At 73.5% G+C, this 57,090-nt stretch carries 54 protein-coding genes and 1 riboswitch (2 of these 55 cut by a window edge); of the genes, 8 read left to right on the top strand and 46 right to left on the bottom strand.

Translation table 11 applies throughout. The features are described from left to right. The 8 genes from smpB to SK069_RS07635 all read right to left on the bottom strand — a co-directional run. Positions 1-309 carry the 5' portion of an SsrA-binding protein SmpB gene (gene smpB, locus SK069_RS07670; RefSeq protein WP_319953611.1) on the bottom strand. 168 nt of this gene lie to the left of the window's left edge, so 309 of the gene's 477 nt are visible here — the first part of the coding sequence; it begins with the start codon at positions 307-309; its stop codon lies off the left edge, out of view. A gap of 120 nt (positions 310-429) precedes the next feature. Continuing rightward, positions 430-693 carry a GlsB/YeaQ/YmgE family stress response membrane protein gene (locus tag SK069_RS07665; RefSeq protein ID WP_319953610.1) on the bottom strand — a complete coding sequence of 88 codons (264 nt, stop codon included), beginning with the start codon at positions 691-693 and terminating at the stop codon, positions 430-432. Positions 694-822: 129 nt separating this feature from the next. Then, complete coding sequence (locus tag SK069_RS07660; RefSeq protein ID WP_319953609.1) at positions 823-2,940, bottom strand: ribonuclease R family protein; 2,118 nt, start codon at positions 2,938-2,940, stop codon at positions 823-825. Then, complete coding sequence (locus SK069_RS07655; protein WP_319953608.1) at positions 2,937-4,169, bottom strand: S41 family peptidase; 1,233 nt, start codon at positions 4,167-4,169, stop codon at positions 2,937-2,939. The genes SK069_RS07660 and SK069_RS07655 overlap by 4 nt, the downstream gene beginning before the upstream one ends. Positions 4,170-4,294: 125 nt before the next feature. Beyond that, a complete protein-coding gene (locus SK069_RS07650; RefSeq protein ID WP_319953607.1) occupies positions 4,295-5,197 on the bottom strand; it encodes a permease-like cell division protein FtsX in 903 nt (300 codons plus the stop codon). A 44-nt stretch (positions 5,198-5,241) separates the two neighbouring features. After that, positions 5,242-6,207, bottom strand: coding sequence for a cell division ATP-binding protein FtsE (ftsE, locus tag SK069_RS07645; protein ID WP_406628259.1), 966 nt, complete (start codon positions 6,205-6,207; stop codon positions 5,242-5,244). A 140-nt stretch (positions 6,208-6,347) separates the two neighbouring features. Further along, on the bottom strand, positions 6,348-8,099 hold the full coding sequence (locus SK069_RS07640; RefSeq protein ID WP_319953606.1) for a cytochrome c biogenesis protein DipZ: 1,752 nt from the start codon (positions 8,097-8,099) through the stop codon (positions 6,348-6,350). An 81-nt stretch (positions 8,100-8,180) separates the two neighbouring features. Beyond that, positions 8,181-9,140: an oxygenase MpaB family protein gene (locus SK069_RS07635; RefSeq protein ID WP_319953605.1), complete on the bottom strand. Its 960-nt coding sequence runs from the start codon at positions 9,138-9,140 to the stop codon at positions 8,181-8,183. 151 nt (positions 9,141-9,291) lie between these two features. Between SK069_RS07635 and SK069_RS07630 the strand changes: the two genes are divergently transcribed. Beyond that, entirely contained in the window at positions 9,292-10,554 is a 1,263-nt protein-coding gene (locus SK069_RS07630; RefSeq protein ID WP_319953604.1) for a M16 family metallopeptidase, read from the top strand. Positions 10,555-10,618: 64 nt separating this feature from the next. Here SK069_RS07630 and nadA read toward each other — a convergent pair whose 3' ends face one another. Next, a complete protein-coding gene (gene nadA / locus SK069_RS07625; RefSeq protein WP_406628270.1) occupies positions 10,619-11,686 on the bottom strand; it encodes a quinolinate synthase NadA in 1,068 nt (355 codons plus the stop codon). Between the two features lie 14 nt (positions 11,687-11,700). Then, positions 11,701-12,564, bottom strand: a complete 864-nt coding sequence (gene nadC, locus SK069_RS07620) for a carboxylating nicotinate-nucleotide diphosphorylase (protein ID WP_319953602.1) — start codon at positions 12,562-12,564, stop codon at positions 11,701-11,703. Positions 12,565-12,650: 86 nt separating this feature from the next. On the opposite strand from nadC, the gene SK069_RS07615 reads away from it, so the two are divergent. Beyond that, on the top strand, positions 12,651-13,343 hold the full coding sequence (locus SK069_RS07615) for an HAD family hydrolase (protein ID WP_319953601.1): 693 nt from the start codon (positions 12,651-12,653) through the stop codon (positions 13,341-13,343). Positions 13,344-13,404: 61 nt separating this feature from the next. On the opposite strand, the gene SK069_RS07610 is transcribed toward SK069_RS07615, so the two are convergent. Further along, the gene (locus SK069_RS07610) at positions 13,405-14,559 is read right to left on the bottom strand and encodes an acyl-CoA dehydrogenase family protein (protein WP_319953600.1); all 1,155 of its coding nucleotides are present in this window, start codon (positions 14,557-14,559) and stop codon (positions 13,405-13,407) included. A gap of 258 nt (positions 14,560-14,817) precedes the next feature. Next, positions 14,818-15,939 carry a peptide chain release factor 2 gene (gene prfB, locus SK069_RS07605; RefSeq protein WP_319953599.1) on the bottom strand — a complete coding sequence of 374 codons (1,122 nt, stop codon included), beginning with the start codon at positions 15,937-15,939 and terminating at the stop codon, positions 14,818-14,820. A 274-nt stretch (positions 15,940-16,213) separates the two neighbouring features. On the opposite strand from prfB, the gene SK069_RS07600 reads away from it, so the two are divergent. Next, entirely contained in the window at positions 16,214-18,055 is a 1,842-nt protein-coding gene (locus tag SK069_RS07600; RefSeq protein WP_319953598.1) for an assimilatory sulfite reductase (NADPH) flavoprotein subunit, read from the top strand. A gap of 9 nt (positions 18,056-18,064) precedes the next feature. Further along, positions 18,065-19,831, top strand: coding sequence for an NADPH-dependent assimilatory sulfite reductase hemoprotein subunit (locus SK069_RS07595; RefSeq protein WP_319953597.1), 1,767 nt, complete (start codon positions 18,065-18,067; stop codon positions 19,829-19,831). A gap of 137 nt (positions 19,832-19,968) precedes the next feature. Here the strand turns inward: SK069_RS07595 and secA are convergent, their stop codons facing one another. The 4 genes from secA to SK069_RS07575 form a co-directional block, all read right to left on the bottom strand. Next, on the bottom strand, positions 19,969-22,824 hold the full coding sequence (gene secA, locus SK069_RS07590) for a preprotein translocase subunit SecA (protein ID WP_319953596.1): 2,856 nt from the start codon (positions 22,822-22,824) through the stop codon (positions 19,969-19,971). 244 nt (positions 22,825-23,068) lie between these two features. Continuing rightward, positions 23,069-23,440 (bottom strand): ribosome hibernation-promoting factor, HPF/YfiA family, encoded by a 372-nt coding sequence (gene hpf / locus SK069_RS07585; protein ID WP_319953595.1) that lies wholly within the window; start codon positions 23,438-23,440, stop codon positions 23,069-23,071. A 204-nt stretch (positions 23,441-23,644) separates the two neighbouring features. Then, positions 23,645-23,971, bottom strand: coding sequence for a co-chaperone GroES (locus SK069_RS07580; RefSeq protein ID WP_319953594.1), 327 nt, complete (start codon positions 23,969-23,971; stop codon positions 23,645-23,647). Between the two features lie 60 nt (positions 23,972-24,031). Next, the gene (locus tag SK069_RS07575) at positions 24,032-24,712 is read right to left on the bottom strand and encodes a ComF family protein (RefSeq protein ID WP_319953593.1); all 681 of its coding nucleotides are present in this window, start codon (positions 24,710-24,712) and stop codon (positions 24,032-24,034) included. A gap of 62 nt (positions 24,713-24,774) precedes the next feature. On the opposite strand from SK069_RS07575, the gene SK069_RS07570 reads away from it, so the two are divergent. Together SK069_RS07570 and SK069_RS07565 are read left to right on the top strand one after the other, a co-directional pair. Continuing rightward, a complete protein-coding gene (locus SK069_RS07570) occupies positions 24,775-25,650 on the top strand; it encodes a cytochrome c oxidase assembly protein (protein ID WP_319953592.1) in 876 nt (291 codons plus the stop codon). A 115-nt stretch (positions 25,651-25,765) separates the two neighbouring features. After that, on the top strand, positions 25,766-26,341 hold the full coding sequence (locus SK069_RS07565) for a dihydrofolate reductase family protein (protein ID WP_319953591.1): 576 nt from the start codon (positions 25,766-25,768) through the stop codon (positions 26,339-26,341). 33 nt (positions 26,342-26,374) lie between these two features. On the opposite strand, the gene SK069_RS07560 is transcribed toward SK069_RS07565, so the two are convergent. From SK069_RS07560 to SK069_RS07535, 6 genes are all read right to left on the bottom strand, one after another. Continuing rightward, entirely contained in the window at positions 26,375-27,385 is a 1,011-nt protein-coding gene (locus SK069_RS07560; RefSeq protein WP_319953590.1) for a sugar phosphate nucleotidyltransferase, read from the bottom strand. A 320-nt stretch (positions 27,386-27,705) separates the two neighbouring features. Beyond that, positions 27,706-28,767: a bifunctional phosphoglucose/phosphomannose isomerase gene (locus SK069_RS07555; protein WP_319953589.1), complete on the bottom strand. Its 1,062-nt coding sequence runs from the start codon at positions 28,765-28,767 to the stop codon at positions 27,706-27,708. A gap of 55 nt (positions 28,768-28,822) precedes the next feature. Next, entirely contained in the window at positions 28,823-29,935 is a 1,113-nt protein-coding gene (locus SK069_RS07550; RefSeq protein WP_319953588.1) for an NDP-sugar synthase, read from the bottom strand. Between the two features lie 2 nt (positions 29,936-29,937). Further along, on the bottom strand, positions 29,938-31,302 hold the full coding sequence (locus tag SK069_RS07545) for a UDP-glucose dehydrogenase family protein (protein WP_319953587.1): 1,365 nt from the start codon (positions 31,300-31,302) through the stop codon (positions 29,938-29,940). Positions 31,303-31,341: 39 nt separating this feature from the next. After that, positions 31,342-32,853: an LCP family protein gene (locus SK069_RS07540; protein WP_319953586.1), complete on the bottom strand. Its 1,512-nt coding sequence runs from the start codon at positions 32,851-32,853 to the stop codon at positions 31,342-31,344. Continuing rightward, positions 32,850-33,971, bottom strand: coding sequence for a M20 family metallopeptidase (locus SK069_RS07535; RefSeq protein ID WP_319953585.1), 1,122 nt, complete (start codon positions 33,969-33,971; stop codon positions 32,850-32,852). Before SK069_RS07535 ends, SK069_RS07540 begins: the two co-directional genes overlap by 4 nt. 117 nt (positions 33,972-34,088) lie before the next feature. On the opposite strand from SK069_RS07535, the gene SK069_RS07530 reads away from it, so the two are divergent. Then, the gene (locus SK069_RS07530) at positions 34,089-34,223 is read left to right on the top strand and encodes a hypothetical protein (RefSeq protein ID WP_319953584.1); all 135 of its coding nucleotides are present in this window, start codon (positions 34,089-34,091) and stop codon (positions 34,221-34,223) included. Positions 34,224-34,351: 128 nt separating this feature from the next. Here SK069_RS07530 and atpC read toward each other — a convergent pair whose 3' ends face one another. The 11 genes from atpC to SK069_RS07475 all read right to left on the bottom strand — a co-directional run bounded on the left by atpC (position 34,352) and on the right by SK069_RS07475 (position 43,772). Beyond that, complete coding sequence (atpC, locus tag SK069_RS07525) at positions 34,352-34,765, bottom strand: ATP synthase F1 subunit epsilon (protein ID WP_319953583.1); 414 nt, start codon at positions 34,763-34,765, stop codon at positions 34,352-34,354. Positions 34,766-34,770: 5 nt separating this feature from the next. Then, positions 34,771-36,183, bottom strand: a complete 1,413-nt coding sequence (gene atpD, locus SK069_RS07520; RefSeq protein WP_319953582.1) for a F0F1 ATP synthase subunit beta — start codon at positions 36,181-36,183, stop codon at positions 34,771-34,773. Positions 36,184-36,221: 38 nt separating this feature from the next. Beyond that, a complete protein-coding gene (atpG, locus tag SK069_RS07515; RefSeq protein ID WP_319953581.1) occupies positions 36,222-37,133 on the bottom strand; it encodes an ATP synthase F1 subunit gamma in 912 nt (303 codons plus the stop codon). A 26-nt stretch (positions 37,134-37,159) separates the two neighbouring features. Continuing rightward, positions 37,160-38,716 carry a F0F1 ATP synthase subunit alpha gene (gene atpA, locus SK069_RS07510; protein WP_319953580.1) on the bottom strand — a complete coding sequence of 519 codons (1,557 nt, stop codon included), beginning with the start codon at positions 38,714-38,716 and terminating at the stop codon, positions 37,160-37,162. Positions 38,717-38,762: 46 nt separating this feature from the next. Then, positions 38,763-39,293, bottom strand: coding sequence for an ATP synthase F1 subunit delta (gene atpH, locus SK069_RS07505; protein WP_319953579.1), 531 nt, complete (start codon positions 39,291-39,293; stop codon positions 38,763-38,765). Positions 39,294-39,297: 4 nt separating this feature from the next. After that, on the bottom strand, positions 39,298-39,876 hold the full coding sequence (atpF, locus tag SK069_RS07500; RefSeq protein ID WP_319953578.1) for a F0F1 ATP synthase subunit B: 579 nt from the start codon (positions 39,874-39,876) through the stop codon (positions 39,298-39,300). 45 nt (positions 39,877-39,921) lie between these two features. Continuing rightward, on the bottom strand, positions 39,922-40,203 hold the full coding sequence (atpE, locus tag SK069_RS07495) for an ATP synthase F0 subunit C (protein WP_406628258.1): 282 nt from the start codon (positions 40,201-40,203) through the stop codon (positions 39,922-39,924). Between the two features lie 31 nt (positions 40,204-40,234). Then, positions 40,235-41,119, bottom strand: a complete 885-nt coding sequence (gene atpB, locus SK069_RS07490; RefSeq protein WP_319953577.1) for a F0F1 ATP synthase subunit A — start codon at positions 41,117-41,119, stop codon at positions 40,235-40,237. Next, positions 41,116-41,511, bottom strand: coding sequence for a hypothetical protein (locus SK069_RS07485; RefSeq protein ID WP_319953576.1), 396 nt, complete (start codon positions 41,509-41,511; stop codon positions 41,116-41,118). Before SK069_RS07485 ends, atpB begins: the two co-directional genes overlap by 4 nt. A gap of 10 nt (positions 41,512-41,521) precedes the next feature. Then, positions 41,522-41,674 carry a hypothetical protein gene (locus SK069_RS07480; protein WP_319953575.1) on the bottom strand — a complete coding sequence of 51 codons (153 nt, stop codon included), beginning with the start codon at positions 41,672-41,674 and terminating at the stop codon, positions 41,522-41,524. Between the two features lie 319 nt (positions 41,675-41,993). Continuing rightward, positions 41,994-43,772 (bottom strand): potassium/proton antiporter, encoded by a 1,779-nt coding sequence (locus tag SK069_RS07475; RefSeq protein WP_319953574.1) that lies wholly within the window; start codon positions 43,770-43,772, stop codon positions 41,994-41,996. A gap of 119 nt (positions 43,773-43,891) precedes the next feature. On the opposite strand from SK069_RS07475, the gene SK069_RS07470 reads away from it, so the two are divergent. Then, the gene (locus SK069_RS07470; protein ID WP_319953573.1) at positions 43,892-44,518 is read left to right on the top strand and encodes a TetR/AcrR family transcriptional regulator; all 627 of its coding nucleotides are present in this window, start codon (positions 43,892-43,894) and stop codon (positions 44,516-44,518) included. 18 nt (positions 44,519-44,536) lie between these two features. Here SK069_RS07470 and SK069_RS07465 read toward each other — a convergent pair whose 3' ends face one another. The 13 genes from SK069_RS07465 to SK069_RS07405 all read right to left on the bottom strand — a co-directional run. Continuing rightward, positions 44,537-45,748 carry a glycosyltransferase family 4 protein gene (locus tag SK069_RS07465; RefSeq protein WP_319953572.1) on the bottom strand — a complete coding sequence of 404 codons (1,212 nt, stop codon included), beginning with the start codon at positions 45,746-45,748 and terminating at the stop codon, positions 44,537-44,539. A 109-nt stretch (positions 45,749-45,857) separates the two neighbouring features. Further along, on the bottom strand, positions 45,858-47,144 hold the full coding sequence (gene glyA / locus SK069_RS07460; protein WP_319953571.1) for a serine hydroxymethyltransferase: 1,287 nt from the start codon (positions 47,142-47,144) through the stop codon (positions 45,858-45,860). A gap of 29 nt (positions 47,145-47,173) precedes the next feature. Then, a riboswitch (ZMP/ZTP riboswitch) is annotated at positions 47,174-47,257 on the bottom strand. A gap of 20 nt (positions 47,258-47,277) precedes the next feature. Next, positions 47,278-48,279 carry a hypothetical protein gene (locus SK069_RS07455; protein ID WP_319953570.1) on the bottom strand — a complete coding sequence of 334 codons (1,002 nt, stop codon included), beginning with the start codon at positions 48,277-48,279 and terminating at the stop codon, positions 47,278-47,280. 9 nt (positions 48,280-48,288) lie between these two features. Next, positions 48,289-48,756, bottom strand: coding sequence for a ribose 5-phosphate isomerase B (rpiB, locus tag SK069_RS07450; RefSeq protein WP_319953569.1), 468 nt, complete (start codon positions 48,754-48,756; stop codon positions 48,289-48,291). 10 nt (positions 48,757-48,766) lie between these two features. Continuing rightward, complete coding sequence (locus SK069_RS07445) at positions 48,767-49,429, bottom strand: L-threonylcarbamoyladenylate synthase (protein WP_319953568.1); 663 nt, start codon at positions 49,427-49,429, stop codon at positions 48,767-48,769. Next, positions 49,426-50,331 (bottom strand): peptide chain release factor N(5)-glutamine methyltransferase, encoded by a 906-nt coding sequence (prmC, locus tag SK069_RS07440; RefSeq protein ID WP_319953567.1) that lies wholly within the window; start codon positions 50,329-50,331, stop codon positions 49,426-49,428. Before prmC ends, SK069_RS07445 begins: the two co-directional genes overlap by 4 nt. After that, positions 50,328-51,398: a peptide chain release factor 1 gene (prfA, locus tag SK069_RS07435; RefSeq protein WP_319953566.1), complete on the bottom strand. Its 1,071-nt coding sequence runs from the start codon at positions 51,396-51,398 to the stop codon at positions 50,328-50,330. Before prfA ends, prmC begins: the two co-directional genes overlap by 4 nt. 79 nt (positions 51,399-51,477) lie before the next feature. Beyond that, a complete protein-coding gene (locus SK069_RS07430; RefSeq protein WP_319953565.1) occupies positions 51,478-52,521 on the bottom strand; it encodes a DUF1385 domain-containing protein in 1,044 nt (347 codons plus the stop codon). Between the two features lie 29 nt (positions 52,522-52,550). Next, positions 52,551-52,802: a type B 50S ribosomal protein L31 gene (locus SK069_RS07425; protein WP_319953564.1), complete on the bottom strand. Its 252-nt coding sequence runs from the start codon at positions 52,800-52,802 to the stop codon at positions 52,551-52,553. A 78-nt stretch (positions 52,803-52,880) separates the two neighbouring features. Then, complete coding sequence (locus SK069_RS07420; RefSeq protein ID WP_319953563.1) at positions 52,881-53,657, bottom strand: hypothetical protein; 777 nt, start codon at positions 53,655-53,657, stop codon at positions 52,881-52,883. A 141-nt stretch (positions 53,658-53,798) separates the two neighbouring features. After that, entirely contained in the window at positions 53,799-55,526 is a 1,728-nt protein-coding gene (locus SK069_RS07415) for an electron transfer flavoprotein-ubiquinone oxidoreductase (RefSeq protein WP_319953562.1), read from the bottom strand. A 122-nt stretch (positions 55,527-55,648) separates the two neighbouring features. Beyond that, the gene (locus SK069_RS07410) at positions 55,649-56,620 is read right to left on the bottom strand and encodes an electron transfer flavoprotein subunit alpha/FixB family protein (RefSeq protein WP_319953561.1); all 972 of its coding nucleotides are present in this window, start codon (positions 56,618-56,620) and stop codon (positions 55,649-55,651) included. 2 nt (positions 56,621-56,622) lie between these two features. Beyond that, a protein-coding gene (locus SK069_RS07405) for an electron transfer flavoprotein subunit beta/FixA family protein (protein WP_319953560.1) crosses the window boundary here: on the bottom strand, positions 56,623-57,090 show its 3' portion. Its footprint extends 324 nt past the window's final position; 468 of the gene's 792 nt are visible here — the last part of the coding sequence; its start codon lies beyond the right edge, outside the window; its stop codon occupies positions 56,623-56,625.

Here is a 57,090-nt window from a genome sequence, read left to right as displayed (position 1 = left end):
CTGGATCTCGCCGAGCAGCCGGTCGATCTCGCGCCGGTGCGCGAGGAGCTTCCGCGGCCGGTCGGGCTGGTGGTTGTTCATCGCCGCCGGCGCGTACGGATCGATCCGCAGGTTGCGCAGCCAGAGCTCGCCGCGACGGACGTCGACGTAGCTGTCGCCCATCTGCGCCCCGACGGTGCGCAGCGCCTTGACCTCCGTCCCGTGCAGCTGGATCCCGCACTCCAGGCGGTCCAGCAGCTCGTAGCGGAAGCGCGCCTGGCGGTTGAACGCGTAGTCGCCGGCGGGCGGCTTCTTCTTGCCCTTGGCCATCGGCCGTCGAGCGTAGCGGCGCGGGGTCGTTCCCGGCCGCCCGAGGGCGACCCGGCACGCGGTTCGTGCCCCGCGCGCCCGGGCCGGGGCGGCGCGCACGCCGCCCCGGACGCCGGGGCGTCAGCCCCGGGACACGCGTCGCCCCGTGGCGACGCGGTAGCCGAGCAGGACGATGACCACGCCGATGATCGCGCTCAGCAGGCCGCCGAGGTCGAACATGTCGGTGTCGCCGATGCCGAGACCGGCCGTGAAGATGAGCCAGCCGACGACGGCTCCGACGAGCCCGATGCCGATCGTGACGAAGAACCCGCCCGGGTCCTCGCCCGGCACGAGCGCCTTGCCGATGAACCCGGCCACGAGGCCGAGGATGATGGCGCCGATCACGGTGCCTCCTCTGGGTCGCGCCGCCCACCGGGGCCCGGTGGGTCGACGTTGGTGCACCTCGGGATACCCCGCGCAGTGCAGGGGGAAACGGCGCCTCAACCGGTGTTCGACCCGAGCGATCCCGGGTCGTCAGCGGCGCCGGGCGAGCGCGAGGGTGACCCGGCCCCGGGCCGGCTCGAGGCGCTCGATCCGGACGTCGATCGGGTCCCCGATCGCGACCGTCGCCCCCGAGCGCGAGCCCACGAGCCGCACGCCGAGCTCGTCGAGCTCCCACCAGTCGTCCCCGAGCTCGCGCAGCGGCAGGAGGCCCTCGTGGGCGCCGTCGTCGCCGAAGCGGACGAACGCGCCGGCGCTGGCCACGCCGGTGACCTCGCCGGCGAGCCGCGCCCCCGCCCGCGCGACGCCCCCGGACGCGAGGAGCTCGCGCTCGAGGAGGAACGCCGCGGCGATCCGGTCGGCGTGCCGCTCGACGTCCATCGCCTCGCGCTCGGTCGCCGAGCACCAGGTCGCGAGCTCCTCCAGCTGCGACCGCGAGCCGGCGAACGCCGCCTCTCCCCCGCCGACGAGCGCGAGGACCGCCCGGTGGTCGACGAGGTCCGGGTAGCGGCGGATCGGCGAGGTGAAGTGGCAGTAGTGCTCGAGCGCGAGGCCCGCGTGGCCCCGCGCGTCGGGCAGGTAGCGCGCCTGCTGCAGCGCGCGCAGGACGAGCGGCGCGTAGCCGGCCGCACCCCGTCCGTGACGCCGGACGTGGTCGGCCACGAGGCGCGACAGCTCGGCGACCGCCGCCGGGGCCTCGCCCTCCGGCGGCTGCCCGTCGGTGGCGCTCCAGGTCGGTGCCGGGAGGCCGAGCACCCGCAGCTGCGCGGCGAGCCGGCCGACGCGTCCGGGGTCCGGCGCCTCGTGGACCCGGTGCAGCGCCGGGGCGCCGGCACGCTCGAGCAGGCGCGCCACCTCGGCGTTCGCGGCGACCATGAGGTGCTCGATGAGGCGGTGCGACTCGCTGGACCGCTCGACGGCGACGCCGGTGACGTGGCCCTCCTCGTCGAGGACGAAGCGCGGCTCCTGGCTCTCGACCTCGAGCGCGAGCCGGCCGGCGTCGCGCCGCCGCTGCAGCGCGGCGGCGGCCTGCCGGGCGAGCGCCAGCGGCGTGGCCCACGGGTCCGTCGCGCGCTCCGTGCCGGCGAAGATCTCGTCGACCTGGTCGTACTCGAGCCGCGCGTCGGAGCGGATGAGCGTCCGCTCGACGCTCGCCCGGCGCACCGCTCCCGCCCCGTCGACCTCGAACGCGACGCTCACCGCCAGCCGGTCCTCGCCCGGGACGAGCGAGCAGGCGCCGTTCGAGAGCCGCTCCGGCAGCATCGGCTCGACCGTGCCCGGGACGTAGACGCTCGTGCCGCGCCAGCGCGCGTCGCCGTCGAGCGCTCCCCCGGGCCGGACGAACGCGCTGACGTCCGCGACGTGGACGTGGATCCGGACGACGTCGTCGGCGACCCGCTCGGCGCTGATCGCGTCGTCGAAGTCGCGGGCGCTCGCCGGATCGATCGTGAAGGTCGGCGTGTCGCGCAGGTCGCGACGCGCGACGTCGACGGCCGGCGGCGCCTGGGCGACGCCCTCCGCCTCCGCCGCGACGGAGCGCGCCACGCGTCGCGGCAGCCCGCGGTCCAGCAGCAGCGCCTCGAGGACGTCGCGGGCGACGTCGGGCCGGCCGACCTCGCGGACGAGCCGGTGGCCGGCGTTGCGACGGCCGCCGCGCCGCGGCGGGACGAAGACGCCGATCCGGCCCTCGCGGACCCCGCCGCCGCGCTCGACGACCACGAGCTCGCCGCGCCCGAAGAGCGGCTCGGCGACGAGCAGCCGGCCCCGCCGGCGAACGAGGCCGACGACCGGCCGCCGGCCGCTCGGCGCATGATCGCGCCAGACGTCCCGCGGCAGGTCCGGAGCGCCGGGGCGCGAGGCGGCGCCACGGCCGCCGGGAGGAGCCCCGGCGCCCCGGTCCGGTGCGCGCCCGCGGGCCCCGCGGCCCGTGCCGCCGCCGTCGGTCGCCCCGCCGTCGCGTCGGCCGTCGCCGTCCCGGCCGCCGGCGCGGCTCCCCCGCCCCGCGCTCCCGCGTCCGCGCTCGTCGTCGGACCGCGGGCCGGACGGGCCGCGCCCGCGCCCGCCCGCGGCCCGCTTGCCCTTCCCGCCCGGCGGGCGCTTGCCGCGCCCGCCGCCGCTGCCGCGCGGGCCGGGACGACGGCCGCCGCTCACCGTCCCGGCTTCGCCTTCGCCGCGACCTCGAGCGCCCGCTCCAGGGCCTCGTTGCGTCGGGTCCTCGGGTCGTCCTCGACCCGGACGTCCGGGGTGATGCCCGCCCCGCGCTTCGTCCCCTTGCCGCCGAGGTTGTGCCCCTTCGGCGTGAAGTACTGCCCGGCGGTGATGTCCAGCGCGCCCCCGGAGGACAGCGGCTGGACGCGCTGGAAGACGCCCTTGCCGTAGGTGCGGGTGCCGACGACGACCGCGCGGTCGTAGTCCTGCAGCGCGCCGGTGACGATCTCCGCCGCCGACGCGGAGCCGCGATCCACGAGGACGACGAGGGGCGCGTCGGGCAGGATCGGCGCGCCGACCGTCTCGAAGGTCTGCGTGCCGACCGTCCGGCCCTTGAGCGTCACGACCGTCTTGTCCTTCACGAAGAGGCTCGTCACGCCCTGCGCCTGGGTCACGAGGCCGCCGGGGTTCGAGCGCAGGTCCAGGACGAACCGCCGGGCGCCCTTCTTGCGCATCCGCTCGATGGCGGCGCCGACCTCGGCCGTCGCCCCGTTCGTGAACTGCGCCAGCCGCACGACGCCGATCCGCTGGCCGTCCTCGCGGAAGATCCGCGAGTCGACGATCGGCACCTGGACCGGTGCCCGCCTGGACGTGATCCGCAGCGTCCGCGTCCGCCCGCCGGTCTCCCGCCGGACCTCCAGCGCGACGCTCGTGCCCGCCGGCCCGCGCACGTGGTCGGAGGCGTCCTCGGTCTTCAGGCCCTTGAGCGAGCGGCCGCCCGCCGCGGTGATGACGTCGCCGGCGCGGATGCCGGCGGCCTTCGCGGGCGAGTCGTCGTAGACGCGGCTGACGCGCAGCCCGAGCGGGTCCTCGCCGACGAGCACGCCGATGCCGTCGAAGCGGTTGTCCTGCTGCTGCTGGAACCGGGCGTAGTCCTTCGGGTTGAGGTACGCCGAGAACCGGTCGTCGAGCTTCTCGACCATGCCGCCGATCGCGTCGTCGACGAGCGCCGCCTCGCCGGGATCGCGGTAGTAGAGGTCGCGGATGACGCCGAGCGCCTCGTTGATCGCGCCGCCGCTCTCGCGGTCGATCACCCGGTCCCGGATCGGCCCGGGCAGCGACTCCGGGTCGCGGGCGCCGACGTAGGCGCCGGCGGTGAAGATCCCTAGGACGACGGCGAACAGGACGAGGGCGGCCGCGGCCGCCCGCAGCGCTCGGATCGGGAAGGACACCGGGCAAGCGTGCCAGAACGGGGGGACCGGCGGGCCGGGGCGGCGGGGTCGGCCGGGAACGGCGTACGCCGCCCCGGGGCGGCGTACGCAGGACCTCCGGACGGCGGGCGCGGTCCCCGCCCGGGTCAGACCCGCAGGAAGCGGCGCAGCGAGAGCCCGGAGCCGGCGGCCGAGACGAGCACGCTGGCGAGCACGAGCAGGCCGATGAGCGGCCCGAAGGCGATCATGTCCGGCCGCGAGATGAGCGTCGCGATCCCCTCGAGCTGATTGAGGATCGTGACCTTCGCCAGCGCGAGCATGCAGATCGCCACCGCGCCTCCGGCGGCGCCGAGGATCAGCCCCTCGATGACGAACGGCCAGCGGATGAAGGAGTCGGTCGCGCCGACGAGCTTCATCACCTCGACCTCGCGACGGCGCGAGAAGAGCGACAGCCGGATGGTGTTCGAGATGAGCAGCACCGAGGCGACGACGAGCAGGAACGCGAGCGCGCCGAGCGAGAGCTTCACCGCGCCGGTGATCTTCACGATCTTGTTCGTCTCGGACTTCGACGCCTTGACCTCGCCGATCGCCTTGTCGAACGGCGAGCCCTTGCCGCTCGTGCCCTTCGGGGTCAGCGACGCGAGCAGCGCGTTCGTGTTCGCGGCGCTGTCCGGCGTGATCCGGAACGTGTCGGGCAGCGGGTTGACGTTGCCCAGCAGCTCGTAGGCCTCCGGGTTCTGCTTCTTCTGCTCCTTGAGCGCCTGCTCCTTGGAGACGAAGACGACGTTCTTCACGTGCGGGGTGTCGCCGCGCAGGCGCTCCGCGACGCGGGCGACGTCGGCCTTCGACGCGTCCTTGTCCATGAAGACCGAGACCTGCACGCGGCTGCGCACGTCGTCGGCGGCGCCGTTGGCGAGCTGGACGGCCGGGATGAAGACCCCGAGCACCAGGACGGTGATCAGGACGGCCATGAGGGCGGCGAAGCTCGGGATCGGGTTGCGGCCGATCGAGCGGATCGCCTCCTTGAAGAAGAAGCTGACGCGGTTCATGAGTCTGGGTGCGCGGTCGAGGTGCGGGAGGAGCGGGTGCGGGCTCAGTCGGCGAACGCGTCGTCGAAGAGGTCGGCCTCGCTGGTCGCGCGCTGGCGCAGGCGCTGCGGGGCGGGCGCCGGCTCGCCGCGCATGAGGGCGCCGAACTCGGCGGTCGACTCGGAGGAGACGGCCTCGCGCCCGTAGCCGCCGGCGACCTCGTCGCGGATGATGCGGCCGGCCTGCAGCTCGATGACGCGGCGCCGCATCCGGTTGACCATGCCCTCGTCGTGGGTCGCCACGAGCACCGTCGTGCCGGTCTTGTTGATCCGGTAGAGCAGCTGCATGATCCCGATCGTCGTATCGGGATCGAGGTTGCCCGTCGGCTCGTCGGCCAGCAGCAGGGGCGGGTGGTTCACGAACGCCCGCGCGACCGAGACGCGCTGCTGCTCGCCGCCCGACAGCTGGTGCGGGTAGTGGTGGAGCTTCGTCGACAGGCCCGTGAGGCGCAGGATGTCCGGCACCTGGCGACGGATCTGCTTGCGGGTCGCGCCCGTGACCTGCAGCGCGTAGGCGACGTTGTCGTGGACCGTGCGGTTCGGCAGGAGCTTGAAGTCCTGGAACACGACGCCGAGGTTGCGGCGGTAGAACGGGACCTTCTTGCGCGTGATCTCGCGCAGGTCGCGGCCGCCGACGCGGATCGTGCCGGAGTCCGGCTCCATCTCCTTCAGCAGGAGCTTCATGAGCGTCGACTTGCCGGCGCCGGTCTGCCCGATGAGGAAGAGGAACTCGCCGCGGTGGACCGAGAACGACGCGTCCTGGACGCCCGCGTGCGTGTTGTCGTACGCCTTCGTCACGCCACGGAACTCGATGACGGCGTTGGGGTGCGACGGCGGCACCCGCGAGGCGCCCGCTGGGGCGACGGCGGGGTGCGTGCCGGTCTGGCCCGCGGCGGCGGCCCGGCGGGCGGCGGCGCGCTGACGATCGGTGGTGCTGCGCGGGGCGGTCATGTCCGTCTGCCAGGTTCGCACCGGGGTGGACGATTCCCTGCACGCTCCGGTGCACTGCAAGGCAGCTTGCGCGCGAGCGTCCGCCGACGTCGCGACCGGGCGACCCCAGGGCGCCCTCGGCCGCGCCCGACCGCGCCATGGGGTCGCCTGGCCGCCGTGGCTCAGCCGAACGTGAACGCGTAGCCGGAGACGCCCGCCGGCAGCCGCAGCTCGAGCCGGCCGTCGGCGACCGCGGGCAGGTCGACGAGGTCGTAGAGCCGCTGCTGGCCGACCCGCACGACGCCGTGGCGCACGTCGGCGCCCGCCCGCGCCCGCGGCAGCGGCCGGCCGTCGAGCAGCACCCGGACGGCCGCGCCCCGTCGCCGACTGGAGAGGACGAGGTACACGTGCCGGGCGCGGAACCGCAACCCGATGCGCGCGCCCCCGGCGGCCACCGCCCGGTCGTCCTCCAGCCGCCAGCGCCCGGCGAGCGCCATGGCGTCGGCGGGCAGCCGGGCCGGCAGGGCCGGGTAGTCGTGGACGCCGACGTCGGTGTCGGCCAGCGTGCTGCGGATCCGCAGCGCCCCGAGGTACGTCTCCGGCGTGGTGGTGCCGCGATCGGCGGTCGGGACGTCGAAGCCGCCCTCGGCCGAGGGGAGCGGCCGCCCGGCCTCGCCCAGCAGCGCTCGGACCGCCTGCTCCTTGGCGTCCTCGGCGCCCTCCCCCGCGTGCGCCCAGCGCACCTCGCCGGTGGCGTCGACGAGGTAGGACGCCGGCCAGTACTGGTTGCCCCAGGCGCTCCAGGTCGCCAGGTCGTTGTCCTGCACGACCGGGTAGCGGATCCCGAGCCGGCCGATCGCCGCCCGGACGTTGCTCGCCGAGCGCTCGAACGGGAACTCGGGGCTGTGGACGCCGACGATCGTCAGACCGGCCCGTCGGTAGCGGGCGTCGAGCTGCTCCAGGCCCGGGATCGTGCGCAGGCAGTTGATGCACGTGTACGTCCAGAAGTCGACGAGCACGACCCGTCCGCGGAGGCCGGCGAGGGTCAGCGGCCGCTCCCCGGGGGTGTCGAACCAGCGCTGGGTGCCGACGAAGTCCGGCGCCCGGCCCAGCCGCGGCAGCCGGTCGCCGCGGCGGACCGCCTCGGGCCCGATGTTGCGGGGCGAGCCGCCGGGCCCTCGTCCGTGGTCCCCGCCGCGCAGGTCCGCCAGCGCGTCGCGCACGCGACCGGAGCGCTCGATCGCGGAGGTCGGCGTCACGAGCGCCTGCGGCAGGTCGTCGGCGATCGCGGACTGGAAGCGCAGGTCGAGGTTCCCGACCATCGCGACGCCGAGGAGGACCATCACGACGCCCATCGCCTGCTGGAAGCGGCCGCTGCGCCGCGACAGCGGGCGGGTCAGCCGTCGCCCGCCGAGCATGAGGACGTAGAGGACGAGGCCGGTGCCGGCACCGTAGGCCAGGGCCACCGCCAGCCGCTGGGCGTCCAGCGACTGGGACGCGGTGGTCGTGATGACCGCCGCGAGGATCGGCCCGGCGCACGGCGCGTAGACGATGCCGAGGCCGGCACCGAGCAGCACGCCCGACCAGAGCCCCTCGCCGCGCGCGCGAACGCCGCGGCCGGCCGTCAGGCGACCGATGGCGGCCTCCAGCCGCGCGGCGAGCGGCGGCGCGGCCAGCGCGACGCCGAAGCCGAGCAGCACGGCGATGGCCAGCGAGCGGACCAGGTCGTCGGGCAGCCCGAGCGCGTCGATGACGTAGACCAGCGCCACCGTGGCGAAGGTGAAGGCCCCCGTGAGCCCGAGGACGATCCCCAGCGGGCGACGCCGTCCGCCCGTCGCGCCTCCCGCGAGCACGATCGGCAGCACCGGCAGGACGCAGGGCGAGAGCGCGGTCGCGGCCCCGGCGAGCAGGCCGAACAGGAGGAGGAGCAGCACGGGCGACGTCCGATGGTCCTCCTCCAGAACGCCGGGCGCGAGCGATCGGACGCGCCGCCGCTCACCGCGAGGGCCGACGGGCTACGCGGGCCGGGGCGCGCCCGGCGCGAGGCCGCGCCCGAGCACGCGCGCGTCCGGCCCGAGCACCGCCGGCGCGGCCCACGGGTGGATCGCCATGCGGCGCGGGAGCCGCGGGAACGTCCGGCGGGCGACCGCCGCGATCGCCCGCAGCCGCCGCTCGTCGCCGGCGCCCCAGTCCATCTGCCAGTCGCGGCGCAGCTCGGCGGGCAGCAGCCCGATGGCGAGCAGCTCCAGCACGTGGCCGCCGATCCGGCCCCCGGTCGGGTCCCACAGGCGGGTCGGGATCGGCGAGCCCGGCGGCAGCGGCGCCGCGGTGATCGTCGCGAGCACCTCGTCGACGGTCTGGTTGCGGTCCAGCCCGTCGCGCAGCATCTCCCCCCAGTAGCGCCGGAAGGCCGGGTAGTCGGGCGGCATGTGCCGGTCCTCGAGCCCGATGCGGCGTCCGACCTCCTGCCACTCGGCGTAGAAGCGGGGCAGCTCGTGGTCGTGGATCGGCGGCCCGAAGCGGCGGCACATCCGCCGCCCCATCTCGATGAGCGTCGCGAGCACCCAGAAGAAGGCCTCCGGATCCTGCGCGTGGTACGCCCGCCCGCGGAAGTCCGTGCCCTCGAGCTTGTTGTGCATCTGGTGCACGCGGAAGGCCTGCTCCCCCCGCCCGCCGACGCCGAAGACGATCCCGCCGAAGACGAGCGCCATCGTCTGGTCGAGCCGATGGAACGGCCGCTCGCGGTAGGTCGAGTAGCGACCGACCGCGTGCCCGACCGCCGGATGCGCGACCTGCAGCAGCAGCGCGGAGCCCGCACCGGAGAGCATGCGCCACTCCGCGCAGGTGCGCCACGTCAGCGACCCCGGACCGAGGAGCGAGGCGCCGATCGCGCGCTCGGCGTCGTGGCGGTCGGGCGCGGCGAGCCGCTCGCGGGACGGGGCGACGGCGCCGTCCACCGGCATACGGGACATCATGACTCGGATTGTACCGATGCCCCACGTCCGAGTCCACCGCGCACGACCCCCGGGCGCTCGAGCCCCGCGCTCGGGCGGTCGCCGCCGGGGACGATCGATCACCGGCCCGCGTCCACGCGGGCACGACGACCCGACCCGGTACGGTCAGCGCGTGCCGCAGATCTCCACCTCCGTCGCTCCCAACGGCCTGCCGATCCACCGCATCGCGCTGCCCGGCACCCGGACGCTCACCGCGCTCGTCGCCTTCCACGCGGGCGCGCGCACCGAGCGCCCGGAGGAGAACGGCATCGCGCACTTCCTCGAGCACCTCGTGTTCAAGGGCGGCGAGACGTACGACGACTACCGCAAGGTCAACGAGACCGCCGAGCGGATGGGCGGCGTGCTCAACGCGTTCACCTCGCACGCCTACGTCGCGTTCCACATCACCGTCCGCGCCGAGTCCGCCGAGCCCGCGCTCGACCTCCTCACCGACTTCGCGGGACGGCCGCGGATCGACGCCGACGAGCTGGACAAGGAGCGCGGCGTCGTGATCCAGGAGATCGCGCGCTACAACGACCAGCCGGCCGCCCTCGCCGAGATGCTCATCGACGAGGCCGCCTTCGGCGACCACCCGCTCGGCCGCCCGGTCCTCGGCCCGGAGGAGCACCTGCGGACGTTCACGCGCGACCAGGTCGTGGCCTTCCGCGACCGCCGCTGGGCCGGCGCGGCGGGGGGCGCGTTCCTCGTCGGCGCCGTCGACGACCTGCCCGACGACGGCCGCCTGCACGAGCTCTTCTCGCGCTTCCCGACGCTCGACGTCCCGGCCGCGCCCGAGGCCGCGCCGGCGCCCCGCACCGACGTCATCGCCCGCGAGCGCGACACGAACCAGTCGCACCTGCGGCTCGTCTACCGACCGCAGGCCGACGCCGCCGATCCGGCGCAGCGGGCCGCGCTGACGATCTACGGCACGCTGCTCGGCGGCTCGATGGGCTCGCGCCTGTTCGACGAGATCCGCGAGCAGCGCGGCCTCGCCTACTCCGTCTCGGCCTCGGCGTGGTCGCTCGGCGACGCGACGCAGCTGCAGCTCTCCGCGGGCCTGGACTCCTCGAAGTGCGTGGAGGCCTACGGCCGCATGCGGGAGATCGTCGGCGAGCTCCACGCGGACGGCCCGACCGCCGAGGAGGTCGACCGCGCCCGGGCCTACGCCGCCGGCCGGCTCGTGCTCGCGTTCGAGAACTCCGGCGCGGTCGCGCGGCACGCCGCGAGCCAGGCGATCGTCCACGACGAGGACCTCGATCCCGACCTCGCGATCGCGGCCCTCGACGCGGTGACCCTCGACGACGTGCGCGAGGTCGCCGCCGGGATCGACCCGCAGCAGGCGGCGGTGGCCTGCGTCGGCCCGCACGCGGCGAGCGACTTCGACTGGTCCGCGTAGCGGCCGCCGCGGCGCCGGTCGCGGCCGGGCCCGGCGGCGCGAGGCCCGGACCCGCGGCGGGCGACTACTCCCCGCCGAGCGGGGCGTTCGCGTCGCGGCCGACCTCGATCATCCGCTGGATCGGCAGCATCGCGCGCCGGGCGATGTCGTCGGGGACCTTCACGACCCCCGTGCCGTCGCGCAACGTGTCGCGCAGCTTCTCGAGGGTGATCATCTTCATGTAGCCGCACGACGCGGACGCGTTGGCGGGCACGAAGTCGACGTCGGGCGCCGCCATCCGCAGCGGGTGCAGCATGCCGGTCTCCGTCGCGACGATCGTCGTGCGCCGCTTGCCGTCGGCGCCCGGGCTCTTCGCGGCCTCGTCGTGGGCGAAGTCGAGCATGCCGCCCGTGGAGAGCATGTGCACCCCCGAGGCGTCGACGTCGCCCGCGGCGACGTACTCCATCGCCTGGGTCGAGCACCCGCACTCGGGATGGATGAGGAACTCGGCGTCGGGGTGCTCGCTGCGCACCCGGTCGATGTCCGCGGGTCGGATGCCGGCGTGCACGTGGCACTCGCCGTCCCAGACGTGGAAGGTGCCCGGCTTGTGCGCCACCTGCTTGGCGACGAACGAGCCGAGGAACATGTCCGGCCCGAAGAGGATCTCGGTGTCCTCGCCGTGCTCCCGGTAGATCCGCTCGACGACGGGGACGGCGTTGCTCGACGTCACGCAGTAGTCCGTGAGCGCCTTCACCTCGGCGGTGGTGTTCACGTACATCACCGTGATCGCGCCGGGGTGCTTGGCCTGCCACGCGCGCAGCTGCTCGGGCGTGATCGAGTCCGCCAGCGAGCAGCCGGCGTCGACGTCGGGGATGAGGACGGTCTTCTCCGGCGAGAGCACGGACGCCGACTCGGCCATGAAGTGCACGCCGCAGAAGACGATCAGCGGCGCGTCGGTCTTCGCGGCCTCGATCGAGAGGCCCAGGGAGTCGCCGACGACGTCGGCCACGTCCTGCACCTCGGGCAGCTGGTAGTTGTGGGCCAGGATCACCGCGTTCTTGGCCTTCGCCAGCTCGCGGATCTCGGACCGCAGCGCCTGCAGCTCGGCCTCGGGCAGCGGCGGGACGCCGGCCCGGACCGGGTCCGCGGCCATCGGAAGCGGGGTCGTCACGACAGCGGCTCCAGGATCAGGGACAGGTCGAGGACGGGGGCCGAGTGCGTGAGGGCACCGGCCGAGATGAAGTCTACGCCGGTCTCCGCGATGCCCCGGATCGTCTCGAGCGAGACGTTCCCCGAGGCCTCCAGCGGGATCCGACCGGCGACGAGCGCGACGGCCTCGCGCAGCGCGTCGTCGCTCATGTTGTCCAGCAGGATCCGGTAGCGGTCCGGCCCGAGGCCGAGCTCCTGCGCCGTGGCGAGCGCCTCGCGAACCTCGTCGAGGTCCTGGCACTCGGACTCGATCGGCAGGTCGGGGCGCTGGGCGTGCGCGGCGCGCACCGCCGCCCCCACGCCGCCGGCCATCGCGGCGTGGTTCTCCTTGATGAGGATCTGGTCGTAGAGGCCGATCCGGTGGTTCGCCCCGCCGCCGGTGACGACGGCCTGCTTCTCCAGCAGCCGCAGGCCCGGCGTGGTCTTGCGGGTGTCGAGGACCGTCGCGCCGGTCCCGGCGACGGCGTCGGCGTAGCGGCGCGTGATCGTCGCGACGCCCGACAGGCGACCGAGGAAGTTCAGCGCCGTGCGCTCGGCGGCCAGCAGGGACCGCGCCGACCCGGTCGCCTCGAGCACCGGACCCGCCTCGCGCCAGGCGCCCTCGTCGGTCAGGCGGACGACGTCGAGCTCGCCGTCGACCGCGCGGAAGACGGCCTCGGCGACGTCCAGGCCGGCGATGACGCCGGGGGCCTTCTGCGTCACGCGGGCGCGGCCGCGGAGGTCCGCGGGGACGGTGGCGAGGCTCGTCGCGTCGCCGTCGCCGAGGTCCTCGGCGAGCGCGCGGTCGATGAGCTCGTCGAGCGGCGTGCTGGTGGCGGCCATCGCCCCTCGGAGGATAGGGACCGGCGTGCCGCGGCCCGCGCTCGCGGCGGTCGGGCCCGCGCCGGCGCGCCGTAGGGTGACCGGCGATGCCCGCGCCGCTGGCCTGCCTCGACCTCGACGGGACCCTCGTGGACTCCCGCCGCCCCTTCGCCGCGGCGATGCGCGCGGCCCTCGCCGACGTCGGGCTGCCCGACCGCGCGGCCGAGGCGCTGCACCGCCACCTGGGTCCGCCGCTCGAGGAGACGGCGGCGCTGCTCGTCGCCCAGGACGTCGCGGGCGGCCGCGTCGCCGCGCCGGACGCGGACCGGCGCGCCGAGGAGCTGCTGCAGGCCTACCGGGCGCGCTACCGCGAGCTCGGCGTGCCGATGACCCGTCCCGTCGCCGGGATCCCGGAGGCGCTCGACGGCCTGCGGTCGGCGGGCTGGCGGCTCGTCATCGTGACCTCGAAGATCGCCCCCGCGGCGGCGGCCGTCCTCGACGGCACCGGCCTGGAACGGCAGGTCGACGCGCTGTACGCCCCGGGACCCGAGGAGCGCCACGTGCCGAAGGAGCGCTCGCTGCGCCGGGCGCTGGCCGACCACCGGGTCGACGCCACCGCGCCGGTGGCGATGGTCGGCGACCGGCACCACGACGTCGACGCGGCGGTCGCCTGCGACGTGCCCGCGATCGGCGTCACCTGGGCGGGCGACCACCGCGACGAGCTGCGCGACGCCGGCGCCCTGCGGATCCTCGACCGGCCCGACGAGCTCGGGGACGCGCTCGCCGCGATCCCGACCTAGGTCCGGCCGCCCCCGAGGCGCAGGGCGCGCGGGCGACGACGGCCGCCGCCCGCGCCCCGCCTCAGAGCCCGAGGGTCTTGGCGATGATGTTGCGCTGGATGTCGTTCGTGCCGCCGAACGTCGTGGCGATGAGCGAGTACGGCACGGCGCGGGCGATGTCGTACTCCAGCGCGTAGCCGTAGCCGCCGTGGATCTTGAACGCGCGGTTCACCGTGCGCTCGGCCACCTCGGTGGCGTAGACCTTCGCCATCGACGCCTCCTTCGGGAAGAGCGCCGTCGGGTTGCGGTCGACGTCGCCGGCGACCTTGTAGACGAGCAGCCGGGCGAGCTCGACCTCGGTCGCCATGTCGGCGAGCCGGTGCTGCTGGACCTGGAAGGTGCCGATCGGCCGGCCGAACTGGGCGCGCTCCTTGCTGTACTGCAGCGCGTCCTCGAAGGCCTTCGTCGCCTGGCCGAGCGCGAGCGCGGCGATGATGAGGCGCTCGACGTTCAGCCCGGCGGTGAGCTGCAGCCAGCCGTTGCCGACCTCGCCGAGGACCGCGTCGTCCCCGACGACGACGTCGTCGAGGTAGACGTAGTTCACCTCGTCGACGCCGCCGAGCGTCTTGATCCGCTCGACCTTCACGCCCTCGGCGCCCGGCTCGACCCAGATCATCGCGAGGCCCTCGTGCTTCTTGCCGTCCACGGACGCGTCGCGGCAGACGATGAGGATCCGGTCGGCGATGTGCGCGTTGGAGATCCAGACCTTCACGCCGTTGAGCTTCCAGCCGCCGTCGACCCGCTCGGCCTTCGTCGTCAGGGACGCGACGTCGGAGCCCGACTCCGGCTCGGACATCGCGATCGCCTCGACGCCGCCGGCGGCGACGTTGCCCAGCACGAGCGCCTGCTGCTCGGGCGTGGCGAACTTCTGGACCGCGCCGGCGACGATGAGCGACACGGCGTAGGCGCCGATCGGGGCGCCCGCGCGCATCATCTCCTCGAGCAGGATCATCTCCTCGACGATCCCGCCCCCCGCGCCGCCGAACTCCTCCGGGATGCTCGGCCCGAGCAGGCCGGCCGCGCCGAGCTTCCGGCTCAGCTCGTCGCTGTGGTGGCTCGCGTGGCCGTCGGTCAGCCGCTCGAGCTGCTCGGCGGTGCCCGCCTCGCGCGCGAACACGTCGCGAAGGGCATCGCGGTAGGCCTGCTGCTCGTCGGTGAAGGTGAAGTCGATCGCCATCTCCGGCTCCGGATCCGTGGGAGGTCGACGGGGTCGCGTGACACCGCGTCGAGGACGCCGCGCATCCTACTGGCTGGCTGGCCAACCGGCCAAGGCCCCGGTGCCGCGCCGCCGACGGCCAGCACGCCGGCCGGCACGACGGACGTCGGGCGTCGCTCGCGTTCCCGGGGTCGGAACGCGAGCGACCGGCGCGGCGCCGGTCGCGAGGGGTCGCGCGCGGGCGCGACGACGAGGCGGCGACGCGGAGCCGCCGGAGCGCTACTCGGCCGGCGCGGCCTCGGCCTCGCCGGCCTGCTGCAGCAGCCAGGCGCGGACGAACTCGTCGAGGTCGCCGTCGAGCACGTTCTGGACGTTGCCCGTCTCGACGTTCGTGCGGAGGTCCTTCACCATCGTGTAGGGGTTCAGCACGTAGGAGCGGATCTGCGAGCCCCAGCCGACGTCCTGGGCCTCCCCCTTCTCCTTCGCGATCTCCTCCTGACGCTCCCGCTCCGCCCGCTCGACGAGCTTCGCGTAGAGCATCTTCATCGCCGTCTCCTTGTTCGCCGTCTGCGAGCGCTCCTGCTGGCAGGCGACGACGATGCCGGTCGGCTGATGGGTCAGCCGGACGGCGGAGTCGGTCTTGTTGACGTGCTGACCACCGGCGCCCGACGCGCGGTAGGTGTCCACGCGCAGGTCCTCGTCGCGGATCTCGATGTCGCCGACCTCCTCGACGACCGGCGCGACCTCGAGGCCGGCGAACGCCGTCTGGCGCCGCCCCTGCGAGTCGAACGGGCTGATCCGGACGAGGCGGTGCACGCCGCGCTCCGCGCCGTAGAGCCCGTAGGCGTGGTCGCCCTCGACGCGGAACGTCGCGGACTTGATGCCCGCCTGCTCGCCGGCGGACGCCTCGAGCAGGTCGACCTTGAAGCCGCGTCGCTCGGCCCAGCGCATCTGCATCCGCAGGACCATCTCGGCCCAGTCCTGGGCGTCGGTGCCGCCGGCCCCGGCGTTGATCGTCACGAGCGCGTCGCCGGCGTCGTAGGGGCCGGTGAAGAGCCGCTCCTCCTCGAGGTCGGCGAGCCGCTTCTCGACGGAGTCCAGCTGCTCGACGAGCTCCTCGGCGAGGTCGTCGTCCTCGTCGGCGAGCTCGAGCAGGCCCTCGAGGTCCTCGAGGTCGGACGCGAGCTGGTCGTGGATCTCGAGCCGCCGCGTCGCGCGCGAGCGCTCGGCGGTCGTCTTCGCCGCGCGGTCCTGGTCGTCCCAGAACCCGCTCTCGCCCATCGCCGCGTCGAGCTCGGCGACGCGGGCGCGCAGCTCGTCGGGCCGGAGGTGCGGCTCGAGCGCCGCGAACCGGTCGCGCGCGTCGGCGATGCGCTGTGGTGCGGACTCCGGAACGGCCATGGACCACTCGACGCTAGCACCGCCTCCCACGCGGTGAGCGCCCCGCCGCGCCCGGGGCCGCGGCGCCGATCCCTTCCTGCTGGTCCCGCAGCCCTTCCTGTTCCTCCACCATATTCCGATCAGGGTCCAGCACAATGCGTGTCCCCGGTCCGAGGTCGCGGCAATCTGCGAAAATCGATCCGGATTTCCGGCCGGCGATCTCCCTCGATCTCGCGGCACCGCCACCCGCCCACGCGTCCGCGACGGGCCCAACGCACGAGCCCTCTCGACGACCTTGAGCACCCCGATCCCGACCCTCACGAGCGAGCAGCAGGACCAGCTCCAGCGCCTCGCGCCGACGGTGGACCGCGACCAGGCGATCTGGCTCAGCGGCTACTTCGCGGGGCTCGCCGGCGCGGGCACGGCGCCCGCCGCGCTCCCGGCCGACGACGGCGCCGCCGCCGCCACCGCCGCCCCGGCCGCCCCCGCCGCCCGCCGGCTCACGGTGCTGTACGGCACCGACACCGGGAACAGCCGCGAGGTCGCCGGCCAGGTCGCCGCGGCCGCCACCGCGCAGGGCGTGCCGGCCGAGGTCGCCGACATGGCGGACTACAAGACCCGCCTCCTGAAGGACGAGCAGGATCTCGTCGTCATCGCCGCCACGCACGGCGAGGGCGACCCGCCGCCGAGCGCGATCGGGTTCTTCGAGTTCCTTGCAGGGCGCAAGGCCCCGAAGCTCCCCGACGTGCGGTTCGCGGTCCTGGCCCTCGGCGACTCGACGTACGAGCACTACTGCTCGGCCGGCAAGCAGCTCGACGCGCGCCTGGAGGAGCTCGGCGCCTCGCGCCTGGCCGACCGCGTCGACTGCGACGTGGACTACGAGGACGACGCCGAGGCCTGGATCGCGGACGTGGTCGCGCGGCTCGTCCCGGACGAGCCGCCCGCCGGCGCCGCGGCCGCCGTCCCCGCCGGTGGTGCGCCGTCGGTCGACGGCGCGGCGTCGAGCAACGGCGCGGTCGCCCATGGCAAGAAGCACCCGTTCGCCGCGCCGCTGCTGGAGAACGTCGTGCTCACCGGGCGCGGATCGTCGAAGGAGACCCGCCACGTCGAGCTCTCGCTCGAGGGCTCGGGGCTGACCTACGAGCCGGGCGACGCGCTCGGCGTCGTCCCCCAGAACGACCCGCAGCTCGTCGAGGCGCTGCTGGACCGGCTCGCGCTCTCCGGCGACGCGACGGTGCCGACGAAGCAGGGCGACCGGCCGCTGCGCGAGGCGCTGACCCACGCGTACGAGATCACCGCCGGCACCCCGCGCTTCATCGAGCAGTGGGCGACGCTCAGCGGCGCCGGCGAGCTCGAGGCGCTGCGCGACGGCGACGCCAAGGCCCGCTTCGACTACCTCCACGAGCACCACGTGCTGGACATCGTCGAGCGCTTCCCGGTCCCGGGCCTCGACGCCGCGCAGCTCCTCGCCGGGCTGCGTCCCCTCCAGCCGCGGCTGTACTCGATCGCCTCGAGCCTCGCCGCCGCGCCCGACGAGGCGCACCTCACGGTGAGCACCGTCCGGTTCGAGCTCCACGGCCGCCCGCGGACGGGCGTCGCGTCCGGGCATCTCGCCCGGATCGGCGACGCGGAGGACCTCGACGTCCCGGTCTACGTCCAGGCCAACGAGCACTTCCGCCTGCCCGCCGACGACGTCCCGATCATCATGGTCGGCGCCGGGACCGGCGTGGCGCCCTACCGCGCGTTCCTGCAGGAGCGCGAGGCGCGCGGTGCCGAGGGGCGCAACTGGCTCGTCTTCGGCGAGCGGAACTTCCGCAGCGACTTCCTCTACCAGGTCGAGTGGCAGCAGCTGCTGAAGGACGGCGTCCTGACCCGGCTGGACCCCGCGTTCTCGCGCGATGCCACGCCGAAGACCTACGTCCAGGACCGCCTCCGGCAGGCCGGGCGGGACGTCTGGGCGTGGCTCGAGGACGGCGCGCGGATCTACGTCTGCGGCGACGCCACGAACATGGCGCCGGACGTCGACGCGACGCTCGCCGAGATCGTCGCCGAGCACGGCGGCAAGGGCGAGGACGACGCCCGCGAGTACCTCTCCGCGCTGAAGCGCGAGCACCGCTACCTCCTCGACGTCTACTAGGAGTCCCCGATGTCCACGACGAAGACGACGCAGGCGGCGGCCCCGGCGGTCGAGGTCGACCGCAGCCGCGACCTCTCCCAGCCGCTCGAGAAGCTCGCGCCCGAGGAGTCGCTGAAGTTCCACAGCGACTACCTCGCCGGCACGATCGCCACCGATCTCGTCGACGAGATCACCCGCGCGGTCGACGAGAACAACAACAAGCTCATGAAGTTCCATGGGATCTACCAGCAGGACGACCGCGACCTCCGCGACGAGCGTCGTCAGCAGAAGCTGGAGCCCTACTTCACGTTCATGCTCCGCGGCCGCCTGCCGGGCGGCGTCTGCACCCCCGAGCAGTGGCTGAAGATCGACGAGCTCGGGCGCCTCCACGGCAACGACCAGTTCCGCCTGACGACGCGCCAGACGTTCCAGTTCCACTACCTCGACCGCAACGCCCTGCGCGAGGTGATGATCGGCCTGCGGGACGTCGGCCTCGACGGCAAGGCCGCCTGCGGCGATGTCGCCCGCACGGTGATGAGCGGCGTGCACCCCGGGCTCTCGAAGCTCCACAAGCAGGTCTACGAGCAGGCGCGGATCGCGTCGGACCACGTCATCCACAAGACCTCGGCCTACGAGGAGGTCTGGTTCGGCGAGAAGCCCGCCACGCCGCGCGGCGACGACGAGGAGCCCTTCTACGGCAAGCAGTACATGCCGCGGAAGTTCAAGATCGGCTTCGCGGTCCCGCCGAGCAACGACATCGACATCTACTCGCAGGACCTCGGCTTCGTCGCGATCGCCTCGCGCGGGAAGCTCAAGGGCTTCAACGTCGTCATCGGCGGCGGCATGGGCCGCACCGACCGCGCGCCCGAGACCTACCCGCGGCTCGGCGACGTCATCGGCTTCATCGAGGTCGACCAGCTCGTCCCGACGCTCGACGCCGTGATGGGCGTGCAGCGCGACTACGGCGATCGCGTCACCCGCTCGCACGCCCGCTTCAAGTACACGATCGACGACAAGGGCCTGCCGTTCATCAAGGGCGAGATCGAGCGTCGCCTCGGCTTCGCGCTCGCCCCCGCCAAGAGGTTCCGGTTCGACTCGAACGGCGACCAGCTCGGCTGGACCACCGGCGACGACGGGCTCGAGCACTTCACGCTCTTCATCGAGAGCGGGCGGATCATCGACCGGGGCGAGCGGCGGCTCTTGACCGGGCTGCGCGCGATCGCGCAGGCCGGCCTGTGCGTCTTCCGGCTCACCCCGAACCAGAGCGTCATCCTCTCCGACGTCGCGCCGGAGGACCGCCCGAAGGTCGACGCGCTGCTCGCCGAGCACGGCATCGACAACGTCCCGACGAAGGGCCGCAGCGCGCTGCGCCTGAACTCGATGGCGTGCGTCGCGATGCCCACCTGCGGCCTGGCGATGGCCGAGGCCGAGCGCTACCTGCCGGACCTCATCACGAAGATCGAGGGCCTGCTGGAGACGCACGGCCTGACCGAGGAGCCGATCACGATCCGGATGACGGGCTGCCCGAACGGCTGCGCCCGCCCGTACATCGCCGAGATCGCGCTCACCGGCCGCGCCCCCGGGAAGTACAACCTGTACCTCGGCGCCGGCTTCCACGGCCAGCGCCTGAACAAGATGGTCCGCGAGAACGTCGGCGAGGACGTCATCCTCGAGGTGCTCGACGAGACCCTCGGCGCCTACGCGAAGGACCGGCAGGACGGCGAGCGCTTCGGCGACTTCGTGATCCGCGCGGGCTTCGTCGCCGAGGTCACCGAGGGTCGCTTCTTCAACGACTGACGGCGGCGCGCGGCACGGGCGTCCGTCGGCGCCCGCCGCGCCGACTCGAGAACGCGCGAGGGCGGCCCGGTCGGGCCGCCCTCGCGCGTTCGTGCCCGGGCGCCGCAGCGCCGCGGGACCCGGTGGTCAGCGGCGGCTCAGCGGCCGTGGCACTTCTTGTACTTGCGTCCCGATCCGCACCAGCAGAGCTCGTTGCGGCCGAGCTGGTCGTGCTCGGAGAGCTGCCGCTGCTGGACGGCCGGCGTCTCGGGCACGCCCTCGTCGGTCTCGTAGGCGGCAAGCGCCGCGCTGTCGACGTCGGCGACCGCGAGCGCCGAGGGCTGCGCCTCGGTGCCGCCGGAGTACTGGTAGTCGCCGCCGCCGACGCCGACCGGCTGCCGGTCGGGCAGGCCCCCGGCCGGGTCCTCGACCTCGACCTCGACGTGGAAGACGAGCTTGGAGAAGTCGCTCCAGATCGTCGCCATGAGGTCCTGGAAGAGGTCGTAGGCCTCGCTCTTGTACGCGACGATCGGCTCGATCTGGGCGTACCCGCGCAGGTGGATGCCCTCGCGCAGGTAGTCCATGTCGTAGAGGTGCTCCCGCCAGCGCTGATCGATGATGTTCAGCAGCAGGTAGCGCTCGACCTGGCGCATGAGGTCGTCGCCGAGCTGCTTCTCGCGCAGGTCGTAGGCGGCGATCGCATCCTCGTGCAGGCGCGTCTGCAGGTCCTCGCGGTCGACCGTGTCCGGGTCGATCTCCTCCCGGCGGATCTGGACGGGCCAGATCTCCTCGAGCGCGGCGTACAGCGCGTCGACGTCCCAGGACTCGAAGTCGTCGGCCGGCAGGTACTCGTCGAGCGCGCGCTCGATGACGTTGCCGAGCTCGTCCTTCGCGTCGTCGGACATGTCGCGACCCTCGAGGATCTGGTCGCGGTACGCGTAGACGACGCGGCGCTGCTCGTTCTGGACGTCGTCGTACTCGAGGACGCGCTTGCGGATGAGGAAGTTGCGCTCCTCGACGCTGCGCTGCGCCTTCTCGATCTGCTTCGTTAGCATCCCGGCCGAGATCGGCATCTCGTTGCCGTCCTCGTCCGTCGACGGGAAGCGGTCGAGGATCTTGTAGATCCGGTCGCCGGCGAAGATCCGGACGAGGTCGTCCTGGGCGGAGAGGAAGAACCGCGACTCGCCCGGGTCGCCCTGGCGGCCGGCGCGACCGCGCAGCTGGTTGTCGATCCGGCGCGACTCGTGGCGCTCGGTGCCGGCGATGAACAGGCCGCCGGCCTCGAGCACGACGAGGCGGTCGGCCTCGCACTGCTCGCGCACGCTCGGCAGGAGCTCCTCGAAGCGGGCGTCGAAGCCCTCGTCGCCCGGGTTCAGGCCCTCGTTGCGCAGGCGCTTGCGGGCGATGTGCTCCGGGTCGCCGCCGAGCTTGATGTCGACGCCGCGGCCGGCCATGTTCGTCGCGATCGTCACCGCGCCGGAGACGCCGGCCTCGGCGACCGTCTCGCCCTCGCGCTCGGCGTGCTCGGGCTTCGCGTTGAGGACCGTGTGCTTGATCCCGGCCTTCGTGAACTGCCGCGAGAGCAGCTCGGAGACCTCGACGGACACGGTGCCGACGAGCACCGGCTGCTTGCGGGCGTGGCGCTCGACGACCTCGCGGGTGACGGCGGCCCACTTGCCGTCCTTCGTCTTGAAGACGTCGTCGTTGTGATCGAGCCGCTGGACCTCGCGGTTCGTCGGGATCGGGACCACGCCGAGCTTGTAGATCTTCATGAACTCGGTCGCCTCGGTGAGGGCGGTGCCGGTCATGCCCGCGAGCTTCGTGTACATCCGGAAGAAGTTCTGCAGCGTGACCGTGGCCAGGGTCTGGTTCTCCTCCTGGATCGCCACGCCCTCCTTCGCCTCGATCGCCTGGTGCAGGCCCTCCGACCAGCGGCGTCCCTCGAGGATGCGGCCGGTGTGCTCGTCGATGATGGCGACCTCGCCGTTGACGACGGCGTAGTCCTTGTCGCGGTGGTAGAGCGACTGGGCCTTCAGCGACTGGTTCAGGTGGTTGACGAGGTGGCCGTTCTCCGCCCGGTACAGGTGGTCGATGCCGAGGAACCGCTCGGCCTTCTCGACGCCCTGCTCCGTGACCGCGACGGTCTTGTGCTTCTCGTCGAACTCGAAGTCGAAGTCGGCGACGAACTCCTTCTTCGTCCGCGGGTCCATGCCCTCGGGCTTCTTGCCCGGGACCATGGTCTTCGCGAGCTTCGCGAACGTCACGTAGAGGTCGGCGGCCTGCTCCGGCGCCCCGGAGATGATGAGCGGCGTGCGCGCCTCGTCGATGAGGATGTTGTCGACCTCGTCGACGATCGCGAAGTTGTGCATCGCGACCGGGCGGCTCGTGCCGTCCTCGGAGGTCTCCACGCGTCCGCCGTGCTGGACCTTCTCCTCCAGCGACTGCGCCATGTTGTCGCGCAGGTAGTCGAAGCCGAACTCGGAGTTCGTGCCGTACGTGATGTCGGCGGCGTAGGCGGCCCGCTTCTGGTCGTAGGGCTGCATGTTCTGCAGGATCCCCACGGTCAGGCCGAGCGCGTTGTAGAGCTTGCCCATCCACTCCGCGTCGCGCCGGGCGAGGTAGTCGTTGACGGTGACGACGTGGACGCCCTTGCCCTCCAGCGCGTTGAGGGCGACGGCGAGCGTGCCGGTGAGGGTCTTGCCCTCGCCGGTCTTCATCTCCGCGATGTTGCCCCCGTGCAGCACCTGGCCGCCGATGAGCTGGACGTCGAAGTGCCGCATGCCGAGCACGCGCTTGGACATCTCGCGCGTGATCGCGAACGACTCCGGCAGCAGGTCGTCGAGCTTCGCGCCGTTCTGCGCCTGCTCGCGCAGGTCGGCGAAGCGCGCCCGCAGCTCGTCCTCCTCGGCGAGCTCGAGCTCGGGCTCGAACGCGTTGATCTGCGCGACCCGCTTCTCGTACTCGCGGAGCTGCTTGCCCTCGCCGATGCTCAGCGCGCGCGAAAGAAGGCCCATGGAGTTGAGGGTACCAGCGGACCGAGCCCGTCCCGCCGGCCGGATCCCCCGTCGAGACGGCGCGCCGCCCGCCCCGGCCCCGCCCGCTCGGCGACCTCCGGTCCCTCCGCGCACGACGGGGGCCGCGACGTCCGCCGCGGCCCCCGTGATGGCCGGGTGCCGCCCGCTTCGCGGTCGCGGCGCTCCCCCGGCCCGCCGGCCCGAACGGGGCCGGTCATGGCTGTCGATTCGCGTCTCTGCGGCGCTAGGCCTGTGCCGTCCCGAAGTCGGTTCCCCGTCCCTCGCGGCGCGCCTGCGACATGCGGCGCGCGTCGCGGCGATGCCGCGTGCGCACCCGATGGCGCTTGACCTGCCGGTGCAGCTCCTCCTCGACCAGGTGGATCGCGTGCTTGAGGTCGCCGCTGACGTCCCTGGCGTGCAGCGTGACCCCCTTGAGGCGGAGGGTGGCGGAGGCCCCGAACGGCTCGGCGACGGCGGGGTTGCCGGCCTCGGAGAGCTCGATCTCGAGCTCGGCGAGTTCGGACACCTGCGCGTCGACCTTTCGGAACCGGCGCTCGATGCACTCGCGCAGCTCCTCCGTGATCGGGACGTTGCGGCCCTTCACCTCGATCCGCATGGATCTCCTTTCGTCGTCCGGTGGACTTCCAAGCGGTGCGCCGACCGTAACAGCGCGGCAACACGCTGACAAGGGCGGCCGACGTCGAACGACGAGGTCTGCTATGGACGGCGGGCGCTTCCCCCGCCGTGGACGCCGTGCTATGCCTCGAGGACGTCCGTCGAGAACCGATCCCGGCGACGTCCGGCCGGCCGGCGGCCACCGTCAGTCGGTGCCCGGCGCCTCGTCGGGGAGCTCCTCCAGCGCCCCGAGCAGCTCGCCGACGCGGCAGACGAGCAGGCGCTCCTCCTCGATGTCGACCCAGGCGCCGGCCGACGCGGGGAAGACGACGTGGTCGCCGGGCTTCACCGGCATCTGCACGCCGGCCTGCCCCCACCAGTCGAGCCCCGGCCCCACCTGCAGGACGATCCCGTGCTGCGGCGGCGGCTCGTGGGAGCCCGGCGGCACCACGAGGCCGGAGCGGCGGACCCGGTCGGGCTCGAGCTCCTTGATGACCACGCGGTCGAACAGCGGTCGCAGCACCTGCCTCATCGGCGGCGAGCGTAGACGGTCGCCAGTCCGGGCGCGTCTCCCGGCGGTCCCGCCGCCCGCTCAGCGCAGGGTGCGCATCGCCGTGACGGCGCGAACCTCCTGCGCGCCGGCGGCCTGGAGCGCGACCGCGCACGCGCTCAGCGTCGCGCCGGTCGTGTGCACGTCGTCGACGAGCAGGACCACCGGGGGCGCGCGACGCAGCGCGCGGGGCGGCGCGAGCTCGATGCCGCGCCGCCGGCCGGCGGCGAGGCGGTGGCGCGCCGGCGCCGGTGGGCGCGCGAGCACCGCCCGCCACGGCAGCTCCCGCGCGCGCCCGAGCCGACGCGCCAGGAGGAGGGCGTGGTCGGCGCCCCGGCGGCGACCGCGCACCGGATCGGCCGGCACGGGGACGAGCACGGGGCTCCCGGCCCGCAGGCGCGGCGGCAGCCGCTGGGCCATCGCCGCGCCGAGGAACGCGGCGACGCGCTCGGGTGCGCGGGCCTTGCCCGCCAGCGCGAGGCTCCGGGCGGGGCCCTCGTAGGCCAGCGGCGACCAGGACGCCGAGAGCGCCGTCCCCCGCGCCGGGCACCGCCCCGGCGCGCACGGGATCGGCAGGCCGCATCGGGCGCAGCCCCCGTCGGCGAGCCACGGCAGCGCGCCGCGGCAGCCGGAGCAGAGCAGCGCGCCCGCATCGGCGGGTGCGCGGCAGTGCAGGCAGCGGTCCGGCGCCAGTGCGCCGAGCAGGAGGTCGAGGGCGGTCACGGAGCGATGCTCGCGCCGGGGGCCGAACCGCCTCCAGGCCCGGACTGCGCCAGACTGGAGACGTGTCTCCTCCGACTTCGTGGGGCATCGAGCCGGCGCCGACGATCATGGCCCTGCTCCTGCTCGCGGCGTACGTGCCGCGGTGGTGGCGGGTGCGTCGCTCGACCGATCGCGACGACGCGCCGATCTGGCGGCTCGCGTCCTGGATCGGAGGCGCGCTGACGCTCGTCGTCGCGCAGGGCAACCCGATCGACGGCTGGGGCGACTCCCTCCTCGTGATGCACATGGTCCAGCACCTGCTGCTGCTGGACGTCATGCCGCTGCTGCTGCTCTTCGGCCTCAACCGCGTGCTCATGCGGCCGATCACGCGGCGCGTGCAGTGGCTCGAGCAGCGCCTCGGCATCATCGCCCGCCCGTGGTTCGGCCTCGTCGCCTACACCCTCGGCATGTGGCTGTGGCACGTCCCGGCGCTCTACGACGCCGCCGCCCGCTCCGACACGGTCCACCTGCTGGAGCACATGACCTTCACCGGCGTCGGCTTCCTCTACTGGTGGCACCTGCTGCGCCCGATCCCGTCGCGGGAGCGGATGACCGCCATGGGGCCGATGGTCTACATGGGCGTCACGAAGGTCACGGTCGGCCTGCTGGGCATGGCGCTGACCTTCGCCCCCGGCGCGATGTACGCGTTCTACGAGACGGGCGAGAACTGGTGGGGCCTCACGCCGACGACCGACCAGGCGATGGCCGGCGCGCTGATGGCCACCGAGCAGGTGCTGATCATGGGCGTCGCGTTCGGCGTGCTCTTCATCCGGGGCCTCCAGGAGGCCGAGCGCACCGCCCGCCGCGAGGAGGCCCTGCTGGACCGCGAGGAGGCGGAGCGCGAGCGGCGCGAGGCCGAGGAGCGGGCCGCCGCGCCGTCGGCGCTCGACGCGGGATAGCGCGGCCGCCCGGACCGACTCAGGACGGCGCCGATGAGTTCGGCGCCGCCCCGCCGTCCTCTCCCGTGACCACGCTCCCGGTGCGACCGGGGGCTCGCACCCACCAGGAGATCCCGTGCGCCAGCTCATCACCACCGCGTTCCTGTCGCTCGACGGCGTCGTCGAGGCCCCGGGCGGCGAGCCCGGCTACCGCAACAGCGGCTGGACGTTCAAGGACGTCGCGTTCCTGCCGGAGGCCTACGAGCTGAAGGCCCAGGAGCAGGAGGACTCCACGGCGATGCTCCTCGGGCGCGTGAGCTACGAGGCGTTCGCGCCGGTCTGGCCGACGATGACCGAGGAGTTCCCGCGCTACAACGCGATGCCGAAGCACGTCGTCTCCACGACGCTGCAGGAGTCCGACCTCGTCGACGACTGGGGCGAGATCACGATCCTCCGGTCGCTCGACGACGTCGCCGCGCTGAAGGAGACCGACGGCGGCCCGATCACGGTCCACGGCAGCGCGATGCTCAACCGCGCGCTCGCCGACGCCGGGCTCGTCGACCGCTACCACCTGCTCGTGTTCCCGACGCTGCTCGGTGCCGGCAAGCGCCTCTTCAGCGAGACCGACAAGGACGCCCAGCGCCTCGCGCTGATCGACAGCGCGACGTACGCCAACGGCGTCCAGAAGCTCGTCTACGACGTCGTGCGCTGACCGACGAGCGGGCGCGGCGGGCCGCGTCGGCGCTCAGGCGCGGCCGGAGCCGACGCGCGTCTCCGCGCGGGGGCGCATCGCACCGACGATCCCGGTCTGCCCCGTGATCGCCTCGATGAGGATCGTGTCGGGCTGGATCGTCGTGCCCGGCAGGACGATCGAGCGCTTCAGGGCGGAGCCCCGCCCCACGACGGCCCCGTCGCCGACGACGACCGGGCCCTGCAGGCGCACGCCGGCCTCGACGGTGACGTCCTTGCCGACCCAGACCGGGCCCTCGACGAGCTCGGCGGCCTCGAGCGACGAGCCCTCGCCGACGACGACGGCCTCCGGGCCCGCGTCGGGCACCGACTCCAGGCGCAGCGCCCCGGTGAGGGCGTCGAAGGTGCCGTTGCGCAGCTCGTCGATCGAGCCGACGTCGTTCCAGTACTCGCCGTCGAGCTGGTGGATGTGGAACGGGACGTCGTGCTCCAGCAGCCGCGGGAAGACGTCGTGCGCGAAGTCGACGAAGTCCGCGTCGGGGAAGTAGTCGAAGATCTCCGGCGAGAAGAGGTACATCCCGCAGTTCGCGAGGGTCGAGAGCGCCTCGGCGGGGTCCGGCTTCTCCTGGAACCCGGTGATGCGGCCGTCCTTGTCGTGCAGGACGACGCCGTACTGGCTCGTGTCCGTGACCTCCGTGACGCAGAGCGTCGCGACGCCGCCCGTCTCGCGGTGGCGCTCGAGCAGGCGCGTGACGTCGAGGTCGGTCAGCGCGTCGCCGGAGATGACGAGGAACGGCTCGTCGCCGAAGAAGTCGCGCGCCTTGCGCACCCCACCCGCCGTGCCGAGGAGCTCCTCCTCGAGCGAGTACTCCAGCTCGTCGCCGAAGTACCCGCGGATCGTGTCCGGGAAGTAGTGGAGGTTGGCGACGATCCGGTCGACGCCGTGCCGATGCAGCAGGTCGACGGTGTGCGCGAGCGCCGGCCGGTCCAGGAGCGGCACCATCGGCTTGGGCAGCTCGAAGGTGATCGGTCGCAGGCGCGTGCCCAGACCGGCGGCGAGAACCATGGCGGACGGCATGAGGGCGGGAACGCTAGCGCACGCCCCGCCCCGTCCGTGTTTCCCACCGGGGCACGCGGAACCACCCGCCGCCCCGGTGCTTCCCGCGCCCCCGGCGGACGCTCGTCCTCGATCCTCCCCCGCGCCCCGCGGATCGGCGGACCCGGGCTCAGCCTGGATCCACCGATGATCGGCCGAGCCTCGGCGTCGAGGACCAAGACGGTGCCCGGGCCACCGGTGATGACGGTCGGTGACCATCGGATCCGGTGGCGTGGGCACCGTCGCCGGTCATCGGCGGCGAGGCGACCCGAGGATCGGTGGATCCAGGCTCAGGCCTCGACGGCGAGCTGCTCCTTCAGGCGGCCGATCACGGCGACCGGCTCGGGGTCCACCCCGCGCAGCGCGGCGAGGTACACCGACACGAGATCGCCCAGCAGGACGAGCGAGAGCACGCGCTCGATCCCGGTCTCGCCGCGCGAGCGGACGCGGTGGATGCCGGCCGCCTGGGGCGCGATGAGCTCGCTCGTGAGCTCGGCGCGACGGACGAGTCGCGGGTGCGCGTCGCAGTCCTCCAGCAGGACCGACGAGAACGGGCCGACGCCCTTCGCCCCGCCCCAGCCGACGATCTCGTTGTGGTTCGCCTCGGGCAGGTCGCTCGCGAACGCCGGGACCTCGGCGTTCTCGTTGATCTGGCACTTCCAGCGGTAGGCGACCGGCGCCGTCGTCGGGCCGATCCCGGTGACGACCGGGATCGTCCCGTGCAGCGCGCGCGCCAGCGCCTTCGCCTCGCCGTCCTCGGCCCCCGCCGGGCCCCACTCGCGTCCCAGCGCGTCCAGGGCGCCGGCGGCGACGTCGATCTCCGTCCGCATCGAGGGCCCGACCCCGCAGGCCGCGGCGGCCTCGAGCACGGCGACGAACAGGTAGCCGACCGCGGCGCGCGGCTGCAGGCCACCGGCGACGGGGATCACCGGGACGCCCTCCTCGCGAGCGAGCCGCGCCAGCTCGCCGCCGGAGGTCACGACCACCCGCGGCGCGCCGATGACGCCCGCGGCCTCGAAGCACGCGAGCGTCTCCTCCGTGTCGCCGCTGTAGCTCGCGCAGAGGACCGTCGTGTCGTCGGTCGTCCACGGCGGCAGCTCGTAGCCGCGTGCGGCCAGGAGCGGCCGGCCCGCCTGGTCGGCGAGCGCGGCGCGCGCGAGGATCCCGCCGTGCGCGGAACCGCCCATGCCCGCCACCACGAGCCCGCCCGGGCTGTCCCAGCGCCCCAGGCCCGCGGACTCGGCCTTCCACATCGCGTCGCGGAGGTGGTCGCCGATCGACAGGACGTCGCCGATCTGGTCGGTGGGATCGACCGCGGCGATCGCCGCGGCGTCCAAGGGGGTCTCGCTCATCCGCCGCAGCATCGCAGACCGGACGGGACCCGACCGCGCCCGGGTCCGGCGGGCGTCAGAACCAGACGGTGGAGGGCTCGAGGCGCGCGCCGGGCGCCAGCCGCATCCCGTGGGAGAGCGCGTTGCCCTCCCCCACGAACGCGCCGTCGCCGACCATCGCGTGGTCGCCGAGGACGACGCCCGCGCCGATCGTCGCGCCGACGCCGACCACGCAGTCGCGCAGGCGCGCCCGCTGGCCGACGCGGGCGCCCGCGAGCACGACCGCGTTCTCCAGGATGACGTCGTCGGCGACCTCCGCGCCGACGCCGACGACCGAGCCGGCCCCGATCGCGACGCGGGCGCCGATCCGCGCCCCCTCGTCCACGAGCGACGCGCGGTCGACGACCGTCTGCTCACCGACCTCGGCCGACGGGGCGACCGGGCCGTCGCGCAGCCGCTCGGCGACCTGGGTGCGCACGCGCCAGAAGAGGATGTCCTGCGTCGCCTCGAGGTACCGCTGCGGCGTCCCGATGTCCATCCAGTAGCGACCGCGGTGCACGCAGCCGTAGAGGCCTTCGCCGACGAGCCGCGGCCAGACCTCGCGCTCGATCGAGACGAGCCGGCCCTGGGGGATGAGGTCGAAGATCGAGCGGTCCAGCACGTAGGCGCCGGCGGAGATGAGGTCCGTGTCGATCTGCTCGGGCGTCGGCTTCTCGAGGAAGCCCCGCACCGAGTGGTCGTCGTTCAGCCGCACGAGCCCGTAGGCGGTCGGGTCCTCGACCGGCACGAGCGCGAGCGTGCCCCGGGCGCCGGAGCGCTCGTGCTGCGCGAGCTGCGCGGAGAGGTCCATGTCCGTCAGGACGTCGCCGTTGAGCATGAGGAAGCGCTCGTCGCGCAGGTGCGGCTCGGCGTACCAGAGCGCGCCGGCGGTCCCGCGGGGCTCGGGCTCCTCGACCCACGTGATCGAGAGGCCGAACCGCTCGCCGTCACCGATCTCCCGCACCATCTCGTCGGCGAGGAACCCGCAGCACATGACGACGTCGGTCACGCCGTGCGCGGCGACCCACTCGAGCATGTAGGCCATGAACGGCCGGTCCACGAGGGGGACGATCGGCTTGGGCCGGTTGGAGGTCAGGGGCCGCAGGCGGGTGCCCTTCCCGCCGACGAGGATGACGGCCTGCGCGCCCACGGTCAGGCGCCCGCCACCGTGCTGACGGGGCGGCCCGGCTCGGCCGTCAGCGCCCGGCGGCCGATGCCCTCGTACCGCAGGCCCGCCGACGCCGCGGCGTCCCCGTCCAGCGCGTTGCGCCCGTCGATGAGGACGTCGCCGGCCATCACCGAGCGCAGCTCGGCGAGGTCGAGATCGCGGAACTCCTGCCACTCCGTGACGAGCACGACGGCGTCGGCGCCGCGCGCGGCGGTGATCGCGTCGTCGGCGAGCGTCACGCCGCGCAGCATCGGGGCGGCGATCTCCGACGCGATCGGGTCGAAGGCGGTGACCTCCGCGCCGGCGGCCTGCAGCCGCGCGCTGAGCACGAGCGAGGACGCCTCGCGCATGTCGTCGGTGTTCGGCTTGAACGCGAGGCCCAGCAGCGCGATCCGCTTGCCGATGAGCGTCCCGAGGTGCTTCTCGAGCTTGCCGATGACGCGGCGCTTCTGGAGCTCGTTGACCTCGATGACCGAGTTCAGGAGCTGGAAGTGGTAGCCGGAGTTGCCGGCGAGCTGCTTCAGCGCGGTGACGTCCTTCGGGAAGCACGAGCCGCCGAAGCCGATCCCCGCGTTGAGGAACTTCGGGCCGATCCGCTCGTCGAGGCCCATGCCGCGGGCGACCTCGACGACGTCGGCACCGGTCTCCTCGCAGACGTTCGCGATCTCGTTGATGAACGAGATCTTCGTCGCGAGGAAGGCGTTCGAGGCGAGCTTCACCATCTCCGCCGACGCGATGTCGGTGCGCACGAGCTGGCCGGGGCCGTTGCCGCCCTCGTCCGGGACGAGCAGCGGGCGGTAGAGCTCGACGACCGCGTCGCCGGCCCAGTCGCCGTCGTCGCCGACGACGACGCGATCCGGCGCGAGGAAGTCGCTGACCGCGGTGCCCTCCTTGAGGAACTCCGGGCACGACACGTAGCGGAAGCCCGACTTGCCCTGCTCCGCGAACACGCGCTTGATCGCCTCGCCGGTGCCGACGGGGACCGTCGACTTCATGACGAGCGCGTGGCGGTCGGAGGCCGGCATCGCACCGACGACCGCGTGGACGGCGGAGAGGTCGGCGTCGCCGGAGTACGTCGGCGGGGTGCCGACGGCGACGAAGAGCAGCCGGGCGCGGTCCAGCGCGACCGAGATGTCGGTCGTGAACGTCAGCCGCTCGCGGTTCTTCTCCACGAGCTCGGCCAGGCCGGGCTCGTAGATCGGGATCTCCCCCCGGTTCAACCGCGCGATCTTCTCGGCGTCGATGTCGACGCAGACCACGTCGGACCCGAGCTCGGCGAAGCCGACCGCGGTGACCAACCCGACGTAGCCGGTGCCGATGACACCGACGGGCTCTCGTTCAGCGGACATGAGACCGGGGAGGCTACACGCCCCGCCCGGTCCGGAGGCCTACGACGAGTAGCGGGTGAACGAGCGCGCGAGCGCGCGCATCTCCGCGTTGGTCAGCTCGTTGGAGAGCGTGTTGCTGATCCAGTACGTCCCGCGGCCCGACGTCCACATGAGGCGGCGGATCTGCTTGCCGTCGTACTGCACGAGCCAGGTCCGTCCGCCGATGCGCTCCTCGTCGTCGGCGAGCTTCAGGATCGGCGGGTCGTCCCACGTGAGGCCCTGGACGCCGTAGTACTGCCCGACGCCGGGGTCGGCGACGACGATCCGGTAGCCCCGCCACGGGTAGGTGCGTCCGCCGGGACTGCGGATGTCGTAGCCGCGGGAGTCCTGCGCCCGGTAGTTCCCGCGCTTCGTCATGAGGCTCGGGTAGTAGACGGGCATCTGCGCGTCCTTGACGATGTCGGACTGCTGGATCGCCTGGCGTGCCGCCATCGGATTGGCGAAGAGCGAGTCCGGGGTGCGGGCCTTCTTGCGCCGCGCCTGACGGCGGGCCGGTCGGGCACCGGTCTTCGCCGCCTCGTCGCGCGCCTCGCGGGCGCGGCGGCCCGGCACGGAGGCCGGGTGCAGGAACTGGCGCGCGGCGCGGGCCAGCGCCGCGGGCGTCGTCACGACGTTCGTGCGGTCGCCGGCGTCGGCGACCTGGAGCTTCACCTTCGACGTCGGCTTGCCGGCGACGTCGACGGCGAGCCGCACCACGCCGAGCAAGCCGCGCGGCGTGCCGATGTCGGTCTTGATGTAGCGGTTGATCGCCCGCAGCAGGTTGTTGCGCTCGCCGAGGAGCTTCGAGTTGGCGATCTGCGCGCGCGCCTCGGCGAGGTAGTTCGTCTGGCGCGCCTCGCGCACGAGGTCGCTGTCGGTGTGGCGGAAGCGCACGTAGTCCAGCGAGTCCTCGCCGCACATCCGCTGGTAGCCCGACGGAACGTCGATCTTCGCGTAGCCCGAGTTCGGCGGGTTGAAGTACTTGCGGTCGATGTCGGCGTAGAAGCAGCCGAAGAAGTTCACCGCGCGGGAGAACGCGCCGAAGCGGATCGACACGTAGTGGTGGATGAGGAACTCCTCGCCCGGCGTCGAGAGCATCGTCTGGATCGTCCGGATGAGCTGCCGCGGCCCGCGGGTGTAGGAGTCGTTGAGCTTCTGGCGCCCGCCCCCGAGGTCGATGAGCAGGTCGCGCGGCAGCGAGAGCATCGTCGTCGCGTTCGCGTCGGGATCCAGCCGCAGGAGGATCATCGTGTCGGACCGCGTGGGCGTCGACTTGTCGTCGGAGAGCCGTCGGTCGTCGCCGACGAGCAGCACCGTCTGCGGCTTGCCGGGCTCGACGTCCGCCAGGACCCCCTCGAGGCCCTTGACCTGGGTGCGCTCGGGGTCGAGCGCCTCGATCGACTTCTTCGCCTCGTTCTCGACGGTCGTGGCGACCGCCGCGCCGGCGAAGGCGAGCACGACGATGCCCGCCAGCAGGATGCGGAGGCCGAAGCCGATCCCCGGGCGGGGCGGGCGGACGGACAGCGAGCTCAACGACGGGCCTCGGCGGTCGTCGGTGCCGGGGCGACGGCGACCGGATCGGTGGTGAGGAGGCGCACGAGCGCCTCGCGATAGCGGGCCAGCGACGGGATCGACACCCACTCGTCCGGGCCGTGGTGCCCGGCGCCCTCGGGTCCGCACTCCACGGCGGGGATCCCGGCCTCGAGGAACGCGAACGCGTCGGAGGCGCCGTCCCGGCCGACCGGCAAGCCGATCCGCTCGTCGCCGCCGCTGACGTCGCGCAGCGCCTCGCGCAGCGCCACGACGTAGGGGTTCGCGCGCGAGACGATCGCCGGGCCGCGCTCGAGCACCCGCAGGACCTCGAGGTCGGGGACCGTCCGGATCTGGCGCAGGATCTCCGCGGGATCCTGCCCCGGCACGTACCGGATGTCGACGGTGATCTCGCAGCAGTCGGGGACCATGTTGAACGCCTCGCCCCCGGAGATCCGCGCGAGGTTGATCGAGGGGCGCTCGTAGAGCTCGCTGCTCTCCTGGCTGAACGGCAGGGTCTCGATTCGCCGGAACGCGTCGAAGGCCTTCAGGATCGCGTTGTCGCCGAGCCACGGCGTCGACCCGTGGGCGCTCGTGCCGTGCACCGCGGCCTTCAGCGCCAGCACGCCCTTGGCCTGGACCCCGATCTGCAGCTGCGTCGGCTCGCCGGTGATCGCGAAGTCCCCGCGGAGCACGCCGGCGCGCACGAGCGCATCCGTCGAGCGGTGGTCGACCTGCTCGCTCTCCTCGTCCGGCACGACGACGAGCTGCACGCGCGTGCGCGCGCGGTCCACCGCGTCGCGGACGGCGCAGAGCATCGCGGCCAGCCCGCCCTTCATGTCGTAGGCGCCGCGCCCGATGAGCCGGTCCCCCTCGACGCGCGGGACGAACTGCGACGGCTGCGCCGGGACCACGTCGAGGTGCCCGTGGAGGATGATCGTCGGGCCGTCGGAGGGCCCGATCTCCGCCAGCAGGACCGGGAGTCCCTCGTGATCGTGATCGACCGCGTCGATCCCGTGCGACTCCAGCCAGCCCTTGACGAACCCGCCGGCAGCACGGAGGCCGTCCGGATGCGAGGTGTCGTACCCGACCAGCCGCTCCGCGAGCAGCCGTTCGTCCATCGCGGGAAGGATAGGGATGCGGTCAGATGGGTGGTCCACCCCGTCGCGCAGGGGTGGCGCGCCACTCGGATCGGCGGCGCGCCGGCGCTCGTCGCGCGCGCGTGCGAGGATGCGCGCATGAGCGACGAGCACGATCCGCACGAGTCCGTCAAGGTCACCCCGACCCTCTGGGGCTTCTCGGCCGCGACCGTGGTGACGTTCGCCGGGATGTTCCTGGCGATCATCTACAACTCCAACGGCGGCGGCTTCTAGGAGCGCCCCGTCGCGGCCGCCGCACCGGTGGCCGCGGCGCGCCCCGCGCGGGTGGCGCAGGAACGACGACGGGCGGCCCGGAGGCCGCCCGTCGTCGTTCTGGGACGCGGCGCCGACGCGCCGATCGGCTAGAGCCGGTCGGCGAGCCGGACCAGGGCGTCCGCGCGGCGCTTGCCGGCGAGCGCGAGGCGGTGCTGCTCGGTCCCCTCGGTCGCGCCGGCGAGGCGCTCGTCGGCCTCGACCTGGCGCTTCTTCGCGTCCTCGGCGGAGTACTCGTCGACGGGGTAGGCCTCGTCGACGAGGAGGAGGACGCCCTCCTTGGCGACCTGCACGTAGCCGCCGACCTGCACGAAGCGCGTCACCTCGCCCCCGGGCTGCGTCAGGCGCAGCTCCGCCGGCTCGAGCCGGCCCAGGAGCGGGGCGTGCTTGGCGAGGATGCCGATCTCGCCCGCGACCGTGCGGGTCGAGACCTGCTCGACCTCACCGGAGAAGAGCTCCCCGGTGGGCGTGAGGACGTCGACGCGGAACGGCGTGTGGGCCACGGCGATCAGCCCTTCTTGGCGGCCGCGACGACGTCGTCGATCGAGCCCTTGAGCAGGAAGGCCGACTCCGGCAGGTCGTCGTGCTGGCCCTCGACGAGCTCCTTGAAGGAGCGGACCGTCTCGGCGATCGGCACGTAGGCGCCCGGGGTGCCCGTGAACTGCTCGGCGACGTGGAACGGCTGCGAGAGGAACCGCTCGACCTTCCGCGCGCGCTGCACGGTGATCTTGTCCTCCTCGGAGAGCTCGTCGATGCCGAGGATGGCGATGATGTCCTGCAGCTCCTTGTAGCGCTGCAGGATCTCCTTGACCCGGTTGGCGACCTCGTAGTGCTCCTGGCCGACGACGTCGGGCTTCAGGATCGTCGAGGTCGAGTCGAGCGGGTCGACGGCCGGGTAGATGCCCTTCTCCGAGATCGCCCGCGAGAGGACGGTCTGCGCGTTGAGGTGGGCGAACACCGAGGCCGGCGCCGGGTCGGTGAGGTCGTCGGCCGGGACGTAGATGGCCTGGACCGAGGTGACCGAGCCCTGGCGGGTCGAGGTGATCCGCTCCTGCAGCTGGCCCATCTCCGACTCGAGCGTCGGCTGGTAGCCGACCTGCGACGGCATCCGGCCCAGGAGCGCCGAGACCTCGGAGCCGGCCTGGACGAAGCGGAAGATGTTGTCGATGAAGAGCAGCACGTCCTGGCCGCCCTGCTCGCGGAAGTACTCCGCCATCGTCAGGCCGGTGAGGGCCACGCGCATGCGGGCTCCGGGCGGCTCGTTCATCTGACCGAAGACGAGCATCGTCTTGTCGATGACGCCCGACTCCTGCATCTCCAGGTAGAGGTCGGTGCCCTCGCGGGACCGCTCGCCCACGCCGCAGAAGGCCGAGAGGCCGCCGTGCTCCTTGGCGAGGTTGTGGATGAGCTCCTGGATCAGGACGGTCTTGCCGACGCCGGCGCCGCCGAACAGGCCGACCTTGCCGCCCTTCGCGTACGGGGCGAGCAGGTCGATGACCTTGATGCCCGTCTCGAACATCTCGGTCGTCGGCGTGAGGTCCTCGACCTTCGGCGCCGGGCGGTGGATGCCCCAGCGCTCGGCGTCGGCGGCGACGGCGTCCTTGCCGTCGATCGTGTCGCCGAGGACGTTGAAGATCCGGCCGAGCGTGACGTCGCCGACCGGGACGGAGATCGGACCGCCGAGGTCGCGGACCTCGACGCCCCGGGCGAGGCCGTCGGTCGAGTCCATGGCGACCGTGCGGACGCGGTCGTCGCCGAGGTGCTGCTGCACCTCGAGGACCAGGCGCGAGCCGTCGGGGAGCGTCGTCTCGACGGCGTGGTTGATCTCCGGCAGCTGGCCGGGGAACGCGACCTCGACGACGACGCCCTGGATCGACTCGACGCGCCCGACGTTGGTGGCGGTGGCGGTTGCGGCTTCCATCAGTTCCTTCTCCAAATCGATTCCGGCGCTGGTCCGGCTCAGCTCAGCGCCTCGGCGCCCGCGACGACTTCCATGATCTCCTGCGTGATCTCCGCCTGGCGGGCCCGGTTCATGGCCAGCGTCAGCGAGTCGATCACCTCTCCGGCGTTGTCCGACGCGCTGCGCATCGCGGTCATGCGCGCGCCGTGCTCGGACGCGGCGGACTCCAGCAGCGCCCGGAGCAGCGACACCTCGACGAACTCGGGGACGAGCTCGGCGAGGATCTCGGCCGGGTCGGGCTCGTACTCCACGAGCGCCTTGTGCCCACCCTCGGACGCGGCGGGCGCGTCCTCGTCGGACTCCTCCTCACCGACGACGCTCGCGGCGGCGAGCGGGAGGAGCGTCTCGCGACGGACCTCCTGCACGAGCGGCGACACGTAGCCGTTGTAGACGACCTCGACGCGGTCGATCTCGCCGTCGACGTACGCGCCGACGAGCGCCTCCGCGATCTCGCTCGCGTGCTTGCCCTCGGGGCTGTCGGTGAAGCCCGTCCAGGAGCTCGCGATCGCGCGGTTGCGGAACTGCAGCGAGGAGAGGCCGCGGCGGCCGGTCGTGTAGTACCGGACCTCCTTGCCCTCCGCCTCGATCTCCTCCGCGCGGGACAGGCCGGCGCGGAGGATCTGGGAGTTGAAGGCCCCCGCGAGGCCGCGGTCGGCGGTCACGAAGAGGACCGCGACGACGCGCTCCTCGTCGTGGGTCTGCAGCACCGGCTGGGACTGCAGCTCACCGCTGCCGGCGGCCGCGGCGGCCTGGCGGGTCATCTTGCGCAGCGCGTCGGCGTACGGCCGCAGCGACGCGGCGCGCTCCTCCGCCTTGCGCAGCCGCGCGGCGGAGACCATCTCCATCGCGCGGGTGATCTTGCGGATGTTCTGGACCGAGGCGATCCGGTTCTTGACGTCGCGCTGAGCCATGGTCAGAGAGCGTTCGGCGCGCCGGCTCAGGCCGCCGCGGCGGACTCGAGCGGCTCGCCGTTCTCGTCCAGGTCGTACCCGAAGTCGTCCTCGGCGAACTTCTTCACGAAGGCGTCGACGGCGGCCACGGTCTCGTCGGACCAGTCGCCCCCGGCGATCTTCGAGCGCAGCTCGGAGATCTCGGAGCGGGCGGTCTCGATCAGGCGCAGGTGGAACTCCTCGACGCGGTCGGTCGAGATCCGGTCGACGTAGCCGTTCGTGGCCGCGTAGATCTGGATGACCTGGTCCTCGACCGGGACCGGCGAGCGCTCGCCCTGGTTCAGCGTGCGCACGAGGCGCTCGCCGCGGGCCAGGGTGCGGCGCGTGTCGGCGTCGAGGTCCGAGCCGAACTGCGCGAAGGCCTCGAGGTCGCGGAACTGGGAGAGCTCGAGCTTGATCCGGCCGGCGACCTTCTTCATCGGCTTGATCTGGGCGTCGCCGCCGACGCGGGACACCGAGATGCCGACGTTGATGGCCGGGCGCACGCCGGAGTAGAAGAGCTTCGGCTCGAGGAAGATCTGGCCGTCGGTGATCGAGATGACGTTCGTCGGGATGTAGGCCGACACGTCGCCGGCCTGCGTCTCGATGATCGGCAGCGCCGTCATCGAGCCCGCGCCCTCGGCGTCGGAGAGCTTCACCGCGCGCTCCAGCAGGCGCGAGTGCAGGTAGAAGACGTCGCCCGGGTACGCCTCGCGGCCCGGCGGGCGGCGGAGCAGCAGCGACATCTGGCGGTAGGCGAAGGCGTGCTTCGTGAGGTCGTCGTAGACGGCCAGGGTGTGGCCGCCCTTGTAGACGAAGTACTCCGCCATCGCGGCACCGGCGTACGGGGCGATGTACTTGATCGGCGCGGCCTCGTCGGCGCCGGCGGCGACGATGATCGTCGAGTCCAGGGCGCCGTTCTCGGCGAGGACCTGGGCGAGGTTGACGACCGTCGCCATGCGCTGGCCGATCGCGACGTAGACGCTGATGACGCCCGCGTCCTTGTTGTTGATGATCGTGTCGACCGCGATCGAGGTCTTGCCCGTCTGGCGGTCGCCGATGATCAGCTCGCGCTGGCCGCGGCCGATCGGGATCATGGCGTCGATCGCCTTGATGCCGGTCTGCAGCGGCTCGCCGACCGGCTGACGCTCGATGATGCCCGGCGCCTTGATCTCGAGCGGACGGGTCTCCGTCGACTCGATCGGGCCCTTGCCGTCGACCGGCACGCCGAGCGGCGTGACGATGCGCCCGAGCAGCGCGTCGCCGACCGGGATCTCGAGCTGCTTGCCGGTGCGCTTGACGGTGTCGCCCTCGACGACCCGCTGCCAATCGCCGAACAGCACGGCGCCGACGTTGTCGGCGTCGAGGTTGAGCGCGAGGCCGGTGACGCCGTGCGGCAGCTCGAGCTGCTCGAAGGAGACGGCGTTCTCGAGGCCGTGGATGCGGGCGATGCCGTCGGAGACCGACAGCACGGTGCCGACCTCGTTCAGCTCGGCCGTGCCGGCGTCGAGGCCCTCGATGCGGCTCTTGAGGATGCTGGTGATCTCGTCGGGCTTGATCTGCATGGAACGTGCGGTCCTTGGAAAGGCTTCAGGTGGAGGTCGCGGGCGGTCAGCCGGCCGCGACCTGGCGGCGGAGCGACTCGAGGCGGTTGCGGATCGAGGCGTCGAGGATCTGGTTGCCGACGCGGAGGGTCATGCCGCCGACGAGGCCGGGGTCGACCTCCGTCGAGAGCTCGATCTGCCGACCGGTGCGGCGCCCGATCTCGTCGCCGATCCGGCGCGCGGCCTCGTCGTCGAGCGGGACGGCGCTGGTGATCTGGACGGGGAGGAGCTTGCGCTCCTCGCGCCAGAGCGCGTCGAAGGCCCGACGCAGACGCGGCAGCGCCGGCAGGCGGTGGTTCTCGACGAGGACGTCGAGCAGGTTCACCAGGATCGGCTCGGCGTCCACGACGACCTTGCCCAGCGCGTCCCGCTTCTCCGCCGTCGAGAAGTACGGCGAGAAGAAGTACACGCGCAGGTCGCGCGACTCCGCGAAGGCGTCGTCGATCTGACCGAGCTGGTCGGCGACCGCGTCGAGGTTGCCCTTCTCCCGGGCGACCTCGAACAGCGATCGGGCGTAGACGCGGGCGATCTCCTCCATCGCGCTACCGGCCGCCCTCGGTCGTCAGCTGCGAGAAGTCGATCTCGCCGAGCGCCTCGTCGAGCAGGCGGCGCTGCTCGTCGTCGGTCAGCGACTTGCGCGTGACCTTGGCGGTGGCCTCGACGGTCAGGGTCGCGACCTGCTCGCGCAGCTCGCCGACGGCGCGACGGGTCTCCGCCGCGATGTCGCTCTTGGCCTGGTCGAGGATCTCCTCGCGCTGCTTCTTCGCGGCCTCCTTGGAGTCCGCGAGGTGCTGGTCGGCGGACCGGCGAGCGCGGGCGATGATCTCCTCGCTCTCGGCACGGGCCTTCTGCAGCTGCTCGCGGTAGTCGGCGGCCAGCTGCTCGGCCTCCGCGCGCTCGCGCTCGGCAGCGTCGATCGAGTCGGTGATCTTCCGCTGGCGCTCGTCGAGCGCGGTGGCGATCCTCGGGAAGGCGAACTTGGACAGCAGGAACATCGAGATGCCGAAGACCAGGAGGGTCCACAGCATCAGGCCGAGATCCGGGCTGACCAGGAAGCTCCCGCCCTCATCCTCACCGGCGGATGCGGCGAGGACCGAGGGAAGGGTGGCGATGGCGCTCATCGGCTCCTCAGACAGTCGGGGTGGACAGGGGCGGGGCTGCTCGGCCTACAGGAAGAAGGCGAGGAGGCCGGCCACGAGGCCGTAGAAGACGCAGGCCTCCGTGAGGGCGAAGCCCAGCCACTGGATGCCGGTGAGCTCGTCGCGCAGCTCGGGCTGACGGGCGACGGACTCGATCATCTTGCCGAAGATGTAGCCGATGCCGACGCCGGCGCCCGCAGCGCCGAGACCGCCGCCGAGACCAAGCGCGATGGCCTTGCCGGCGTCCGCCGAGGTGCCCTCGAGCTCGGCGGCGGACTGGGCGAGGGTGGTGATGATGGAGAGGTCCACGGGGTGTGCTCCTTCTGAGATCTCTCGGGGATCAGTGGTCGTCGGCGACGGCCGAGCCGAGGTAGATGGCGGTCAAGGTGGCGAAGATGAAGGCCTGCAGCGTCGCGATCAGGCCCACCTCGAAGAGGAAGAGGGCGATGCCCGCCGGCAGCGTGATGATGCCGAGGGCCGCGGTGCCGAGGAGGACGGCGAGACCGCCGGCCATGAAGAGGATGATGAGGTGGCCCGCCAGGATGTTGGCGAAGAGTCGCACCGAGAGCGACATGAGCCGCATGATGTTGGAGAAGAGCTCCAGCACGAAGATGAAGCCGGCCATGCCGCCCTTCACCCCGGACGGGACGAGGCTCTTCAGGTACCCGATCGGGCCCTTGGCGCGGACGCCCTCGATCGTGTACGAGAGGAACACCACGATCGCGAGGGTCAGCGGGATCGAGAGGTTCGCCGTCGCCGCGTAGAGCGCGAAGGACGGGATCTCGGTGCCCTTGATGTGGTGCTCGGTGTTCGTCGGCAGCGGGATGTAGCCGATGAGGTTCGAGTACCAGATGAAGAGGAAGAGGGCCCCGATGAACGGGAACCACTTCGCCGCCATCTTCGGGTCCATGTTGCCGCGCGTGATGGTGTCGCGCATGAGCGTGAAGAGCAGCTCGACGGCGGTCTGCACGCGGTTCGGCCGCGCCTGCATCCGCTTGGCGATCCACATCATCGTGACGACCGTCAGGACGCCGGCGATGATCACGTAGAGGACCGCCTTGTTGATCGAGAAGACGCCGAGGTCGACCCAGTCGTCGAGCTTGAACTCGTTCTGCGGCTTGAACGAGGACTCCTCCGGCCGCTCGCCGCCGAAGGCCGCGAGGAAGCCGATGATGAGGACGACGTAGACCCCGAGGCCGGTGAAGACCTTGGCGCGGGTGCTCATGGGTGGGCGGACCCTCCGGGAGGCGTGGAGCTCGTCGGCGTGCCGCCATCGGCGGCGCGGCTGACGAGCGACAGGGCGAGGTAGGCCGTGAAGGCGGCCAGCACGGTCAGGGCGGCGGCGGCGCCGTGGTCGTCGCCGATGCCGACACCGGCGACGACGACGCCGACGGTGACGAGCCAGGCGCGACCGAGCAGCGCGGCGACGTTGATCTTCACCGCCGAGCGGACGTCGCCGATGCTCTGGGCCTTGCGGACCGCGAGCTCGGCGATCGCGCGCTGGGCGACCCAGACGCCGGCGCCGATGAGGCATCCGCCGACCGGGGCGCCGAGCAGCAGGATCACCGGCAGGGTGAGGACGACGAGGACGACGTCGAGGAAGCGGAGCGCGGGCACGAGGCTCAGCTCAAAGGTCCCGGAAGCGGACGATGACCGCAACGACCCCGGCGGTCAGGCCGACGAGCGACCCGACGACCAGCGCGGGACCCGTCGCATCGACGAGCGACCCGACCCCGAGCCCGGCGAGGACCCCGAGGACCAGGCCGGTCAGCACGAGCATCCCCGCTGTCGCGGGACTCGGCGTGGGACCGGAAGGGCTCATCGGAGGTCGGGCGACCGGATGGGAAGGAGAGGGACGACATCGTCGTAGGACCGGCGATGCGGCGGATCCGGCGAGCGGATCCACGGCGGCGGCCGCCACCATAACGCACCCGAGCGGGCGCGTGCCACGCGGTCCGGGCGCGAATCGTCAGTAGCCATCGGGGATCGTGCGCCCCGGCACCTGCGCTCGTGACAGGCGGAACGAGGGCTCGTGCGACGCCGCACCGCTTGGCGCGCCGCCGCTCGTCCTCCCCCGCGACGCCCGCCTCGGGCGGCGGTCAGGCGGCGCAGGCGCCGATGACGTCCTGCCACCACCCGGCCTCGGCGTCGTCGCCGGCCTGCGCGAGGCGGTGGCGCGCCGCGCGCTGCACCGACCGGCGCGAGCCCACGAGGAGCACGGCGCCCGAGACCGCGTAGCGCCCGTCGGCGAGGACGACGAGGGCCCCGGGTCGGTCGCGGCGCAGGCGCAGCTGCTCCACGACCTCGATGCCGCCGACGGTCGGCGGGTCCCCCGGGTCGCCGTCCCGCGCGTCCCACGGTCCGGTGCGGAAGATCGGGGCGATCGCCACGAGCCGCTTCGTCGGACGCAGCGCGGGCCCGACCGGCCCCGTCCGCCAGCGGTCGACGAGCGCCTGCAGCTCGCCGGCGACCTCCCGGCGGGCGAGGACGTGGAGCCGGTCGCCGACCTCCAGCCGGGAGGAGCCGCGCGGCAGCAGCGCCTCGTCCCCGCGCACGAGGAGGCTCACGAGCGCCTCGCGCGGCAGCCCGAGGTCCTTCACCCGCGCGCCGGTCATCGCGTCGCCCTCGCGGACCCGGACCTCGACGACCTCCGCGCCGAGCTGGCGCACCGTCGCGACCTCCACCAGCGGCTTGTCGAGCGCGGGCTCGGTCGTCGTGACGCCGAGGCGATGGGCGAGCCCCTCGAACGTCACGCCCTGCAGGACCGTCGTGAGGAGCACGACGAAGAACACGATCGACAGGAACTCCTCCGCCCGCGGCACCCCGGCGATCACCGGGAAGGTCGCGAAGACGATCGGCACGGCCCCGCGCAGGCCGGCCCACGAGAGCGCGAGCTGCTCGTTCTTCCGGAAGCCCTGCGGGCCGAGGAGGATGCAGATCGCCAGCGGCCGGCCGATGAGCAGCAGCGCGGCGGTGATGACGAGCGCCTCGACCCAGACGTCGTCGAGCGAGTGCGGCGAGACGAGCAGCCCGAGCGCGAGGAACATCCCGAGCTGCGCGACCCAGGCGATGCCGTCGTGGAAGGCGGTGATCGTGCGCTTGCCCTGGATCGTCGCGCTGCCGAGGATGAGGCCGGTCAGGTAGGCCGCCAGGAGCCCCGAGCCGTGGAGCGTCGTGGCACCGCCGTAGGCGAGGAAGGCGGCCGCCAGCGACGCGACGGGGTAGAGGCCCTCGCTCGCCAGGCGCGCCCGCTGGAACGCTTGGACGGCGAGCAGCCCCACGAGCGTGCCGATCACCGCGTCGATCGCGAGCTCGCCGATCATCGTCAGGACGAGGTCGACGACCGTGTAGCCGTCCTTCGTCTGGAGGTTCACGAGGCCGATGACCAGCAGCGCGGTCACCGGGTCGTTCATGCCCGCCTCGCCCTCGAGGGTCCGCGCCAGCCGCTTGCGCAGGGTGGACCCCCGGAGGAGCGCGAAGATCGCGGCGCCGTCGGTCGAGGCGACGATCGCGCCGAGCAGCAGCCCCTGCTCGAACGAGACGTCGAGCAGGACGTAGGCGAAGGTCCCCACGACCGCCGCCGTGATGAGGACGCCGAGCGTCGCGAGCGTGGCGACGGGCAGGAGCACCGGGCGGATCTCGCGGAAGCCGGACGCGAGGCCCCCCTCGAAGAGGATCAGGACGAGCGAGAGGAGGCCGATGTCGCGGATGAGCTCCGCGTCGCGGGTGTCGACGATCCCGAGCTCGTCCGGTCCGGCGAGCATCCCGAGCAGGAGGAAGACGACGAGGGCCGGGACGCGCATGCGTCCCGCCAGGAGCGAGGCCGCGAGCCCCGCGACCAGCAGGACCCCGGCGAGGAGCAGCACCTCGTCGAGCACCGGGTGGATCCTAAACCGCGGCTGAACCGCACCCGGCTGTCCGGGCGGCGCACCTCCCCCGCTCCGGACGCTCCGGATCGACGGCCGGCGCCGGCGAGCGCGCCGGGTACCCTCGCGGTGTGCCGCCCGCCCCTCGTCGCGCAGAGAGCTCGAGCCGCCGCTCGGAGGTCCAGGTCGACGTGGTGCAGGCGCTCGAGGCGCTGCTGCAGGAGGACGTGCCCTACGCGGAGATCGGCGTGGAGCGGCTCGCCCAGCGGGCCGGCATCTCGCGGACCGCGTTCTACTTCTACTTCCGGGACAAGCGCGAGGTGCTCGACCGGCTCACGGCGAGCGTCGCCACCGAGCTGCTGGACGCCGGCGGCCCGTGGTTCACCGGCGACGACACCGGCGCCGACGCGCTCGGCACGGCGCTCGGGCGGATCGCCGCCGTCTTCTCCGCGCACGGGCCGCTGCTGCGCGCCGTCGTCGAGGTCGCGGCGGCGGAGCCGCGCGTCGGCGACGAGTGGCGCGGGCTGATCGGGCGCTTCGTCGCGGCGACCGCCCGCCAGATCGAGGCCGAGCAGGCGGCCGGGCGGGCGACGGCGTCGGATCCCCACGCGACGGCGTTCGCGCTCGTGTGGGGCGTCGAGCGCGCGCTCTTCCAGCAGATCGCGCGCGGCGCGGACGTCTCGCTCGACGCCGTCGTCGACGCGCTCCACGGCATCTGGCTGCGGGCGATCTACGGACGCACCGACGCCGACGCGTGACGCATCGGCCCGCGCGCGTCAGCGGCCGACGGTCGGGTGGTCGTCGGTGATCGCGTCGATCTCGCCGGTCTCCAGGGCGCGACGGACGTCCTCGTCGATCTCCCGGTCGCTCAGCCCGGGGCTCGCGCGACGGAGGCGCCGCGCGTCCAGCCGGCGGAGCTTCACGATCTCCAGCAGCACGACGAGGTACGCGCTGAAAGCGAGCACGGCCAGCACGACGACGCCGACGACGCTCGTCCAGAGCGGGTCGTAGTGGTCGCGGTCGTCGTTGTAGGGCACGTACTTCAGCGCCACCGCGACCATCGCCAGCGAGCCGGCCCAGGCGTAGAGGTAGAGCACGACCCGTCGCTGGCTGAAGCCGATCCGGGTCAGGCGGTGGTGGAAGTGGTTCTGGTCGGCGGTGTAGATCGGCTGGCCCGCCTTCAGGCGCTTCAGCACGACGAACGTCGTGTCGAGGAACGGCACCGCGAGGACCATCATCGGCACCACGAGGGCCAGCACGGCGTTCGTCTTCACCGAGCCCTCGACCGCGACGCCGGCCAGCAGGTACCCGAGGAGCATCGCCCCGGTGTCCCCCATGAAGATCGACGCCGGGTTGAAGTTGTGCACGAGGAACCCGACCGCGGCGCCGCAGACCGCCCCGGCGAGGATCGACGCGTGCTGGCCCGACGCGAGGTCCCACGCCACGAACCCCAGCGCGAGCGCCGCGATCGCGCAGACCCCGGCCGCGAGGCCGTCGATGCCGTCCGAGAGGTTCACGACGTTCATCACCGCGACGAACCCGAGCACCGTGAGCGGGGCGCCGAAGCCGTGGAAGTCCAGCGCGCCGAGGAACGGCAGCGTGATGTTGCCGACCTCGACGCCCTGCGACACCGGGATCGCCGCGGCGAGCACCTGACCGGCGAGCTTCGCCAGCGGGTGGAGGTCGAAGCGGTCGTCGAGCGCGCCGACGACGGTGATCACCAGGCCGCCGAGCAGCAGCGCGTGGAGGTTGTCGATCTGCGCCTCGCTGATCCGCGACGCGTCCGGCAGCGCGACGAGCATGCCGATCGCGACGCCGGCCGCGATCGCCAGCCCGCCGAGCAGCGGCGTGCCGCCGGCCGCGACGCCGCGTCCGCGCGGCCGGTCGACGGCGCCGACGGCTCGTGCGAGCCGCCCGACCAGCGGCGTCAGCGCCGCTGCGACGGCGAAGCCGACCAGCAGCGCCACGAGCGGATCGCGCCACGTCATCGGTGCGACAGCTTAGGGCCCTTCCCCTGGAGGGCCTTCGGCCCGCGGGCCCGACGCCCGGCGCGACCGCGCCGGCCCGCGCCGGGCCGGCGGCCGCGTCGCAGGGCGCTCAGCCGAGCTGGGCGTAGAGCGGATAGCGCGTCGCGATGGCGCGGACGCGCTCGGCGAGGTCGCCCTGCGCGGCGCCGAAGGCCGTCGCATCGCCGGTGAGCGCCGTCGCGATGATGTCGCCGACCTCGCGGAAGTCCTCGGCGCCGAGGCCGCGGGTGGCGAGCGCCGGGGTGCCGACGCGCAGGCCGGAGGTGACCATCGGCGGACGCGGGTCGAACGGGACCGCGTTGCGGTTGACCGTGATCCCGACCTCGTGGAGGCGGTCCTCGGCCTGCTGGCCGTCGAGGTCGGTCTCGCGCAGGTCGACGAGCACGAGGTGGACGTCGGTGCCGCCGGTCAGGACGTCGAAGCCGGCGTCCGAGCGCTGCAGGAGCTGGTCGGCGATCGCGCGCGCGCCGTCGACGGTCCGCTCCTGACGCTCGCGGAACTCGGCGCTGGCGGCGATCTTCAGCGCGACGGCCTTCGCCGCGATGACGTGCTCCAGCGGGCCGCCCTGCTGGCCGGGGAAGACCGCGGAGTTGATCGTCTTCGCGTGCTCCTCGCGGCAGAGGATGATCCCCGACCGCGGGCCGCCGAGGGTCTTGTGGACCGTCGTGGAGACGACGTCGGCGTAGGGCACCGGGGACGGGTGCAGCCCCGCGGCGACGAGGCCCGCGAAGTGCGCCATGTCGACGAAGAGCAGCGCGCCGACCTCGTCGGCGATCTCGCGGAAGCGCGGGAAGTCGAGGTGGCGCGGGTACGCCGACCAGCCGGCGACGATGAGCTTCGGGCGGGTCTCGCGGGCGAGGCGGGCGACCTCGTCCATGTCGATCCGGGAGGTCTCGCGGTCGACCTCGTAGGCGACGATGTCGTAGAGCCGTCCCGAGACGTTGAGCTTCATCCCGTGGCTCAGGTGCCCGCCGTGAGCCAGCGAGAGCCCCATGATCCGGTCGCCCGGCTGCAGGAGCGCGTGGTAGACGGCGTTGTTGGCCTGCGCGCCGGCGTGCGGCTGGACGTTCGCGTGGTCGGCGCCGAAGAGCGCCTTGGCGCGCTCGATCGCCAGCGTCTCGATGACGTCGACGTGCTCGCAGCCGCCGTAGTAGCGCTTGCCCGGGTAGCCCTCGGCGTACTTGTTCGTGAGCACCGAGCCCTGGCACTCGAGGACCGCGCGCGGGACGAAGTTCTCCGAGGCGATCATCTCCAGCGTGTCCTGCTGGCGGCGCAGCTCGGCGCCGACGGCCTCCGCGACCTCGGGGTCGAGCTCGGCGAGCGAGGCGTTGAAGAAGTCGGCGGGCAGGTCGGACACGGGCGTCTCCTCGGTGGATCGGGGTGGCGGCGGGGTGCCCAGGCGCGCGGCGGTGCTCGTGTCGCTCCCCGGTGGTCGGTTCCACCCTGCAGGCGCCAGTCGCGACCCGATCGATGCTAGCGAACGTCCCGGCTCAGACCCCGGCCGCGGCGGCGGCCGCGGCCTGCTCCTGCTCCGGGCTCAGCGCCCGTCCGCGGCGACCCAGCAGCAGCGCGACGGCCACGGCCACCGCGGTCCACGCGACGAGCACGAGCAGCGGACCGGCGAGCGACGCGTCGGGGAAGTAGCGGGCGTCGTGGATCGCCGTCGTCGCCGCGCCGTTGGGCAGCAGCTGGCCGACCGCGCGCCACGGCTCGGGAAGGAGCTCCGGTGGCGCCGCGCCACCCGCGGCCGGGTTGCCCAGGATGACGAAGAGGAGGATCGACACCCCGGTGCCCACGAAGCCGAGCAGCCGCTGGAAGGCGACGGTCGCGGCGCCGACGGCGGCGACGGTCAGCGCGCCGGCGAGGGCGCAGAGACCGAACGCCCCTCCCCCGCCGATCGCGGACGCGACCGCGGTGCCGAGCAGGCCCCCGAGGACCGCGAGCACCCCGATCGCCAGCAGGCGTCGCCCGGTCTGCCGCAGCCCGAGCTCCGTGCCGAGCGCGAGGCCCAGCAGCGCGGCCCCGAGGTACCCGGCGAGCACGAGGCCGATCGCGAGGTAGAACGAGACGAGCCCCCGCGGATCGCCCGTGGGCAGCGCGTGGACCTCGGTGGTGCGGACGGTCGCGCCCGCCTGCCGCAGCTGCGGCGGCAGCTCGGCGCGCAGCAGCTGGGCGACGGCGACCGAGGCCGCCGGGGCGGTGACGAGCTCCAGTCCGCGCCGGCCCGCCACGAGCGCCCCGTAGGCGTCGCGGCGATCGATCGCGCGGCGCGCCTGCTCGGCGTCGGCGACGCGCCGGACCTCGATCGCCCCACCGCGCCCGAGCGCCGCGGCGACCTCGTCCGGGACCTGCGCGGCCACGGCGACGGGGACGTCGGTCGGGCGCGGGTCGTGCAGCGCGCCGACGTAGGAGCCGATGAAGAGGAGGCTCAACAGCAGCGTCGCGGCGATCGCGGCCGCGGCGCGGCGCAGCGTCGTGCGATCGGGCAGCACGGCGCTCGCTCAGGCACTCGCCGGCGGGCGGCCGTCGCCGCCCCGCTCGACGTCGGCGATCTCGCCGACCCGGCGCTCGTGGCGCCCGCCGTCGAAGTCCGTGTCGAGGAACGCCGCGACGATCGCGTCGGCGTCGTCGGCGGCGACCCGCGCCTGCGAGAGGCCCAGGACGTTGATGCCGTTGTGGCGGCGGGCCATCGTGGCCTCGTCCGCGTCGTGCGCGTTCACGGCGCGGATCCCGTCGATCTTGTTCGCGGTGATCGTGACGCCGTTGCCGGATCCGCAGACGAGGACGCCGCGCTCCGCGTCGCCGGCGGCGACCGCTCGGGCCGCCTGCGCGGCGAACGGCGGGTAATCCGTGGACTCCGCCGAGGTCGTGCCGACGTCGACGACGTCATGGCCGGCGGCCTCGAGGGTCGACTTCACGTGCTGCTTGAGCTCGAACCCGGCGTGGTCCGAGCCGACGACGATCCGCATGGCCTGGACGCTACCGCCCGGCGGCGCCCGTGTCCGCTCCGCCCGGGGTCGCGCCGTCCAGGCGGGCCGCGATCGCGGCGGCCGGGACCGCGCCCTCGCGGACGATCCGCCAGCGACCGCCCGCGGCGAGCGGGCGCAGGTCGACGATCGTCGACGCCACCCCCGGGAGCGCCCCGCCGTCGAGCACGACGGCGCAGCCCGCTCGGACGTCGGCCGGCACGTCGGCGAGCCGGACGGGATCGGCCTCCCCCGCCCGGTTCGCGCTCGTCTGCGCGATCGGCGGGGCGTCGACGGGGCCGCTCGCGATCCGCGGGACGCGCAGGCCGAGCGTCGTGGGGTCGGTCCCGCAGGCGGCGGCGAACCGGCGCTCCGGGTTGGGCAGGAGCACGCCCACCGGTCCGGGCAGGAGCACCCGCAGGGCGCGGTCGATGCCGTCCGGCTGCGGGCCGATCGCCTCGAGCGCCGCGTCGAGCGACCAGCACATGACGGCGTCGGGCTTCCCGGGCGGGCGGTCCTTCAGCGCCGCCATCCGCGCCACCGCGTCCGCGTCCTCCGGGTCGGTCGCCAGGCCGTACACCGTGTCGGCCGGGAAGCACGCGACGTCCCCGCGGCGCGTGGCCGCCGTGAGGGTCGCGATCGCCGCGGCGTCCAGCGGCAGCACCGGCGCGCTCACGGGCGCCGTCCGAGCACGACGCGACCGATCCCGGCCAGGTCGTCGCGGACCGCGACGTCGCGCCAGCCGGCGGCCTCGAGGAGCGCAGCGGTCGCCGGCGCCTGCCCGGCCCCGATCTCGATCGCCAGCAGCGCGGCGCCGGCATCGGTCGCCGCCGGCACCAGGCGACGGACGACGTCGAGCCCGTCCGGCCCCCCGAAGAGCGCCAGCGCCGGGTCGTGGTCGCGGACCTCGGGCATGAGCGACGGCCGGTCGCCGTCGGGCACGTACGGCGGGTTGGAGAGCACCGCCAGCGGCGTGCCGATCGCGGCCGCGTCGAGGCCCGCCAGCAGGTCGCCCGCGTGGAACGTCACCGGGAGGTCGAGCCGGCGCGCGTTCTCGCGCGCGACGGCGAGCGCGTCCGGCGAGACGTCCGTCGCGTGGATCCGCAGGTCCGGGCGCTCGTCGGCGAGCGCGAGGGCGATGGCGCCGCTGCCCGTCCCGACGTCGAGCACCGCGGCCCCGGACGGGAGCTCGAGGCCGACCTCGACGAGGAGCTCCGTCTCGGGGCGCGGCACGAGGACGCGTCCGTCGACGACGAGGTCGACGTGCCGGAAGCCGCGGGTGCCGAGCAGGTGGGCGACGGGCGCGCGCTCGTCGGCGCGGCGGCGCTCCAGCGCGGCGAGCGTCGCCGCCTGGGACGGGGTCAGCGGCTCGTGCCCGTCGAGGAAGAGCCGGGTGCGGTCGGGACGGCCGGGATCGACGACCTCGGCCACGAGGAGCTCGGCGTCGAGCCGCGGTCCGTCGATCCCGGCCGCGGCGAAGCGCGCGGCGAGTCGCCGGACCGCGTCCAGGCGGGTCTCCGGCGCGGCGGGGCGCGGATCGGTCGCGGCGCGGCGCGCGCCCGGCGCCGGTCCGCTCACGAGGATCCGGTGGTCGTCCCGTCGGCGGCCTGCAGCTCGAGCAGGCGCCGCTTCTCGTCGGCCTGCAGCGCGGCGGTGAACTCGTCCAGCTCGCCCGCGAGCACCGCCTCCAGCGAGTACAGGGTGACCTTCACCCGATGGTCGGTGACCCGCCGCTCGCCGTAGTTGTAGGTGCGGATCTTCTCGGCGCGGTCGCCCGTGCCGACCTGCGCGCTGCGGGCCGCTGCCTGCTCGGCGCGCTGCTCGGCCAGCGCGCGCTCCTGCAGCCGGGCGCGCAGCACGCGCATGGCCTTCTCGCGGTTCTGCAGCTGCGACTTCTCGTCCTGCATCGACACGACGACGCCGGTCGGCTTGTGGGTGATCCGCACGGCGGAGTCGGTGGTGTTCACCGACTGCCCGCCCGGACCACCGGAGCGGAAGACGTCGATCTGCAGGTCGTTCTGGTCGATCCGCACGTCGACGTCCTCGGCCTCCGGCAGCACCGCCACCGTGCAGGTCGAGGTGTGGATCCGCCCCTGCGACTCCGTCGCGGGGACGCGCTGGACGCGGTGGGTCCCGCCCTCCCACTTGAAGACGGAGTAGGCGCCGTCGCCCTTCACGGCGAACGTGTACTTGCCGTCGGAGACCTGCAGCGGCTCGGCCGTGAACCCGCGACGCTCGGCGAACTTCACGAGCATCCGGTACACGTCTCCCGCCCAGAGGCCGGCCTCCTCGCCGCCCGCCCCGCCCTGGATCTCGACGATGACGTCGCGCTCGTCGTAGGGGTCCGGCTCGACCATCGCCAGCCGGATCTCCTCCTCGAGCTCGCCGATCCGCTCCCGCGCGGTCTCCAGGAGCTGCCGGACCTCGGCGTCGTCGTCGCCCTCCTCGAGCAGCTCGCGCGCGCCGGCGGCGTCGTCGGTCGCGCGCTCCCACTCCTGGGCGAGCTCGTGGGCGTCCTTCAGCCGGGCGTACTCGCGCCCGACCTCCGCGTAGCGCTGCCGGTCCCCGATGACCTCGGGATCGACGATCTGCTGCTCGAGCTCGGCGAACCGGGCGTTGATCTGCTCGACGAGGGCCTCGATCACGGACGACCGAGGGTACTCCGGCGGGCCGCGGCGGGGACCGCGGCCCGGCCGCCGCCAGGGCGGCGGCGCCCGCCGACGCTCAGGCCGCGACCTCGATGCCGGCCAGCTCGGCGTCGCTGGCGTCGCGCGGGTCCTCGCGGTCGAGCACCGCCTGGAGCGCGGCGATCGCGACCGCCAGCTGGTGGGCGTCGGGCACGCGGGTCGTCATCCGCTGCAGCTGCAGCCCGGGCCACATGATCACCCGGACGAGCGCGTTGCCGCGGTGGCGCCCGGCGTACTTGATCGCCTCGAACGAGAGGCCGACGATCAGCGGCAGGCCGGCGAGGCGCACGAGCATCATCTGCCACCAGTCCAGGAGCCCGAGCGGCGAGTAGACGGCCACCGCGACGAGCATCACGATGAGCATGAAGCTCGTGCCGCAGCGCGGGTGCAGGCGGCTGAAGCGCGACGCGTTCTCCGGCGTCAGCGGCAGGCCGGCCTCGTAGCAGGCGATGGTCTGGTGCTCGGCGCCGTGGTACTGGAAGACGCGGCGCAGGTCCGGCAAGCGCGAGATGAGCGCGAGGTAGCCGACGAAGATCGTCGTCGAGACGACCGCCTCCACCATCCAGAAGGCGACCCCCGAGCCGAGCTCGTCCTTGATGAGGCTCGTGAGCCCGACGGGGGTGAGGACGAAGAGGCCGACGGCGAGCAGCACGCCGCCGAGCACGGCGACCGTCCAGTCGCGCTTCGTCGGCTGGTCGTCCTCGGGCGCCTGGGACTCGGCGGCCAGGCGCAGCGCCCGGAAGCCGATCCGCAGCGACTCGACGAGCGCGACCGAGCCGCGGAGCACCGGGAGACGCAGCCAGCGCTTGCGGGCGAGCACGGAGCGGAACGGCGCGACCTGCACGCCGATCCCGCCGAGCGCCGGCTCGCCGGCCGGCAGGCGCCCGTCGACGAGCTGGTCGGGATGCGGATGGCGGACGGCGACCGCCCAGTGGCGGACGCCGCGCATCATCACGCCCTCGACGACCGCCTGACCGCCGACGGGGGCGTCGCGCTGGGCGCCGTAGGAGACGTCGACCTCGCGGTCGGCGTCGAGCGCGCGAGCCGGGACCTCCTGGTCGAAGGGCCCGCGCGCGGACATCGGGGTCGGACGCTCGAGCGCCCGCGGCCTCAGGCCTCGGCGCGCTTGGCGGCGCGGCGGCGGAACCGCTCGACGCGACCGGCGGTGTCGACGATCTTCTGCTTGCCGGTGTAGAACGGGTGCGAGGCCGACGAGATCTCCACGTCGACGACCGGGTAGGTCTCGCCGTCGAGCTCGATCGTGTTGTTGCTCTTGAGCGTCGAACGCGTCAGGTAGGTGACGCCGGCGGAGACGTCCCGGAAGACCACGGGCCGGTACTCGGGATGGATCTCGGACTTCATCGTCGGAGCAGGGTAGCAACGCGTCCGGGGTCCCCGCGGCGCGCTCGACGGACGACCGGCGCGTGACCGCGGCGCCGTTCAGCCGGCGCTCGCGGGGCAGGCCGCCCGGACGGCGTTGTCGTCCTCGTCGCGCTCGTCGACCGCCCCGTCCGGATCGGCGACGACCCGCAGCGGACGATCGCTCGCGCAGCGGCGACCGGGCACGAGCACGACCTCGTCGCCGCCGACCGGCGCGATCTCGGTCCGTCCGAGCTCGACGCCGTCCTGGAGCACCGCGACGACGACCGGCCGCCCGCCGAGCGCCGCCGGGCGCTCCGTCCGCATCGGGACGCGGTACACGACCTCCCCGGCGGTCGGCGCGGGCGTCCAGGCGAGGCCGCCGCCCACGGCGAGGTTCGGTCGCAGGTCCTCGACCCGGCAGGCGCGGCTCGTGGTCGATCCGGTGCGCAGGTCCCCGTTCGGGCGCAGCCACCGGAACGTCACGCGCACCCGGTACGCCGCGCCGGGGCGCAGCCCGCGCACGCCGATCCGGCGCACCATCCGCCGCGTCCCGGCCCGGGCGGTCTGGCTCGGCTGGAAGCCGGCGGGCAGCTCGCTGCGGCGCAGCGTCCGCCACGAGCCGCCAGGCGCCCGCTCCTGGAGCCGCAGCCGGAAGCCGTAGGAGAGCGACGGCGCGGACATGTCGCTCATGCGGACGACGAAGTCGACCGCGCGACCCTGCGCGTCGGTCGCCGACGTCGTGCAGGCGGTGCGCGACACGGAGGACGGCGCCGGGCGGTCGGCCGCGTGGGCGGCTCCCGGGAGGAGCGCGACGGCGGCGAGCGGGACGGCGAGCAGGGGGCGGCGGAGGGTCACGGGGCGCACGGGTGGGCCTACGGGGGGCGGCGGGCCCAGCGGCCCGACGTCTTCAGGAACCGGCGAGGGCCGCGCGAGTTGCGCGGCCCTCGACGAGTCTCCGCCGTCCCGGGCGGGGGCGGATGCGGTCGCCCCGCGGGGTCAGACCACCTGGTAGGCGGGCCCGTCGCCGCCCTCCGGCGGCGTCAGGCGACCGCCGCGGGCGGTGATCGCCCCGCACTGCACGCAGTTCGTGTAGTTCACGGTGACGTCGACGAAGCCCTCGGACGGCTGGTCGTCCTCGATCTCGTAGACGCCCGCCGGGCACATCCACTTCCAGGCCTCGGCCACCTGGCGCGGGACCCGCTTCTCGATCCGGATGTGGTTCGGCGCGTCGTCGCGCGTCGCGTTGCCCGTGATGAAGACCGAGCTGAGCTTGTCGAAGAAGTACTTCCCGTCCGGCTGCGGGTAGATCTCCTTGATCGGCTTCGCGGGAACGTCGACCGCGACCTCCTTGTCGAGGTGCAGCTCCGGCTTGCCCGGCGGCAGCTTGCCCTTCGTGACGAAGTCGAGGCCCGAGAGGGCCGCGCCGACCGGCAGGCTGTGCGCGTCGAGCAGGCCGCGGTTGGACTGGACCTCGCGCAGCGTCTTGCCGACGAGGGAGTCCTCGATCGCGGTCTCGTAGGAGGAGAAGTCGGTCGAGCCGGCCTTCAGCTGCTCGTAGATCCGCTCGCCGGCGATCTTGCCGGCCGCGATCGCGAGGTGGACGCCCTTCAGCCGGGCCATGTCGACCATGCCCGCGCCCTCGCCGACGATCACGGCGCCGGGGACGGAGAGCTTCGGCTGCGACAGGAGGCCACCGGCCTGGATCGCCTTCGCGCCCCACGCGGTGCGCTCGCCGCCCTCGAGGATCTCGCGGACGTACGGGTGGGCCTTGAACGCCTGCAGCAGGTCGTGGACCGAGACGGTGGCGTCCGGCGTGTGCAGCGGGACGACGTAGCCGATCGAGACCTGGTCCTCCCCCATCGGGTAGATCCAGCCGCCGCCGGCCATCGCGTCCTTCTTGCGCGGGCTCGCGGGCCAGCCGAAGGTGTGGACGACCTTCTTGAAGGGCGTCTTGACCTTCCAGACCTCCTTCGCGCCGATCTCCCACGTCGGCGGCTGCTTGCCGGCGGCGAGGTCGAAGCGCTTGACCGCGGCACCGGTCAGGTGGCCCCAGTTGCCCTCGGCGAGCACGGTCGCCTTCGCGTGGACCTCCATGCCGGGCTCGAACGTCGAGAGCTGCTCGCCGTCCTTGCCGCGTCCCTTGTCGCCGGTGACGATGCCGACGACCTGGTCGCCGTCGACGAGCAGCTTCTGCGCGGCGGTCTCCGTGAGGATGTAGGCGCCGGCCTCCTCGGCCTGCTCGGCCATCCAGCGGCAGAGCTGCGAGATCGAGACGACCCAGTTGCCCTTGTTGGCGAAGTTCGGCGGCGTGGGCCTGAGCGTCAGCGCCTTCTTCTCGTTGCGGAACCAGACGCCCGCGTCGTCCTCGACCTCGGTGTAGACCGCCGCGTTCGCCTTCGGGTCGAAGTCCGGGAAGAGCTCCTTCAGCGGGCCCGGCTTCATCACGGAGCCGGAGAGGTTGTGGGCGCCGCAGACCTTGCCCTTCTCGATCACCGCGACGGGGACCTCGCCGAGCTGCTCCATGAGCTCGGGGTCCTCGGCGAGGAGCTGCAGGAGCCGGTTGGCGGCGGCGAGGCCGCCGGGACCGCCACCGACGATGGCGACGCCGACCTCGATCCGCTCCTCCTCGTCGGCCTCCGGCGCGGCGACGAACTCCGCGACGGTGTCTACGGGGGGCGGGAACTGGGCGGGCGCGATCGCGCCGTTGCTCGCGGAGGCGGTCATGTCGTGGTTCCTGTGCGTGAGGGAGTCCGTGGGGCCCGTGCGCGGACCCGGCGCATGACCGGGCCGCGGGGGTGGCGAGCGGGCCGCCGCGCCGGCGCTGGTGCCGGCGCGGCGGAGGGCGCTCAGCCCTTCTTCGCCTTGATCGCCTCGGTGAGGGCCGGGGTGATCGCGTGCAGATCGCCGACGACGCCGAGGTCGGCGAACTCGAAGATCGGCGCGTTGGCGTCCTTGTTGATCGCGACGATCGCGTCGCTGGACTGCATGCCGACCTTGTGCTGGATCGCGCCCGACACGCCGAGACCGACGTAGAGCTTCGGGGCGACCGTCTTGCCGGTCTGGCCGATCTGGCCCGCGTACGGGAACCAGCCGGCGTCGACCGCCGCGCGGGTCGCCGCGACGCCCGCCGAGCCGCCGAACGCGCCCGCGAGGTCCTCGGCGAGCGAGAAGTTCTCGGGCTTGCCGAGGCCGCGGCCGCCGGTGATGAGCACCTGGGCGTCCTCGATGTTCACGTCGGCGCCGCGCTGCTCGCCGCGGGTCACGACCGTGACCTTGCCCGAGGCGTCCGACAGGTCGACCGAGACGTCCTCGACCGCGACGGCCGAGCCGCTCTGGACCGGCTCGAACGCGTTGAGGCGGGCCACGACGACGCCGAAGCCGTCGAACTTGATCTCGGAGATCTGGCTGTCGCCGAGGACCGGGCGCTCGGCGACGAGCTGGCCGCCGTCCACGCGGACGTCGGTGATCTCGACGGCGATGCCGCCGCCGAGGCGGGCCGCGAGGCCGGCGCCGGCCTCGAAGCCGAGCAGGCCGCCGCCGAAGATCGCGTAGGCGTAGTCGCCGTCGCCGGCGACCTTCGCCAGCGCGTCGACGACCGGCTGGGCGACGCCCGCCGGGGCGTTGACGCGGAGCGCCTTCGCCGCGCCGTACGTGCCGACGGAGCCGGCGACGTCGTCGCTGATGTCCTCGCCGACGAGGACGACGTGCGCCTCGCCGCCGAGCTCACCGGCGAGCTTGGACGCCGTCGAGATGGCGCCGAGCGAGTTCTTGTTGATCGCGCCCTCGTGGTGGAGCGCGTACACCAGGATGTTGCTCATGTTCAGATCAGCTTCCGCTCGTCGAGCCAGGCGACGATCTGCTCGACCGTCTTCGCCGTGTCCTCGTCCTCGATGATGGTGCCGGCGGCCTTGGCGGGCGGCTCCTTCGCCGACTGCCACTTGGCCTTCGAGCCCTCGGCGCCGACCTTCGAGGCGTCGATGCCGGCGTCGGCGATCGTGAGCTTCTCCAGCGGCTTCTTCTTCGCGCCCATGATCGCCTTCAGCGACGGGTAGCGCGGCTCGTTGATCGCGTCGCCGACCGACAGCACGGCGGGCAGCTCGACCTTGACCGTGTCGTAGCCGTACTCGGCCTGGCGCTCGGCGGTGACCGTCGTGCCGTCGACGTCGAGCTTGATGACCTGCGTGAGGCCCGGCCACCCGAGGTACTCGGCGACGACCGCGCCGACCGCGTAGGACTGCCCGTCGTCGGACTGCTGCCCGAGGAGGACGAGGTCCGGGCTCTCGCGCTT

Origin of the sequence: Patulibacter brassicae, from assembly GCF_033949425.1 — a bacterium.
GTDB lineage: Bacteria > Actinomycetota > Thermoleophilia > Solirubrobacterales > Solirubrobacteraceae > Patulibacter > Patulibacter brassicae.
This window is presented reverse-complemented; position numbering and strand designations above follow the sequence as displayed.

Excerpts from the sequence above, each read along its gene's own strand:
- SK069_RS07595 (WP_319953597.1), top strand. The coding sequence starts at position 18,065 with ATGTCCACGACGAAGACGACGCAGGCGGCGGCCCCGGCGGTCGAGGTC.
- nadC (WP_319953602.1), bottom strand. The coding sequence starts at position 12,564 with ATGGCCGCCACCAGCACGCCGCTCGACGAGCTCATCGACCGCGCGCTC.
- hpf (WP_319953595.1), bottom strand. The coding sequence starts at position 23,440 with ATGCGGATCGAGGTGAAGGGCCGCAACGTCCCGATCACGGAGGAGCTG.
- atpF (WP_319953578.1), bottom strand. The coding sequence starts at position 39,876 with ATGAGCGCCATCGCCACCCTTCCCTCGGTCCTCGCCGCATCCGCCGGT.
- SK069_RS07610 (WP_319953600.1), bottom strand. The coding sequence starts at position 14,559 with ATGGCGATCGACTTCACCTTCACCGACGAGCAGCAGGCCTACCGCGAT.
- SK069_RS07430 (WP_319953565.1), bottom strand. The coding sequence starts at position 52,521 with ATGTCCGCGCGCGGGCCCTTCGACCAGGAGGTCCCGGCTCGCGCGCTC.
- SK069_RS07415 (WP_319953562.1), bottom strand. The coding sequence starts at position 55,526 with ATGACCGCCTCCGCGAGCAACGGCGCGATCGCGCCCGCCCAGTTCCCG.
- SK069_RS07560 (WP_319953590.1), bottom strand. The coding sequence starts at position 27,385 with ATGGTTCTCGCCGCCGGTCTGGGCACGCGCCTGCGACCGATCACCTTC.
- atpB (WP_319953577.1), bottom strand. The coding sequence starts at position 41,119 with ATGAGCACCCGCGCCAAGGTCTTCACCGGCCTCGGGGTCTACGTCGTC.
- atpA (WP_319953580.1), bottom strand. The coding sequence starts at position 38,716 with ATGCAGATCAAGCCCGACGAGATCACCAGCATCCTCAAGAGCCGCATC.
- rpiB (WP_319953569.1), bottom strand. The coding sequence starts at position 48,756 with ATGCGGATCGTCGTCGGCTCGGACCACGCCGGGTTCGAGCTCAAGCAG.
- SK069_RS07545 (WP_319953587.1), bottom strand. The coding sequence starts at position 31,302 with ATGTCCGCTGAACGAGAGCCCGTCGGTGTCATCGGCACCGGCTACGTC.
- SK069_RS07555 (WP_319953589.1), bottom strand. The coding sequence starts at position 28,767 with ATGAGCGAGACCCCCTTGGACGCCGCGGCGATCGCCGCGGTCGATCCC.
- nadA (WP_406628270.1), bottom strand. The coding sequence starts at position 11,686 with ATGGCCGCGGACCCGGTCCGGGCCGGCGTCCCGCCGCTGCCCGAGGCC.
- SK069_RS07635 (WP_319953605.1), bottom strand. The coding sequence starts at position 9,140 with ATGATGTCCCGTATGCCGGTGGACGGCGCCGTCGCCCCGTCCCGCGAG.
- atpG (WP_319953581.1), bottom strand. The coding sequence starts at position 37,133 with ATGGCTCAGCGCGACGTCAAGAACCGGATCGCCTCGGTCCAGAACATC.
- SK069_RS07425 (WP_319953564.1), bottom strand. The coding sequence starts at position 52,802 with ATGAAGTCCGAGATCCATCCCGAGTACCGGCCCGTGGTCTTCCGGGAC.
- SK069_RS07535 (WP_319953585.1), bottom strand. The coding sequence starts at position 33,971 with ATGGACGAACGGCTGCTCGCGGAGCGGCTGGTCGGGTACGACACCTCG.
- atpD (WP_319953582.1), bottom strand. The coding sequence starts at position 36,183 with ATGGAAGCCGCAACCGCCACCGCCACCAACGTCGGGCGCGTCGAGTCG.
- SK069_RS07615 (WP_319953601.1), top strand. The coding sequence starts at position 12,651 with ATGCCCGCGCCGCTGGCCTGCCTCGACCTCGACGGGACCCTCGTGGAC.
- SK069_RS07410 (WP_319953561.1), bottom strand. The coding sequence starts at position 56,620 with ATGAGCAACATCCTGGTGTACGCGCTCCACCACGAGGGCGCGATCAAC.
- secA (WP_319953596.1), bottom strand. The coding sequence starts at position 22,824 with ATGGGCCTTCTTTCGCGCGCGCTGAGCATCGGCGAGGGCAAGCAGCTC.
- prfB (WP_319953599.1), bottom strand. The coding sequence starts at position 15,939 with ATGGCCGTTCCGGAGTCCGCACCACAGCGCATCGCCGACGCGCGCGAC.
- SK069_RS07480 (WP_319953575.1), bottom strand. The coding sequence starts at position 41,674 with ATGCTCGTGCTGACCGGCCTGGTCCTCGGGGTCCTCGCCGGGCTCGGG.
- SK069_RS07650 (WP_319953607.1), bottom strand. The coding sequence starts at position 5,197 with ATGAACCGCGTCAGCTTCTTCTTCAAGGAGGCGATCCGCTCGATCGGC.
- atpH (WP_319953579.1), bottom strand. The coding sequence starts at position 39,293 with ATGGAGGAGATCGCCCGCGTCTACGCCCGATCGCTGTTCGAGGTCGCC.
- SK069_RS07530 (WP_319953584.1), top strand. The coding sequence starts at position 34,089 with ATGAGCGACGAGCACGATCCGCACGAGTCCGTCAAGGTCACCCCGACC.
- SK069_RS07580 (WP_319953594.1), bottom strand. The coding sequence starts at position 23,971 with ATGAGGCAGGTGCTGCGACCGCTGTTCGACCGCGTGGTCATCAAGGAG.
- SK069_RS07465 (WP_319953572.1), bottom strand. The coding sequence starts at position 45,748 with ATGACGTGGCGCGATCCGCTCGTGGCGCTGCTGGTCGGCTTCGCCGTC.